Annotated in this window: 40 protein-coding genes; 21 read left to right on the plus strand and 19 right to left on the minus strand. The window is 33.5% G+C overall.

All coding sequences use genetic code 11. The features are described 5' to 3' along the window. Positions 1–77: 77 nt before the first annotated feature. The 3 genes from ACVCXO_RS06180 (at position 78) to yaaA (ending at position 3,105) form a co-directional block, all read left to right on the plus strand. On the plus strand, positions 78–632 hold the full coding sequence (locus ACVCXO_RS06180; protein WP_452228717.1) for a PASTA domain-containing protein: 555 nt from the start codon (positions 78–80) through the stop codon (positions 630–632). A gap of 74 nt (positions 633–706) precedes the next feature. Further along, complete coding sequence (locus ACVCXO_RS06185; protein ID WP_452228718.1) at positions 707–1,747, plus strand: RluA family pseudouridine synthase; 1,041 nt, start codon at positions 707–709, stop codon at positions 1,745–1,747. Positions 1,748–2,346: 599 nt separating this feature from the next. Further along, the gene (gene yaaA / locus ACVCXO_RS06190) at positions 2,347–3,105 is read left to right on the plus strand and encodes a peroxide stress protein YaaA (RefSeq protein ID WP_452228719.1); all 759 of its coding nucleotides are present in this window, start codon (positions 2,347–2,349) and stop codon (positions 3,103–3,105) included. On the opposite strand, the gene ACVCXO_RS06195 is transcribed toward yaaA, so the two are convergent. After that, on the minus strand, positions 3,106–3,237 hold the full coding sequence (locus tag ACVCXO_RS06195; RefSeq protein ID WP_452228720.1) for a 30S ribosomal protein THX: 132 nt from the start codon (positions 3,235–3,237) through the stop codon (positions 3,106–3,108). A gap of 113 nt (positions 3,238–3,350) precedes the next feature. Between ACVCXO_RS06195 and ACVCXO_RS06200 the strand changes: the two genes are divergently transcribed. From ACVCXO_RS06200 to ACVCXO_RS06210, 3 genes are all read left to right on the plus strand, one after another. Next, complete coding sequence (locus tag ACVCXO_RS06200) at positions 3,351–4,073, plus strand: hypothetical protein (protein WP_452228721.1); 723 nt, start codon at positions 3,351–3,353, stop codon at positions 4,071–4,073. A 96-nt stretch (positions 4,074–4,169) separates the two neighbouring features. Further along, positions 4,170–4,511 (plus strand): hypothetical protein, encoded by a 342-nt coding sequence (locus ACVCXO_RS06205; RefSeq protein WP_452228722.1) that lies wholly within the window; start codon positions 4,170–4,172, stop codon positions 4,509–4,511. Positions 4,512–4,513: 2 nt separating this feature from the next. Beyond that, positions 4,514–5,194, plus strand: a complete 681-nt coding sequence (locus ACVCXO_RS06210; protein WP_452228723.1) for a uracil-DNA glycosylase family protein — start codon at positions 4,514–4,516, stop codon at positions 5,192–5,194. 1 nt (position 5,195) lies between these two features. Here the strand turns inward: ACVCXO_RS06210 and ACVCXO_RS06215 are convergent, their stop codons facing one another. The 3 genes from ACVCXO_RS06215 to ACVCXO_RS06225 all read right to left on the minus strand — a co-directional run bounded on the left by ACVCXO_RS06215 (position 5,196) and on the right by ACVCXO_RS06225 (position 8,977). After that, positions 5,196–7,490: a TonB-dependent receptor plug domain-containing protein gene (locus tag ACVCXO_RS06215; RefSeq protein ID WP_452228724.1), complete on the minus strand. Its 2,295-nt coding sequence runs from the start codon at positions 7,488–7,490 to the stop codon at positions 5,196–5,198. Then, the gene (locus ACVCXO_RS06220) at positions 7,483–8,379 is read right to left on the minus strand and encodes a FecR family protein (RefSeq protein WP_452228725.1); all 897 of its coding nucleotides are present in this window, start codon (positions 8,377–8,379) and stop codon (positions 7,483–7,485) included. Before ACVCXO_RS06220 ends, ACVCXO_RS06215 begins: the two co-directional genes overlap by 8 nt. An 82-nt stretch (positions 8,380–8,461) precedes the next feature. Then, on the minus strand, positions 8,462–8,977 hold the full coding sequence (locus ACVCXO_RS06225) for an RNA polymerase sigma factor (RefSeq protein WP_452228726.1): 516 nt from the start codon (positions 8,975–8,977) through the stop codon (positions 8,462–8,464). A 143-nt stretch (positions 8,978–9,120) separates the two neighbouring features. Between ACVCXO_RS06225 and ACVCXO_RS06230 the strand changes: the two genes are divergently transcribed. The 5 genes from ACVCXO_RS06230 to ACVCXO_RS06250 all read left to right on the plus strand — a co-directional run bounded on the left by ACVCXO_RS06230 (position 9,121) and on the right by ACVCXO_RS06250 (position 15,954). Next, the gene (locus ACVCXO_RS06230) at positions 9,121–10,860 is read left to right on the plus strand and encodes a LamG domain-containing protein (RefSeq protein WP_452228727.1); all 1,740 of its coding nucleotides are present in this window, start codon (positions 9,121–9,123) and stop codon (positions 10,858–10,860) included. Between the two features lie 205 nt (positions 10,861–11,065). Beyond that, positions 11,066–12,394 (plus strand): signal recognition particle protein, encoded by a 1,329-nt coding sequence (gene ffh, locus ACVCXO_RS06235; protein WP_452228728.1) that lies wholly within the window; start codon positions 11,066–11,068, stop codon positions 12,392–12,394. A 129-nt stretch (positions 12,395–12,523) separates the two neighbouring features. Beyond that, positions 12,524–13,402, plus strand: a complete 879-nt coding sequence (locus ACVCXO_RS06240) for a bifunctional 5,10-methylenetetrahydrofolate dehydrogenase/5,10-methenyltetrahydrofolate cyclohydrolase (protein ID WP_452228729.1) — start codon at positions 12,524–12,526, stop codon at positions 13,400–13,402. Between the two features lie 17 nt (positions 13,403–13,419). Next, positions 13,420–14,142 (plus strand): YwaF family protein, encoded by a 723-nt coding sequence (locus ACVCXO_RS06245; protein WP_452228730.1) that lies wholly within the window; start codon positions 13,420–13,422, stop codon positions 14,140–14,142. Between the two features lie 72 nt (positions 14,143–14,214). After that, a complete protein-coding gene (locus ACVCXO_RS06250) occupies positions 14,215–15,954 on the plus strand; it encodes an alpha/beta hydrolase-fold protein (protein WP_452228731.1) in 1,740 nt (579 codons plus the stop codon). A gap of 3 nt (positions 15,955–15,957) precedes the next feature. On the opposite strand, the gene ACVCXO_RS06255 is transcribed toward ACVCXO_RS06250, so the two are convergent. From ACVCXO_RS06255 to ACVCXO_RS06285, 7 genes are all read right to left on the minus strand, one after another. Further along, entirely contained in the window at positions 15,958–16,380 is a 423-nt protein-coding gene (locus tag ACVCXO_RS06255; RefSeq protein ID WP_452228732.1) for a VOC family protein, read from the minus strand. Next, the gene (locus tag ACVCXO_RS06260) at positions 16,373–17,119 is read right to left on the minus strand and encodes a pseudouridine synthase (RefSeq protein ID WP_452228733.1); all 747 of its coding nucleotides are present in this window, start codon (positions 17,117–17,119) and stop codon (positions 16,373–16,375) included. Before ACVCXO_RS06260 ends, ACVCXO_RS06255 begins: the two co-directional genes overlap by 8 nt. 58 nt (positions 17,120–17,177) lie before the next feature. After that, positions 17,178–18,002: an alpha/beta hydrolase gene (locus ACVCXO_RS06265; protein ID WP_452228734.1), complete on the minus strand. Its 825-nt coding sequence runs from the start codon at positions 18,000–18,002 to the stop codon at positions 17,178–17,180. A 1-nt stretch (position 18,003) separates the two neighbouring features. Beyond that, positions 18,004–18,369 carry a cupin domain-containing protein gene (locus ACVCXO_RS06270; RefSeq protein WP_452228735.1) on the minus strand — a complete coding sequence of 122 codons (366 nt, stop codon included), beginning with the start codon at positions 18,367–18,369 and terminating at the stop codon, positions 18,004–18,006. Between the two features lie 51 nt (positions 18,370–18,420). After that, on the minus strand, positions 18,421–19,392 hold the full coding sequence (locus tag ACVCXO_RS06275; RefSeq protein ID WP_452228736.1) for a YitT family protein: 972 nt from the start codon (positions 19,390–19,392) through the stop codon (positions 18,421–18,423). A 12-nt stretch (positions 19,393–19,404) separates the two neighbouring features. Then, complete coding sequence (locus tag ACVCXO_RS06280) at positions 19,405–19,959, minus strand: hypothetical protein (RefSeq protein WP_452228737.1); 555 nt, start codon at positions 19,957–19,959, stop codon at positions 19,405–19,407. A gap of 111 nt (positions 19,960–20,070) precedes the next feature. Next, positions 20,071–21,597 (minus strand): helicase HerA-like domain-containing protein, encoded by a 1,527-nt coding sequence (locus ACVCXO_RS06285; protein WP_452228738.1) that lies wholly within the window; start codon positions 21,595–21,597, stop codon positions 20,071–20,073. Positions 21,598–21,804: 207 nt separating this feature from the next. On the opposite strand from ACVCXO_RS06285, the gene ACVCXO_RS06290 reads away from it, so the two are divergent. Continuing rightward, complete coding sequence (locus ACVCXO_RS06290; protein ID WP_452228739.1) at positions 21,805–22,437, plus strand: 7-carboxy-7-deazaguanine synthase QueE; 633 nt, start codon at positions 21,805–21,807, stop codon at positions 22,435–22,437. Positions 22,438–22,493: 56 nt separating this feature from the next. Here ACVCXO_RS06290 and ACVCXO_RS06295 read toward each other — a convergent pair whose 3' ends face one another. Then, complete coding sequence (locus ACVCXO_RS06295) at positions 22,494–23,039, minus strand: DUF2911 domain-containing protein (protein WP_452228740.1); 546 nt, start codon at positions 23,037–23,039, stop codon at positions 22,494–22,496. Positions 23,040–23,307: 268 nt separating this feature from the next. Here ACVCXO_RS06295 and asnB point away from each other — a divergent pair, with 268 nt between their 5' ends. Then, entirely contained in the window at positions 23,308–24,981 is a 1,674-nt protein-coding gene (asnB, locus tag ACVCXO_RS06300; RefSeq protein WP_452228741.1) for an asparagine synthase B, read from the plus strand. Positions 24,982–25,184: 203 nt separating this feature from the next. On the opposite strand, the gene ACVCXO_RS06305 is transcribed toward asnB, so the two are convergent. Then, complete coding sequence (locus ACVCXO_RS06305; RefSeq protein ID WP_452228742.1) at positions 25,185–26,681, minus strand: ATP-binding protein; 1,497 nt, start codon at positions 26,679–26,681, stop codon at positions 25,185–25,187. Between the two features lie 387 nt (positions 26,682–27,068). On the opposite strand from ACVCXO_RS06305, the gene gyrB reads away from it, so the two are divergent. The 7 genes from gyrB (at position 27,069) to secDF (ending at position 37,160) form a co-directional block, all read left to right on the plus strand. Next, the gene (gene gyrB / locus ACVCXO_RS06310) at positions 27,069–29,018 is read left to right on the plus strand and encodes a DNA topoisomerase (ATP-hydrolyzing) subunit B (protein ID WP_452228743.1); all 1,950 of its coding nucleotides are present in this window, start codon (positions 27,069–27,071) and stop codon (positions 29,016–29,018) included. 334 nt (positions 29,019–29,352) lie between these two features. After that, complete coding sequence (locus tag ACVCXO_RS06315; RefSeq protein WP_452228744.1) at positions 29,353–31,065, plus strand: M43 family zinc metalloprotease; 1,713 nt, start codon at positions 29,353–29,355, stop codon at positions 31,063–31,065. After that, a complete protein-coding gene (locus tag ACVCXO_RS06320) occupies positions 31,022–31,357 on the plus strand; it encodes a T9SS type A sorting domain-containing protein (RefSeq protein WP_452228745.1) in 336 nt (111 codons plus the stop codon). The genes ACVCXO_RS06315 and ACVCXO_RS06320 overlap by 44 nt, the downstream gene beginning before the upstream one ends. A gap of 28 nt (positions 31,358–31,385) precedes the next feature. Beyond that, positions 31,386–32,222, plus strand: coding sequence for a tetratricopeptide repeat protein (locus ACVCXO_RS06325; protein ID WP_452228746.1), 837 nt, complete (start codon positions 31,386–31,388; stop codon positions 32,220–32,222). Between the two features lie 66 nt (positions 32,223–32,288). Beyond that, on the plus strand, positions 32,289–33,215 hold the full coding sequence (locus ACVCXO_RS06330; protein ID WP_452228747.1) for a malate dehydrogenase: 927 nt from the start codon (positions 32,289–32,291) through the stop codon (positions 33,213–33,215). Between the two features lie 105 nt (positions 33,216–33,320). After that, positions 33,321–33,941 carry a hypothetical protein gene (locus tag ACVCXO_RS06335; protein WP_452228748.1) on the plus strand — a complete coding sequence of 207 codons (621 nt, stop codon included), beginning with the start codon at positions 33,321–33,323 and terminating at the stop codon, positions 33,939–33,941. Between the two features lie 246 nt (positions 33,942–34,187). Then, positions 34,188–37,160 carry a protein translocase subunit SecDF gene (gene secDF / locus ACVCXO_RS06340; protein WP_452228749.1) on the plus strand — a complete coding sequence of 991 codons (2,973 nt, stop codon included), beginning with the start codon at positions 34,188–34,190 and terminating at the stop codon, positions 37,158–37,160. Between the two features lie 306 nt (positions 37,161–37,466). Here the strand turns inward: secDF and ACVCXO_RS06345 are convergent, their stop codons facing one another. From ACVCXO_RS06345 to folE, 6 genes are all read right to left on the minus strand, one after another. After that, the gene (locus ACVCXO_RS06345) at positions 37,467–38,315 is read right to left on the minus strand and encodes an alpha/beta hydrolase family protein (RefSeq protein ID WP_452228750.1); all 849 of its coding nucleotides are present in this window, start codon (positions 38,313–38,315) and stop codon (positions 37,467–37,469) included. Further along, the gene (locus tag ACVCXO_RS06350) at positions 38,305–38,793 is read right to left on the minus strand and encodes a DUF192 domain-containing protein (protein WP_452228751.1); all 489 of its coding nucleotides are present in this window, start codon (positions 38,791–38,793) and stop codon (positions 38,305–38,307) included. Before ACVCXO_RS06350 ends, ACVCXO_RS06345 begins: the two co-directional genes overlap by 11 nt. 98 nt (positions 38,794–38,891) lie before the next feature. Continuing rightward, entirely contained in the window at positions 38,892–39,818 is a 927-nt protein-coding gene (gene lgt, locus ACVCXO_RS06355; protein ID WP_452228752.1) for a prolipoprotein diacylglyceryl transferase, read from the minus strand. A 215-nt stretch (positions 39,819–40,033) separates the two neighbouring features. Then, on the minus strand, positions 40,034–40,267 hold the full coding sequence (yidD, locus tag ACVCXO_RS06360) for a membrane protein insertion efficiency factor YidD (RefSeq protein WP_452228753.1): 234 nt from the start codon (positions 40,265–40,267) through the stop codon (positions 40,034–40,036). A 248-nt stretch (positions 40,268–40,515) separates the two neighbouring features. Continuing rightward, positions 40,516–41,997: a cysteine--tRNA ligase gene (gene cysS / locus ACVCXO_RS06365; RefSeq protein ID WP_452228754.1), complete on the minus strand. Its 1,482-nt coding sequence runs from the start codon at positions 41,995–41,997 to the stop codon at positions 40,516–40,518. A 69-nt stretch (positions 41,998–42,066) separates the two neighbouring features. Next, positions 42,067–42,744: a GTP cyclohydrolase I FolE gene (gene folE, locus ACVCXO_RS06370; protein ID WP_452228755.1), complete on the minus strand. Its 678-nt coding sequence runs from the start codon at positions 42,742–42,744 to the stop codon at positions 42,067–42,069. A gap of 202 nt (positions 42,745–42,946) precedes the next feature. Between folE and ACVCXO_RS06375 the strand changes: the two genes are divergently transcribed. Beyond that, positions 42,947–45,594: beta strand repeat-containing protein (locus tag ACVCXO_RS06375; protein ID WP_452228756.1), on the plus strand; the 2,648-nt coding region annotated here is incomplete at its 3' end.

Below are 45,594 nucleotides of genomic sequence, written 5' to 3' on the forward strand. Positions count from 1 at the left end.
TTAAGCTAAAATATCATTAATTAATCAAAAGTAAAAACAGTTCTGTTTTTATATATTTGCCTATCTAAAATAAGATCATGAGCATTGTTAAATTTATTACCAGTAAAACGTTTTTAAAACAACTAGTGTTAGCATTTATAGCTATAGCAGTACTGACTTTTCTTATGTTAAGATGGTTGAGCTATACTACTAATCATGGCAATTTTGAAACCGTTCCAGAATTAAAAGGAAAATCTATTGCAGTAGCAGAAATAGAGCTAAAAGAGAATAATTTGGTAATGCAAATTCAAGATTCGGCAAATTACAATCCGAAATATCCTAAATTTTCGGTAATAGATCAAGACCCGCCATCTGGTGAAAAAGTAAAAGAAGACCGAAAGATTTACTTAACATTAAACCCTTCTGGTTATAGAAAAATACAAGTTCCAGATTTAAGAGAACGTACTTTCCGACAAGCAAAACCAATGTTAGAAGCCTTAGGTTTTACTATCGGAAAAATAACGTATATTGATTATTTAGGTACAGACGAAGTGGTACGACTAAGTTTTGAAGGAAAAAAAATAAATGCAGGAGACTTACTGCCAAAAACTTCTAAAATAGATGTCGTTTTAGGAAACGGAAAACGACCATAGTCTAAAATAAATCCAATGATTACAAGATAATCGATTACGTTTATCTTAAGAACCGTCGAAAGACAAAACGAATAATGATAGAAGATTACACACCAGAAAGCCAAAACGAAAAAGATTCTCTTTATGAGCATCATGCATTTACTGTAGATAAAGGACAAGCGCCTTTACGAATCGATAAATATTTAATGAATCGCATAGAAAATGCCATTCGTAACAAAATTCAAACAGCAGCCAAAAACGGAAACATTTTTGTGAATGACGAAGCTGTAAAATCCAGCTATAAAGTAAAACCTTCCGATGAAATTCGTGTCATGTTCGAGCATCCACCTTTTGAAAACTTATTGGTTGGTGAAGATATTCCATTAGATGTAGTTTATGAAGATGATGAACTGCTTGTAGTAAACAAACCAGCTGGAATGGTGGTACATCCCGGTCATGGTAATTATTCTGGAACACTTATAAATGCACTTATTTACAGATTTGACAATCTGCCAAATAACTCTAGTGAACGTCCAGGATTAGTACATCGAATTGATAAAGATACTAGCGGACTTCTAGTAGTTGCCAAAACCGAAGAAGCCATGGCGCACCTTTCTAGCCAATTTGCCAAAAAAACGAGCGAACGCGAATACGTAGCATTAGTTTGGGGAAATATGGATGAAGACGAAGGAACCATCGAAGGTAATATTGGTAGACATCAAAAAAATAGATTACAAAATACGGTCTATCTGGATGATGAAGAAGGAAACGGAAAACCAGCCGTAACACATTACAAAGTCATCGAGCGTTTAGGCTATATTACTATGGTTGCTTGTAAATTAGAAACCGGTAGAACGCACCAAATTCGTGTGCACATGAAACATATTGGTCACACGCTTTTTAACGATGAGCGTTATGGTGGAAACCTGATTTTAAAAGGAACCACATTTACCAAATACAAACAATTTGTAGATAACTGTTTTAAAATTTTACCAAGACAAGCACTGCACGCAAAGACACTTGGTTTTATACACCCAAAAACGGAAGAGTTCATGCGTTTTGAGTCTGAAATCCCAGAAGACATTCAACTATGTATCGAAAAGTGGAGACATTATTCGAAGCATGTAGATCATTAATGAAATGTAGGATTGCCCAACGGAACTTAGGTGAAGTTGGGCGTTCCATTTTTTATACCTACAAGGTTTTTAAAACCTCGCAGGAAAAAAATGTCAGGCTTTCCGTTATATCTTTTTTTTCGTGTTCTCGATACAATGCTCCTATGGTCGCATCACTCGAACGGACACAAAAAAGGATGCCACTGCAATCCTTAACGCAGATTTGTTTTCATAGTAAACATTTATACACGCATAGAATATTTCAGTTTGCATATTTAAAAAGGAAAGAAGTAAGTTGTAAATTTGTAATTGAGTTATTAGATAATTAATTGTATTATTAGCGTACTTGAAATTCCGACATAGTCGGAAAACATCAAAATTCAGAAATAATGAGCGAAGAGATGTAGATGCGAAGCGCAGCTTCAAGCACGAAATCTCGAAAGAGAATGATGCTTTAGCAATTCCCTGATTTTGATTGTGATCTTTTGGCTTGGTTTATCCTGAGCGTAGACGAAGGGTTTTCATCAAGGCAAAATGAACATAAAGAAGAAGAAATTATTAACCTTAAATGAGATTCCTGCTGAAGTTTATCTTGAGCGCAGTCGAAAGACAGAAATGTTATGAAACTAGTACTATCTCCAGCAAAGTCCTTAGATTTTGAAACCCAATTGCCAACAACAAAAAGCACGGAAGCGCACTTCTTAACCGAAGCAGATCGCTTAAATAAACTATTGAAAAAGAAATCTGCAAAAAGCTTATCAACGTTAATGCATATTTCCGATAATTTAGGACAACTAAATTATGAGCGTAATCAAGAATGGAACTTGCCATTTACAAAAGAAAATGCAAGACCAGCAGTATATACTTTTTCAGGCGATGTATATAAAGGTTTAAATGCAAATACAATTCCGACAGAAAAATTAGATACTTTACAAGATACCGTTCGTATTCTTTCTGGATTATATGGTGTTTTAAAACCATTAGATTTAATGCAGGCCTACCGACTAGAAATGGGCACAAAAATGCCTATTGGTAAAAACAAAAATCTATACGAATTCTGGAAAAAGAAAGTAACACAAGCTTTAAACGAAGAACTAGAAGCAGACGAACTATTCTTAAACCTGGCTAGTAACGAGTATTTTAAAGCGGTAGATGTAAAAGCTTTAAAAGTACCTGTTATAACTGCAAATTTTAAAGATTTAAAAAATGGCGAATATAAAGTGATTTCCTTTTATGCAAAGCAAGCTAGAGGTTCTATGGCTAGATATATTGTAGATACAAATGCCAAAACTATAGCCGATTTAAAAGGTTTTAACTATGAAGGTTATGGTTTTAGCGAAGCGATGTCTACAGAAAAAGACTTACTATTTATTCGATAATTAAGCCTTTGCTTTTTTAGTAATATCTATTTTAGCTTCCGGTTTTATGCGTTTTTTTATTCGTGGTCTTCTGGCTCCAAAAGTACCTCTGTTTATTTTTCCGCGTTTTGTTTTTTTATCTCCTTTTCCCATAAATAGTATTTTTATTTCTCTTAAATAAGAGGGTTTCTAATTTCAAATAAAATACAAAACATTTAGGTTTTACTTTACTATTTTAACACTTTATAATAAACAGTTATTAATCCATGTACTATTACGTAATAATCGCTTTGCAAGCCTATTGTATTTATCACCTTATTAAAAACAGGAATCCATACTACTGGATATTCTTAATTATATTTTTGCCATTTATTGGATGTCTTATCTATTTAATAACGCAAGTGTATAATAAACGGGATGCAGAAAAAGTGACCAATGAAATTGTAACACTTATCAATCCTACCAAAAAAATAAAAGATTTAGAAAAGAAACTGGAGTTTTCAGAAACATATCAAAATAGAATAAATCTTGCAGATGCGTATTTGGCAAATAAAGAGTATCAAAATGCTATTAGCTATTATGAAAAAGCATTAGACAGCGATTATCAAAATGATTTTTATGTGATTAAGAGTTTGATTACTTGCTACTACAATACAGAATCTTATGACGAAGTAGTTCGTTATTCAGAAAAGATTATAGAACATCCCGAATTTAAAAAATCTAAAACACAGTTTTTTTACGGATTGGCTTTAGAGAAATTAGAAAGAATAGCCGAAGCAGAAACACAATTACGAGCTATCGATGTTCGTTATTCTAACTACGATGAGCGTTTAGTTTTGGCAAAATTTTTAATGGCTAAAAACAAAACAGAAGATGCTAAAGAGATATTAAATGAAATAAGTATCGAATCGGAACACATGACGAAAATGAATAAAAAAATCTATAAAGCAACAATTAGTGAAGTGGCTAAATTATTAAAAACTTTATAAGTTTTTGTTTGAAATTAATTGCTGGTTCCTTATTTCTTTTCTCGTGTAGCGAATTAAGATGTATAGAAAATAGTTAGTATTTATAAGATAAATAAAATGAGTACGGAAGAAAAAAAAGTAGTTTGGTCCTTGCAAAATAACAAACGTACCGAAGCAGAACGCAATGTTTTTAAACCAACTGGTATTAAGAAAAAACAAGTTTCAACATCGCAATACATTGTTATTAGCTTACTGGTTGTTTTAATTTCTAGTTTTTCTCTAACATTTATGGTAGAGGAGTCTTCAGAGATTTGTTTTATGTCTAGTTTTTGTTTTCAGTCTAAAGAAAATATTTTTCTATATACACTTTATGTTTTTTTTAATATTATAATCATTTTACTAGCTATTATTGTGGCGTATATTATTGGTAAGAAAATTGGGAATAAAATAAAAAGATAAACGTGTTTCTTCATAAACATCCATATAAACCATTTATACAAAAAGACACTAAGAAATTAATTGTTGGTACACTTCCTCCGCCAAGGTTTAGTGTTGGAGAACTTTTAGAAAAAGATGTTAATTTCTGCTATGGCAGTTATTACAATTCCTTGTGGTTATATATCGATAAAATCCATAATTTGAATTTACGTTATGATAATTCACAAGAAGCAATAGACGAACGCAAAGCATTTCTTATAAAACATCAAATTGGCGTTTGCGATATTGTAGCTAGTGCAGAACGGGAGAAAATAGATGCTTCCGATTTAGGAATGCAAAATATAAAACTTCGGAATGTAATCGATTATATAAAAAAGCATCCAAACATTGAAACGCTATTATTTATTGGCGGAAATAGTAAAAATGGCCCAGAGTATTTCTTCCGAAAACACATAAAAGAACAGCATATAAAATTAGAATTGGTTTCTAATGAAGTACCAAGAGTGCATCAATTTGTCATTCCTAGTATAGCTAAGGAATCTGGAAAAAAGGAGCGAGTAATAAAAACCGTTTCGCTTACTTCTTCTTCGGGATCTGCTAATAGAGCTATTGGGAGTATGCCTTTGTATAAGCACCTTAAAGCTAGTGATTCTACATTTAACACGTTTGATTTTAGAGTGATGCAATACCAAGAATATTTATAGTCTAAAAATATACACGAAAACTTACGTTTGGCGTTATGCCTAACGATTGGTTTTCTACTTTCGAAATGTTATCCTCAGCATCCAAAACATAGTATCTGTTAATCGTGTTTTTGGTGTTTAAAAGATTCCAAACAGAAGCCCCAATTTTAGCCTGAATTCCTTCCGAAATTTTTAAATCTTTTGTTGCCGAAAAATCAACACGTAAATAATCTTTTAAAGGATTACTGTTTGGTGCGTTGTAGTTTATATTGCCTGATGAAATGGTGTTGTCGTGAGTTGTATAAGGCTTCCCAGAATGCCAGTTTACACCTAAGGCAAACTTGTATTTGTTTATCGTGTAGGTATTAGAAAAATTAACCGCATGCGTAATGTCTGCGTTATTAGGAAAAGGGTTTCCGTTATTTAAGTTCTTAAAAGTGTAATCGTTTTTACTATACGAATAACTTAACCAGGTATTAAAATGAATAAACTGTTTATGGATTAAAAAATCCACTCCTTTTACTTGATAGCTTCCTATAGCTTTTATATACTGAAACTGGTTTTGAAAACCCTGGCTTCTGGTGGTGATTCCGTCTACTTCTTTATAAAAAGCTTCTGCACTAATTAGTAAGTTATTTTTGTTATAGTGTGTTCCTAAAGAGGCTTGTTTGCTTTTTATAATTGGAATATCGCTGTTGTTTGCTAAAATCCAACGACGCTTTTCAATGCCTAGAAAATCATTTTGTAAATCTATGATTTGTGACGTGGTTTGACTCTTGTATTCTCCAAGAAATTCCAATCTAAAATGATTCGCAAACCGTTGGCTAAAACCTATTCTTGGTTCTGCTAAAAAAGCGTCTAATTTTGGAATGTAATTAAATCGTATTCCAACTTTTGCATTGGTGTTTTTGTTGTTAGCTATTAGTTGGCCTTCCGTGAAAACGGAATGACTTCTAATAACCTCCTTAATATAACTTCTAAATACAGGGTTATTAACGTTTTCTAAATTGCTAATACCGACTTCAGAAAACTGATAGCCAATTTGAAGATTGGTGTTTTTATTAATGTCCCATTTGGTATCTGCTTTTAGAGCGTTATCAAAAACTTTGTTTTCTTGAATTAAACGTTGGTCATTCAAAATGTCAAAATTCTTGGCGTCTAATTCATAGTTAGAAAGCGATACTTGTAGGTTAGAACTTAATTTAGAATGCCATTTTCTAGTGTAGTTAATGCCACTTGCTAAATTACGCTGAATAAGTTTACTGTTAAAAGACTCGTTAATATTGTTTATGGTGGACTGTTCTTCGTAATCTAAATTATTATGAATGGTTAAAAAACTAATTTGAAGTTTGTCTTTTTTGGAAAGGTTTAATAGCAATTTTCCCGAGAAATCATAAAAGTAAAAATTTTCGTTTTTAGAGATGGTATTATTTTGCGCTTCCTGATTACTTTCAAAATCCGAATCTTGAAAAATACGTTTAAAATACTGCTTGTAGGTTGGCGCAGTTACTAAATCGGTAAACGAGCGTCTTACCGAAAGCTGTAACTCTGCATGTTTACCAAGTGGTGCTTTAGCATAGCCATCTGCATGTACGAAGTTAAAACCGGCTCCAGCTTTAAACTCATTTTGAAGCGTGTTTGATAATTGCATATCTATAACGCTAGAAACACCATCGCCATATTGTGCTGAGGTGCCGTTTTTAGATACATTTACTTGCTTGGTTAAATATGGATTGAATGCTGAGATAAGTCCGAAAAAGTGACCAGATTGATACATTTTTATACCATCCCAAAGTAGGAGATTTTGATCGTGTGTTCCACCTCTAATATTAATATTCGATACCGTTTCATCCGTACTTAAAACTCCGGGAAGTGCTTGTATGGTTTGTAGCACATCTGGTTCTATTAAACCAGGTAAAATACCAAACTGTTCTGGTTTTATGGTAATGCTTCCTGTGGTATTTTTGTTTAATCCTGTGGTTAAATAGTTAGTAATTACTACTTCCTCTAGTTTTTGAATGGTAAAAGGAGGAGTTACTTGCCTTACAATAGTAATAAACTGGTTGTTTAATTTGTTAAACTTTAAGTGCGTTTGTGTTTCTAAAGAAGTTAGAATTACCTCTAAGTTTTCATTACTATCCAAAAACACATTTACATCTTTAATCGTGTTATCGGCATAAGAAAAGCTAACTTTAAATTGTTGCTCTATTATAGTCAATACTTGCGCTAGAGGTTGCTTTTTGTTTTGCGATAAAACAGTCGAGTAACCGGAGAAAAATAAAATTAATACTAGCGCAATTTTTAGCGATTTATTCACGCGATAAAATAATGGTTTTGTTTGTTTTTGTATAGCTTAATTGTAAAGGTTCTGTTATCGATTTTAGTGCAATATCTATGTTTTTATGTGTGAATTTTCCAGTAAATAACGTACTTGTCTCTATATTGGAAGTTTCAAATTTAACGTTGTATAGTCTTTCAAACTCTGCTAAAACCTTGCTTAATGGTACACTTGTAAAAGCACTAACATGATTTATCCATTCTGGTTGTTTGACATTTGTAGTTATGGCTGTAGTCACATTTCCATTTAAAATTAAAAAAGAATCTCCAGCTTTTAAACGAGCCTTTCCTGTATTGTAGTTTATTTGCACGCTGCCTTCATAACAAACTACTTCAAAATAATCCTTTCGTTGTTTTACATTAAATTGTGTACCTAAAACGGTTACTGTTCCTGCATCTGTTTTTACGTTAAATGTGCTGCCTTTTTCTACTTTAAAAAAAGCTTCACCATCTAATGTAATGGTTCTGTTTGTATTCCAACTCTTTTTATTAAAGGTGATTTTAGAAATCGCATTTAAATGTACATAGGAATGATCAGGAAGCTCTATTCTTGATTTTTCAGTGAAATCTGTGGTAAAAGAACTATCTAAAGTTGTGGTGTAATAGTAACTACCTAAACAAATAGCTAGAATAGCGGCTACTTTGAGAATGGGTGATAGCCATTTCTTTGGAGTAGTTTTTTTTGCATTTATACCGCGTAAGGTGCTTTCTAAAGCAGCTTCGGTATTAAACTCTGGTGCTTTAAAATCTTTGCTGTACTTGGCTAGTTTAATTAACGACTCATAATCTTCGAGCGCTTCAAATGCTTCAAGTTCTTGAGGACTTAAGTCGTTATCTAACCATTTTAATACTAATTCTTCTTTATTCATTGTATGCTATTCAATTATATAACAAGTAAGGTTTAGAAACTCCTACCTCGAAATTAAAATTATTATTCCTGTAAAACAGAAATCATAATTCATCAATTTCTTCTCTTAATTTTTTTAATGCGCCGTAAATTCGTTTTTCAACTGCTTTGGTGCTAATATCTAAAAGCGATGCAATTTCTTTAAACCGTTTTCCTTCCACACGATTCATTAAAAAGGCAACGCGTTGTGCTTCTGTTAAATTTGCAATGGCATTTTCTAGCTTTTTGCGGTATTCCTTTTCTTCCATTAAAAACTCTGGCGACTCGTTAGAATGTTCTGTTGGTTTTATTTTCTGATGTTTTAAAACTACTTTTTGATGTGCAACGGCATTCAGCATTAAATTATTCGCTACCGTATATAAATAGCTTTTCGCTTTTTCAGGAGAAACGGTACTGCAATTCTGCCAAAGTTTTATAAAAGCATCTTGCACTTTGTCTTTAGGATTTAAATGATCCCCAAATTTATAATACAAAAAGTGATGCAAGTCTTTAGCATGTTTGTTAAATAGGCTATTGAAACGGTTTTCATTACAGACATTATTGTTTAAAGACTTTTGCATGTATAGTTAAAAAGGTTTCTGCAAAGTAGGAACATTTTTTTTAAAAAGTCAAGGTAGGAGTTTTTTAAACGAAGATGTTATAGTAGTATACAGCAATTAAAAGTTGCTATGAAAAGAAATAATTATTAATAAAAAACGAAACAATGAAAACCATCCATTTTAAATCCTACCTTTTTTTATGCTTACTTTTTTTGATGTTATTTTCAGCATGTCAAGAAGAAGTTGTAGAAGTTACAGAGCCAGATAATGAAGAAACGATTGCGCCAAATTCTAATTTAGCTAATTTAATGCGCAATGTAGCTTCCAATGATGGTTCCTTTGATAATATTATCGATTATGCGAATTGCCTAGAGGTTGTCTTGCCAGTAACCGTTACCGCAAATGGTGTAACAATAACCATAGAAAGTATTACCGATTATGATGCGTTAGAAATTATTTTAGACGCTTTTTCCAGTGATGGTGACGAAATAGAAATAACGTTTCCAATAACAGTTATTTTTAACGATTATTCCGAGTTGGTTATTAATAGCCAAAACGAATTAGAAGCACAAATAGAAAATTGTAATGAGGAAGATGAAGAAGATGATGATATTGAATGTGTTGATTTTCAATTTCCTATTACTATTTCCTTGTATAATACAGATTTTCAAGTTGTAGATACCGTTACCATAACTGATGATGAAGCTTTATATTCTTTTATTGAAAATTTAGAAGGAGGAGTTTTAGCTAGTATAAACTTCCCTGTTACTATGGTATTAGCAAATGGGGATACCGTTGTTGTAGAAAATAATACAGAAATGGAAGCAGCTATTGAAGCAGCAGAAGATACTTGTGATGAAGATGATGACTACGATTGGAATGACGATGATATAGAAGATTGTGATGTTAATTTATCCGAAATAGAAGCTTACTTATTAGCATGTAATATTACAGCGCCAACCTATGATGCGTCTGGTAATATTTTAGATGAAAATTATTTAATGTTTGATACGAATGGCGAAGTAATTGTTAATGGAGAACCAACGGTTACAGAATTTGGTTCTTGGTCTCTTTTAGAATCGGGTTCTGGTTATACCTTAACCATTGAAGGATTGACTGTTTTTGATTTGTTAAATGGGGAATGGTTGCTTTTAGGTTGTGATGAAGATACATTTGTCTTTAGTCAGGTAACAAATTCTGGTGATGTAATTAATATGGAACTGGAGCAAGATTGTGAAGATTGCAATACCCCAGAAGTTTTAATAAACGATTTGGTGATATACATGCCTTTTGCCGAGGAAGTTCACGATTTAATAAGTGGTTTTAATACAGAAAACATTACCAACACATTTGTAGAAGATAGAGCAGGAAACTCTGCTTGTGCTATATCTTTTACCGGAAATGATACCTTTGAGATTCCTGTAAATACAGACAGTGCACTGGTACAAGGCGATAGTTTTTCTATAAGTTTATGGTTTAAAATGCAAAATACAGCAGTAGGGGATTTAGAACTATTTTTTAGATCACCAGGAAATGCAACAGAAGGGTTTCAATTAGGAGTTTATGATTTAAATACACCATTGTTTACAGATAATACAAGCTTTTATCTTTGGGATAATGACTGGAATGGTGAAGTAGATGTAGTGTGGGAAAACACAGATTGGCATCATCTAGTAGTAACAGTATCTGCAGACAATACCGTTACATTATACAGAGATGGTGTACAAAGAAATATCGATGAGAATTCGAGCCTGAATATTGGTTCTCAAGCTTCCGATAGATACATTATTGGAGAAGGTTTTGTTGGTCATTTGGATGATTTAAGAGTTTATAAAAGAACTTTAAGTCCAAGCGAAGTAGGAGAATTATTTAATTTAGATGGTGAATGTTATACTTGTTTGTAAGTCAAGTTTAACGAGTGCATTATTAATAAAAAAGAGGCTTCTTAAAAGAAGCCTCTTTTTTTTATTTTTAATTGTGAAAACTAAAATAGAGACAGCTGTTTTTTAAGGATGTGGTAAATATGCTTTAATTCCAATTAAACAAGCTTTTCCAGTAAAGAAAAACAAAATATTTCTTTACTTTTGCAACTATTGAAATAAAAAAAATATGTTTAATAATTTAAGTGAAAAGTTAGATAAAGCGTTACATGTACTAAAAGGTCATGGAAGCATTACAGAAGTTAATGTTGCCGAAACCCTAAAAGAAGTACGTAGAGCGTTACTAGATGCCGATGTTAACTTTAAAATTGCTAAAGATTTTACTAATAAAGTAAAAGAAAAAGCACTTGGACAAAACGTTTTAACAAGCTTACAGCCAGGACAATTAATGGTGAAGATTGTTAAGGATGAACTTACCCAATTAATGGGTGGAGATGTAGAAGGTCTTAACTTAACAGGAACGCCAAGTATTATTTTAATGTCTGGTTTACAAGGTTCCGGAAAAACAACCTTTTCTGGTAAACTTGCCAACTATCTTAAAAATAAAAAAACAAAGAAACCTTTATTGGTAGCTTGTGATGTATATCGTCCGGCGGCCGTAGATCAATTACATGTTGTAGGAGATCAAATTAAAGTGGAGGTTTATAGCGATAGAGGAAATACAGATCCTGTAGCTATTGCACAAGCTGGTATTGCACATGCAAAGGCAAACGGACATAATGTGGTTATTATAGATACTGCTGGTCGTTTGGCTGTAGATGAAGCCATGATGGCCGAAATATCTAACATCCATAAAGCAATACAGCCACAAGAAACCTTGTTTGTTGTAGATTCTATGACAGGTCAAGATGCTGTAAATACAGCAAAAGCCTTCAATGATATTTTAAATTTTGATGGTGTTATTCTTACCAAATTAGATGGGGATACACGTGGTGGAGCAGCAATTTCTATTAAGTCTGTTGTAAATAAACCAATAAAGTTTATTGGTACTGGTGAAAAAATGGAAGCAATTGATGTTTTCTATCCTTCACGTATGGCAGATCGTATTCTTGGAATGGGAGATGTTGTGTCTCTTGTGGAAAGAGCACAAGAGCAGTTTGATGAAGATGAAGCTAGAAAATTGCAAAAGAAAATTGCCAAAAATCAATTTGGTTTTGATGATTTCTTAAAGCAAATTCAGCAAATCAAGAAAATGGGTAATATGAAAGACCTTATTGGAATGATTCCTGGAGCTGGAAAAATGATGAAAGATGTAGATATAGATGATGATGCTTTTAAAGGTATTGAAGCTATAATTCATTCTATGACCGTAAAAGAACGTACAAATCCATCGATTATAGATGCAAGCCGTAAAAAGCGAATTGGAAAAGGATCTGGTACTTCGGTGCAAGAAGTAAATCAGTTACTAAAACAATTCAACCAAATGTCGAAAATGATGAAGATGATGCAAGGTGGTGGCGGAAAACGTATGATGCAAGCAATGAAAAACATGAAGTAGTTCCTGTTTTTTATAGAATAAACAATGAAAAGAATGTGTCACCTCGAGCGCAGTCGAGAGGTCTCATTTGTAAATAGGTATAAAATTAGGTCTCGACTGCGCTCGACCTGACAGATTTAAAACTTCAACATGACTATTCTAGACGGGAAAAAAGTAAGTAACGACATTAAAGACGAAATTACAGAACAAGTAAAAAAAATGGTTGCTAAAGGCGAAAAAGTGCCACATTTAGCTGCTATTATTGTTGGTAATGATGGTGCTAGTTTAACGTATGTTGCTAGTAAAGTTCGCGCTTGTGAGCGTGTTGGTTTTGAGTCTACAATGGTAAGAATGTCTAATACTACTAGTGAAGTAGAATTATTAGATAAAATTGAAGAATTAAATACCAATAGTGATGTAGATGGTTTTATTATCCAATTACCACTACCTCCACAAATTAATACACAAAAAGTATTAATGGCTGTAAATCCAGATAAAGATGTGGATGGATTTCACCCAATGAATTTTGGTAAAATGGCATTAGATATGTCTACTTTCATTCCTGCAACACCATTTGGTATTCTAGAACTTATGGATCGTTACGGCGTAGAAACCAAAGGAAAGCACACTGTTGTAATTGGTAGATCACATATTGTGGGAAGACCAATGAGTATTTTAATGGGAAGAAAAGGGTTTCCAGGGAACTCTACAGTAACACTTACACATAGTCACACTAAAAATATTACTCAAATTACAAGTCAAGCAGATATTATTATTTCGGCTTTAGGAGTACCAAACTTCTTAAAAGCAGAAATGGTAAAAGACGATGTGGTAATTATTGATGTTGGTATTACTCGTGTTGCAGATGAAACAGCTCCCAAGGGTTATGTGATTACTGGGGATGTTGATTTTGAAAATGTAAGTAAAAAAGCGAGTTATATAACGCCAGTTCCTGGAGGAGTAGGACCAATGACGATTGCTATGTTACTTAAAAATACGCTTTTAGCTAGAGAAAGACATATGCAATAAACTACTTATATTGCAGTATGAATTTTTTGCTAATTTTATTAATAAACATACAGCGAGTAACTATTGGTAGTATACAACATGTACTACCAATAGTACTCGCTGTTTTGTTTTGTCTGGTTTTATTTCGTTTTGCTAAAAGACGACCTCAAAAACAAAAAGAAATCCTATTTCAAGCTTTAGGTGTCTTCGTTTCTCTAACCATTATTATTTTTCATAGTTATAAAATTAGCCAAGGTAATTATGCTGTTTCGGTAGATTTGCCTTTGTATTTATGTAGTTTTTTAGCTTTGATTATTCCTGTTTTTACATACTATAGGAAATATTGGATGTATGAAATTCTATTGTTTTGGATTATTGCAGGAACCTCGCAAGGTGTGATTACTCCAGATATTGCGGAAGGTTATCCTAGTTTTGACTTTTTTAGATATTGGATTGCGCACTTGGGCCTATTAACCATTATTTTTTACGCAACTTTTGTTTTAAGAATGCGGCCAAAACTAAAAAGTGTTTTTAAATCGCTTGTCGCAATACAAGGCTATTTAATCGCTTCGTTTGGTATAAATGCGCTTTTAGGTGCTAACTATTCGTATTTAAATAGAAAGCCAGATTCGGCTTCGGTTTTAGATTATTTACCAGAATGGCCTTATTATATAATAGTCGTTGAAGTATTTTTGATTCCGCTGTTTCTTCTTGTTTACTTGCCTTTTTATTTTGGGAATATAAAGCGTAAAAAGGAATAAAAAGGATAGTTTGATATATAACGATTGTATTTTCGTGAAATAATGAGTATCTTTTTTTTAAATTTATTCCTCATGAAATCATTAAAAGTAGTTTCCTTTTTTTTGCTTGTTTTTCTGTTTAATTGCGATGCAACCTCCGAAAAAAAAACATCTAATAATTTAGTAAACGTGTCCTTTTCAGATGCCACAAATTCGCGAAATTTAGACGGAAGGTTATTGCTTATTTTTGCAGATAGTAATGAAAAAGAACCTCGTTTTCTAGTGTCTGAAGGATTAGATGCGCAACCCATATTTGGAAAGAATGTAGAGAACTTAAAGCCAAATGAAAAAGTGTCTTTTGATGATACTGTTTTTGGATTTCCATACGAAAGTTTATCGCAATTAAAACAAGGAGATTATTATGTTCAAGCTGTTTTACATGTATATGAAACCTTTAATTTATCTACAGGACATACTGTGAAATTACCGATGGATAATGGAGAAGGACAACAATGGAAAACGTCTCCCGGAAATTTGTATAGCACACCAATAAAAGTTACAGTGACAGAAAGTGGCATAAAAGATTTAGACATTGTTTTAGATCAAGTTATTCCGGAAATGGAAGTTGCTGCGGATACCGAATGGATAAAACACATCCAAATAAAATCAGATTTGCTCTCTAAGTTCTGGGGAAAAGATATGTATCTAGGAGCACATGTTCTTTTGCCTAAAGGCTTTGAAGAGCATCCAGAAGCTAAGTATCCTTTAATGGTTTTTCACGGACACTTTCCTTCCGATTTTGGCGGATTTAGAACCACGCCACCAGATAAAAATTTAAAACCAGAATATTCCGATAGATTTCATGTAAATGGATATAATATTACGCAGCAACAAGAAGCTTATGATTTTTATACGCGTTGGAATGCACCGGATTTTCCTCGTTTTTTAATTATTGAAATTCAACATCCTACACCATATTATGATGATTCCTATGCCGTAAATTCTGCGAGTCAAGGACCTTATGGAGATGCTATAACCTACGAGCTGATTCCGTATATCGAAAAATTATTTCGCGGACAAGGAGAAGGTTGGTCTCGTTTTTTATATGGAGGATCCACTGGTGGTTGGGAAGCTTTAGCGGTGCAAGTAAAATATCCTGACGAATACAATGGTTGTTTTGCCGCTTGTCCAGATCCAATAGATTTTAGATCCTATTGTTTAAATAATATTTACGAAGATGAAAATGCATATTATGCGAAGAGTAATCATAAAAAGATAGAGATTCCTTCACATCGAGATTATTTGGGTAATGTGAGTGTTACTGTAAAAGAATCCAATCATTTAGAATTGGTTTTGGGTGATAAGTCAAGATCGGGTGGTCAGTTTGATATTTGGGAAGCAACCTATTCTCCGCAAGGAAAAGATGGTTATCCAGAACGATTGTGGGATAAATATTCTGGGGATATAAATAGTAATGTTGCCGAATTTTGGAAAGAGAATTACGATTTACGACATATTTTAGAGCGCGATTGGGATGCGCTAGGTGAAAAATTAAAAGGTAAAATTCATATTTATTGTGGAGATATGGATAATTATTATTTAAATAATGCGGTGTACTTAATGGAAGATTTTTTAGAAAGCACTACAGATCCTTATTATGAAGGGGAAGTAGATTATGGAGATCGCGCAGAACATTGCTGGAATGGAGATCAAGAAAATCCAAATCATATTTCTAGGTTGCGCTATAATAGTTTGTATGTGCCAAAAATAATGAAACGGATTTTAGAAAGCGCACCAAAAGGAGCGGACTTAACAAGTTGGCGTTACCAATAGTGCTTATTTCGCAAATAACTGATTTATATCTTTAAAAGCTTTAAACTCTAAAGCGTTGCCAGAAGGATCATTAAAAAACATCGTTGCTTGTTCACCTACTAAACCTTCAAAACGAATATATGGTTCAATAATGAAAGATATGTTTTTTAGTTTTAAGTCTTCCGCGAAAGCGTGAAAATCTTCCCAATCTAGAACGACACCATAATGCGGTATAGGAACTGCTTTTCCGTCGACAGGATTGGTTGGGGTTTCTCCGTTAGATTGTGCCTTGTAATGAATAACTAATTGATGACCAAAGAAATTGAAATCTACCCAGTGATCGCTACTTCTACCTTCTTCACAGTTTAAAATATCTCTATAAAATGTTCTGCACACTTCTAAATTATGCACTGGAATTGCAATGTGAAAAGGAGAAAGTTTAGCCATTGTTTTCTAAATAGGTTTTTGTAGAAGCTTCTAAAAGGGAGTTTAAATCTTCTAATTCTTCACTTGTGAATTCTCTATATTCACCAACAGGAACATCTAGTTTTATGTTCATAATACGAACACGCTTTAAGCTGTTTACTTCGTAATTTAAATATTCGCACATTCTACGAATTTGTCTGTTTAAACCTTGCGTTAAAATAATTTTAAACTTGTACGTACCTAGTTTTTCAACAATACAAGATTTAGTAGTTCGGTCTAATTCCTCTAAATAAATGCCGCCAGACATTCTTTCTAAAAAGGTTTGCGAAATTGCTTTATCTACCGTTACAATGTATTCTTTATCGTGATTATTACTAGCACGAAGTATTTTGTTTACAATATCACCATCGTCTGTAAGAAAAATTAAACCTTCACTTGGTTTATCTAATCTCCCAATAGGGAATATACGTTTTGGATATTTTATAAAATCGATAATATTGTCTTTTTCTACTCTAGTATCGGTAGTACAAACAATGCCAACAGGTTTGTTAAAGGCTAAATAAGTGAAAGCTTTTTTGGTGTTTATAACCGGTTTTCCATCTACATGAACCTCATCTGTTGGAGTTAATTTGGTGCCCATTTCTGGAACAACGCCGTTTATAGTTACTCTTCCAGCTTCAATAAGTCTGTCTGCTTCTCTACGTGAGCAGTAACCAACTTCGCTTAAATATTTATTTATACGTTTAAGATTCTCTTCCATCTGGCAAAGATACTATAAGTTTAATCACTATATGAAATTTAAAATGCGAGACTCTAGCTTAATTAGTGATGTAATTATTAATATATTCGGTTATGGTTTCATTGTTTAAGGAATGACCAAAACCTTGTGTGGTTATTAATTTAGCATTCGCATAGTTTTGCACAAAATGTTCGGCATCTTGATACGGGATAATTCTATCGCGTTCATCATGTATTAAGAGAGCTGAGGTAGTAATCTCTTTGGTGAAGTCTGCAGCAGAAAAATATTCTGGTACGTGACCATAAGTTTCTAATACAATTTCTCCTATTTTTTTATGAACTCTTTTGTTGTATCCCATCATTTTTACATAGCGATTAAAAACACCTGTAAAGTTGGAAGGAGCTCCTAATAAAACTAGTTTTTCTAATTCTGCATTCTGATATTTATGTTGGTAAAAAACAGTAGCCATACCACCAACAGAGTGTCCAATAATAATATCTGGATTGAATTTTTTAGAAACTATATTTATGAATTCGGAATAGAGAATGGCATTAAAGCGTTTACTTCCCGAGCGTCCATGTGCCGGAGCGTCTAAAGCAATTACGTTATAGTTTAGCTTTTTTAAGCTTTCTATTAAAGGTTTCCATCTTGCGGCATTACTTTCCCAACCATGAACCAATAGTATGGTTTTGTTTTTACCAAGCCATCTATAGGTCATGATATTAAAACCTTCATATTGCAATTCTTCTTTGAAAGCAGTATCTAAAAAATCAAAATCTTTTTCTTGAATTTTTCCTTTTAAAGGTTTAGAAAATAAGGATAGTGCTAGGTTTCCAGCTAATTTTGGTGAAATAAAGCTTATTAAGTTAATAATGAAGCCAATAGTTTTGGATATAAAATTCATTTTAATCTTCTCTGTTTACTAAATCCATGGAAAATGCGGGAAGGCAAATAGCTATATATTCGCAAGCAATGGTAAATGGATTGGAATACTGAACACGAGTATTCTTACTGATTTTTATGGATTGTCCGGCTTCCAAAATTACAACTTCATCTTCAATTATAAATTGTTTTTTGCCTTTAATTATGTAGGTGTATTCATCAAACCCAGGAGTTTGAAAAGGTTCACTCCAGCCAGCAGGAGCGATCATGCGTGCTATGCTTATTTGTGGGTTGTTGTCGGTGGCCAAACCAAAATGCTCTTCTATAACTTTTCCGTCTGTTGTAGGAACAACAAATGGTGAATTCTGTACGGTATATTTCTTTTTCATAATTAAAAATAGTATTGTATTGTTCTATACGTAATCTTTCTAGTAATGGTTTTATTTTAAAGGTTTACGTTTAATCATTCCTCCTTTTAAATCTTTTACTATACCAATGGTTAGAAAGGCGTTTTTATCTATTTTATCTATTTCTGTATATAGTTTAGATAATTCTAACCTGGTCATTACTGTGTAAATAATGTCTTTGTCGTAACTTTTTCCATTAACACCAAAACCACCTTTTCCTGCATATATTGTGCAGGCTCTACGTAGTTTTTCTGTAACCATGATTCTTATTTCTTCATGTTTTTGGGAAATAATAGTAATACCAACATATTCTTCTACACCATCTACCACAAAATCTACTGTTTTGGCTGCAGATAAATAGGTTAATATAGCATAAAGTGCCGTTTCAATAGATAAAACATAAGCGCCAAAAGAAAAAATAACAATATTTATAAGTAATAAGACATCACCAACGGTGATCGCCATTTTTCTGCTTAAGTATATGGCTAAAACTTCTGTTCCATCTATAACGCTTCCACCACGCATGGCTAAACCAATTCCTAAGCCGAGAAAGAAACCACCAAATACAGCGATTAATAACTTATCTTCTGTAATTGTTGGGTAATTTACAAAGTGAACGACTAGTGCTAAAAAAGCAATGGCAACGACGCTTTTAATGGCAAATTTCTTGCCGATAGTTTGTGTAGCAAGAATAAGGAATGGGATATTTACTATAAGTAGTAAAACACCAAGTGGTAAAGAGGTTATGTTTTTAAGAAGTAAAGAAATACCTGTTGCGCCACCATCTATAAAGTGATTTGGTAATAGAAAACCTTTTAAACCAAATCCAGCAGAAAAAACACCAATAATTATAAAAATAGATTCTTTAAAGGCATGCGAAATCTCTACTTTTATGTTATCAATAACAGGAGTTATTTGCGATTGGGTATATGGAATAGGAGTGTGTTTAGCTTTAAGTCTTTGCTTAGCTATATCTACTAATAGTTTACCAAATAATGGATTCATAACGATTAAGTATTAATTCCAACCTATCATGAAATGTTTTATTTTTGCTGTGTCAGGAATCTGTACTGCTTCAATTTTCTTGTTTACATCCATGCGTAATTCTGCAGGCAGTTCCATTTTGTCAATGGTGAAAAATCCATTTATATCATTTACAAAAACTACAACGTTTCGTAATGTATTTTGAATACTAGAAATGGTATAGTGGTTCTTAATATCTCCAAATGTGCTAGCGGTATTTAAGCCTTTGGCTGTTTTGTACCTTGGGTCTACGACTTTAATAGTCGTGATAGTAGCCGTAGAATCTAACGCTTGGTTAGGGGAAAGTATCAATAATTGCTTTCCTGTTTTGTCATAAATTTTTATGTCATTGACGCTTCCTGTAAATTCATCTCCATTAATTCGTTTTACAACAGAGTCATTAGCGTAAATGGCTTCTATATCTTTTACTTGAGTAGAGTCTGTTAAAAGTCCAATATTATTTTTAGATATTAAAAATGGGTTAACTTCTTTTTTGCATGAAGTAAAAACGATGCTTAATAAACAAAGTGTAAAAATTATGTTTTTCATATTTATTTTCCGAGAAAGCGGGAATCTTATTTGATTTTTATTTCCGTGAAAACGGAAAATATATGGTTTGTTATTGTGTGTTTATTTGTAGTTCCAAGCTTAAGCCAAGAACTACATTACTTTCTTTAAAATACCAAAAACAGAACGGATGAACGTTGCGCTTGTAAGTACTTTGATAATGGGATTCATTCTAGTACTACTTCTACTAGAGCTAGATCGAGTAGCTTTTTTTTGTTCTTTTTCTTTAGCTTCTCTAGCATCTTCTTTAATTTGAAATGCTTCTGCTTTTTCAATCTTTTTATTCAGCATTTCATAAGCCGATTCTCTGTCTATGGTTTCGTTGTATTTCATGACTAGTTTAGAATCGTCTAAAAGATTGTTTAATTCCGTTTCTGTAAGTACATCCATTCTACTCATTGGCGCTCGCATCATTGTTGCCGCAAGCGGAGTTGGCCTTCCTTTTTCATCTAAAGCAGAAACTAGAGCTTCACCAATTCCTAAGGAAGTTAAAATTTCAGCAGTATCATAATAATCGGTGTCTGGATAGTTTTGAGCTGCAAGCTTTATAGCTTTTCTATCTTTAGCTGTAAAGGCACGTAAAGCATGTTGTATTTTTAAACCTAACTGACTTAATACTCCTTCTGGAACATCGGTTGGATTTTGTGTTACAAAGTATAAACCAATTCCTTTACTACGTATTAGTTTTACAATGCTTTCAATTTGATTCAATAATGCTTTAGAAGCTTCATTAAAGATAAGATGCGCTTCGTCTATAAACATAATTAATTCTGGCTTGTCTGCATCTCCTTGTTCTGGAAAAGTTTCGTAAATCTCCGCCAATAAGCTTAACATGAATGTAGAAAATAATTTAGGCTTATCTTGAATATCTGTTAATCTAATAATATTAATATAGCCTTTACCATCTCTTGTGGTGCGAACTAAATCTTCCACATCAAAACTTTTTTCACCAAAGAAAAGTTCTCCTCCTTGTTGTTCTATTTCTACCACTTTACGTAAAATAGCACCTGTAGATGCCGAAGAAATTCTGCCATAAGCATCCGAGAATTCTTCTTTTCCTTCTTTGGTAGCGTATTGTAATATTTTTTTAAAATCTTTTAAGTCTAATAAAGGCAGTTTGTTGTCGTCACAATATTTAAAAATAACAGCAACAACACCAGATTGCGTATCCGATAAATCTAAAATTCTAGATAATAAAACTGGTCCGAACTCACTAACGGTAGCGCGTAAGCGAACACCTTCTTGTTCCGATAACGACATGATTTCTACAGGAAATCCTTTTGCTTCAAAAGGTAATCCTATTTTTGCGTGACGCTCATCTATTTTAGCATGTCCGGGACTTGGTTGTGCTAAACCACTTAAATCCCCTTTAATATCCATAAGTAAAACAGGAATTCCTTTTTCGCTTAAGTTTTCAGCCAAAACTTGTAATGTTTTTGTTTTACCTGTACCTGTTGCACCGGCAATTAAACCATGTCTATTCATGGTTTTTAAAGGTATTTTTACAAAAGCATCTTTAATGGTTTCTCCATCTAACATTGCAGAACCTAAGGTGATAAAATCGCCTTTGGTTGTGTTTCCTTCTTCTATATGTTTAAAAAAATCGTCCTGTCTGCTCATAGTATTCTTCAAAATTTGCATAAAAATAGTAATCTTTAATGTAAAACCTTTTAAAAAAGTAATCAACTTTTCAACTTAAAGGTACAAATATCTTAAGTCATTAATGTCTTGTCTTGTTATTATGAAAATGAAACACTAAGCTTTTTAACTTTAAATATTTTGGGCTCTATTAAACTTTAAATACTTAAATAACTATCTTTGCAAGCTATGACAAGAAGTGAAAGACAAGAGTTGCTAGATAAAGGGTTGTTATTACCTTTGATGGAAGAGTTTTATACGATTCAAGGAGAGGGTTTTCATAAAGGAACAGCTGCGTATTTTGTAAGAATTGGTGGTTGTGATGTTGGTTGCCATTGGTGTGACGTTAAAGAAAGTTGGTTGCCAGAATTGCATCCTGCGACAGAAACAATTAAAATTGCCGAAAACGCTGCGAAGTACAGTAAGACCATTGTAGTTACAGGTGGAGAGCCTTTAATGTGGAATATGAATCCGTTAACCAACGCGCTAAAAGAAAGAGGATTGCAAGTGCATATTGAAACTTCTGGAGCGTATAAGTTAACTGGAATTTGGGATTGGATTTGCCTTTCACCAAAAAAGAATAAACTTCCAACCGAAGAAGTATATGCGCAAGCACACGAGTTGAAATGTATTATCTATAATAAGGATGATTTTAAGTTTGCCGAAGAACAAGCAGCAAAAGTGAATAAAGATTGTATTTTATATTTACAACCAGAATGGAGTAAACGGGATAAGATGGTTCCTGAAATTGTAGATTATGTAATGGCTAATCCGCAATGGAAAGTTTCTTTACAAACACATAAATATTTAAATATACCGTAATAAAAAAGCCTTAGAATTATTCTAAGGCTTTTTTGTATACTTTTATTGTGTGTTTCTTATTTAGTAAATGGCACAGCTACTACTGTGGTGTCCCAACCTAAAAACATATCTACTCCTTTATCACTTTCTTTAAAAGCTATAGAAAAAGCTTCAATAGATTTTTTGCTAGATGTAACAGGAACTGTGATTCTTGCTACGTCGTTAGCTTCTTTGTAAAAATAACTTCCCCAAGCATTTAAATCCGAGTTGATAATGATAGTCCACTCTTTTTCTCCTGGAATAGTTGCTAAAGAGTAGGTTCCCGCTTTTACTAAAGTACTTCCTAATTTCATGTCTGTATATAACGTGATTTCAGCAGCTTCATTAGCTCCAGTACGCCAAACTTTACCATTTGGAGCAAGTTTGTCTAAGCTTCTTTCTTTTAATTGTGGTCTACTATAAACTACTTTTATTAATTTGTCTGGGTTTTTATAATCTGTAGGGAATGCTGCAGCATCCATTGGGCTTTTATCTAAGCCAGCAAAATCCTGAGCGTTAGTGTTTAAAGAGAAAAGCATTAAAAATGCCATTGCAGTAGTCGTAAGTAATGTTGGTGTTTTCATAATTTGTTTTATATATTATTGAATGATTAAGTTATACTATCTACGTAGTAAACCATGCTTAAAGTCGTAATTGAAAGTTAAAGTTTACAATTTTATAAGAAATAATAGTAAATATATTTTAAGGACTTTCATTTTGTTTAATAAAGCGTAAATTATGTTATATATTGTAAGTAATTAGTTGTTTTGTGTTTTAAATATGAAACATCATTCGCATATTTGCCTCAGTAATTATAACAACAAAGAATAAAAAATTAAAAAGATATAAGTTATGTGTGGAATTGTATGTGCTTTCGACCTTAAACAAAAAAGTGAAGATTTAAGACCTCAGGTTTTAGAAATGTCTAAAACTATTCGTCATCGTGGACCAGATTGGTCAGGAATTTATAGTAATGATAAGGCGATTTTAGCACATGAGCGTTTAGCTATTGTGGATCCAACTTCCGGAAAACAACCATTGTTTAGTCCAGATAATAAACTGGTTTTAGCAGCAAATGGCGAAATATATAACCATAGAGAATTACGTAAACAATTTGAAGGTAAATACGATTTTCAAACACAAAGTGACTGCGAAGTTATTTTAGCATTATACCAAGAAAAAGGAGTGGATTTTGTAGATGAAATGAATGGAATCTTCGGATTTGCAATCTATGATGTAGAAAAAGATGAATACTTTATTGCTCGTGATCACATGGGAATTATTCCTTTATATATAGGATGGGATCAAAACGGAACATTTTATGTGGCTTCCGAATTAAAAGCATTAGAAGGAATTTGTACTAAAATTGAATTATTTCCTCCTGGACATTATATGTCTAGTAAAGATGGCGAATATGTAAAATGGTATAATAGAGATTGGAGTGAGTACGATGCAGTAAAAGATAACGAAACAAGTATTGCTGAAGTTAAAGAAGCATTGGAAGCAGCAGTGCATAGACAATTAATGAGTGATGTGCCTTATGGTGTATTACTTTCAGGAGGTTTAGATTCTTCCGTAGTATCTGCAATCGCAAAAAAATATGCGCAAAAACGTATAGAAAGTGATGACACTTCAGATGCTTGGTATCCGCAATTGCATTCCTTCGCTGTAGGATTAGAAGGTTCTCCAGATTTAGCTGCAGCGCAAAAAGTAGCAGATTTTATAGGAACGATTCATCACGAAATTAAATTCACCATCCAAGAAGGTTTAGACGCTATTAAAGATGTTATTTATAATATTGAAACGTATGATATTACTACGATTCGCTCTTCTACACCAATGTATTTAATGGCAAGAGTTATTAAATCTATGGGAATTAAAATGGTACTATCTGGTGAAGGAGCAGATGAAATTTTTGGAGGCTATTTATACTTTCATAAAGCGCCAAATGCACAAGAATTTCATGAAGAAACCGTTAGGAAATTAAATAAATTACACATGTACGATTGCTTAAGAGCAAACAAAAGTTTAGCTGCTTGGGGAATTGAAGGTCGTGTCCCATTTTTAGATAAAGAGTTTATCGATGTTGCTATGCGCATCAATCCACAAGATAAAATGATTAATGGAGAACGCATGGAAAAATGGGTGGTACGTAAAGCATTTGAAGATATGTTGCCAGAAAGCGTAGCTTGGAGACAAAAAGAACAATTTAGTGATGGCGTTGGTTATAGCTGGATTGATACACTTAAAGAAGTGGTTGGTGAAGCAGTAACCGATGAGCAAATGGCAAATGCTAAATTTAGGTTCCCTATTCAAACACCAAATAACAAAGAAGAGTTTTATTACCGTTCTATTTTTGAAGAACATTTTCCAAGTGATGCAGCGGCTTTAAGTGTGCCGCAAGAAGCAAGTGTAGCTTGTAGTACTGCAATTGCTTTAGAATGGGATGAAGCGTTTAAGAATATGAATGAACCATCTGGTCGTGCAATATCTAATGTGCATGATAAAGCATATGCAAAATCGTAGTTTCATGAATTTGTGAATATTTAATATAGATTAATAGCTTTAAAACCTCGCTTCGGCGAGGTTTTGTGTTTTTCATAATAACGAATTATAAAATAGCTTGAGAATGCAATGAAGCATTTAGAAATAGTGATAGGTGTCTAGAAGCGTGCAGGATAAAGCATGTTGCATTGATGTATAGCTACCTGTTTAAGCTTTTTAGTTTGCTAAAGTAAAGTCGTGTCTATATCTGGAGTTAGATGCTCAATCCTATCAATAACTCTAAACAGTTTTGTTTTGTCTAATGGTTTTGTAATGCAGTCAATAAAACCAGCATTAAAAACCTTGCTGTTTGTTTCTGTAGAGGAGTATGCTGTATGCGCAATTACAGGTAAATAGGGCTTGAATAGTTTTATTATTTTTCTTGCTTCAAAGCCTCCCATTATTGGCATTTTTATATCCATGATTACTAATTGAATCGAATCATTTTCTTTACATATTTCTACTGCTTCTTTTCCGTTTTTAGCGCGTATAACATGGTAGTTTCTAATTTTCATTACTTTTTTTATGAGCATGAAATTAATCTCATCGTCTTCGGCAATAAGAATATTTAAAGGTTTTATTTTGTCTTCTGTTTTAAGAGCAACTTCCGTTATAGGCAGTGTGGCTAGCCTATTTAATTTTAATGGTACGGTGAATGAAAAAGTAGAACCGAAATTCTCTGTAGATTCTAACCAGATTTCACCACCTAACATTTCAATGTACGCTTTAGAAATAGCGAGACCTAAACCTAAACCGCTTAAATTAATTGTTTTGTCATTTTGTATTCTGTTAAATCGAATAAAAATATTTTTGGTGTCTTCTTTCGACATGCCGATGCCGGTATCTGTAATGTGAAATTCTAAGGCGTTTTTTTGAGTACTTATTTTGTAGCTAAAATTAACGCTTCCTTTTTCACTGTATTTAATAGCATTGTTTAAAAGGTTAACTATTATTTGTCGTAATTTGGTTTCATCACTTATTAATTGATATACAACAGCATGTTTTGGCTTATCAAAAAACAATCGCAAAGGTTTATTTTTAGGGATTGTAATTTCGACTGCCTGTTTTATTTCCAATAACGTTTCGTCTAAATTAAAAGCTTTTAAATTGGGGGTTACTTGGTTGGTGTCAATTTTAGACATTTCAATTAAATCATCTATAATAGATACCAGATTTTTTCCACTTCTCTTAATGACATTAATATAATCTAATCGTTCTGCCTCGGATGGGTTTTGAGTACTCAGTAAATCCGAAAACCCTAGAATAGCATTCATTGGCGTTCTTATTTCATGCGATAGATTGGTTAAAAAAGAAGCTTTTAATAAGTCACTTTCTTCTGCTTTTTCTTTCGCTTTTTGAAGTTCTTCTTTTTGCAAATAACTTTTAAATATAAAATGACCTATTTTATTGAAATTACCATCGGTATTAAAATGAGATAATAAATTAAAGTCATTAGAATTTATAGCGTGAATAATTAAGTCAAAAGGCTGTTTTACTACTTTTACGAAGCGAAAAGTGATAAATGAAATAATAGCTATGGCGCTAAATATGAAAGAGCTAATAAATAAAGCACTATTATCTTTATGAAAAGAAAAAAAGATAACATTGTAAATTATAAATAAAAGTACTGAGCTAGCTATAGGTATTAAAAACCTGATTAGGGCAGGATTGAAAAATTTCATTTAATGTAAATTAGGGGCTCCAATATAATAAAATAAAACCGATTTGTGCTTTGTTAAGAGATAAGCGCTTAAGCGCCTATTTACTTTTGAATAAAGTGCTAAGTATTCTATGGTAACAAGTTCAAATAGGAGTTTTAACGTGTTTTTGTTATTTTATTTTTTTTAAGCGTTATTAAAAAAATGAAAATCAATTTTAAGGTTGTTTTTAGCTACTCTAAGGTCTTTCTTGCGTTTTTAACAAATGTTAATAATTATCGTGTTAAATCGATGAAAAGCTTTTAAAACGCATCAAAATTTAGTATCTTTGGTTGTATTCCAAAGGATGCTGTACAGCGTCCTTTTTTATGCCTTAAACAATAGAAAACAGATCATAAATAACATATAAGTATGAGCGAAAAAAAAGAAGAGTTTAACAAACACAATTATTCGGCCGATAGTATTCAAGCGCTAGAAGGAATGGAGCACGTGCGTATGCGTCCTTCTATGTATATTGGAGATGTTGGTACTCGTGGTTTACACCATTTGGTATATGAGGTTGTAGATAACTCGATTGATGAAGCATTAGCTGGTCATTGTGATAATATTACAGTAACGATTAATGAGGATAACTCGATTACCACAGAAGATGATGGACGTGGTATTCCTGTAGATTTACATAAAAAAGAAGGTGTTTCTGCGCTGCAGGTTGTAATGACTAAAATTGGTGCAGGTGGAAAGTTCGATAAAGATTCTTATAAAGTATCTGGTGGACTTCACGGCGTTGGTGTAAGTTGTGTAAATGCACTTTCAGAACATTTAAGAGCTACTGTTTTTAGAGACGGTAAAATTTGGGAACAAGAATATTCTAAAGGAAAAGCCCTTTATCCTGTAAAAGCAATTGGAGATACGGATAAAAGAGGAACAACAGTTACGTTTAGACCAGATCCTACAATATTTACACAAACCTTAGAGTATAACTACGATACTCTAGCAAGTAGAATGCGTGAATTAGCGTATTTAAATAAAGGAATTACCGTTCATTTAATTGATAAGAGACGTACTAAAGAAGATGGTTCTTTTGAAGGGGAAACATTCCATTCGGAAGAAGGTCTTAAAGAATTTATCAAGTTTTTAGATGCAACCAGAGAGCCTTTAATGAAAGAAGTGATTTCTTTTGAAGGGGAAAAGAATGGTGTGCCTGTTGAGGTCGCTATGATTTATAATACATCGTATGCAGAAAATTTGCACTCGTATGTAAATAATATTAATACACATGAAGGTGGAACACATCTTTCTGGTTTCCGTCGTGGTTTAACACATACGCTTAAAAAGTATGCGGATGAATCCGGAATGTTAGACAAATTAAAGTTTGATATTGCTGGAGATGATTTCCGTGAAGGACTAACAGCAATTATTTCTGTAAAAGTTCAAGAGCCTCAATTTGAAGGACAAACAAAGACAAAATTAGGTAACCGTGAAGTTTCTGCAGCTGTAAGTCAGTCTGTTTCCGAAATGCTAACAAACTACTTAGAAGAGCATCCAGACGACGCTAAAATTATTGTGCAAAAAGTAATTCTTGCCGCACAAGCACGTCACGCAGCACAAAAAGCGCGTGAAATGGTACAGCGTAAAACAGTAATGAGTATTGGTGGTTTGCCAGGAAAATTATCAGATTGTTCCGAACAAGATCCTACAAAATGTGAAGTATACTTAGTCGAGGGAGATTCGGCAGGTGGAACTGCAAAACAAGGTCGTGATAGAGCATTTCAAGCTATTTTGCCATTACGTGGTAAAATTCTAAATGTAGAAAAAGCGATGACACATAAGGTGTTTGAAAATGAAGAGATTAAAAATATCTTCACCGCTTTAGGGGTTACTATTGGAACCGAAGAAGATAGTAAAGCATTAAACCTTTCTAAATTAAGATACCATAAAATAGTAATCATGTGTGATGCCGATATTGATGGTTCGCACATCGAAACGCTAATTTTAACGTTCTTCTTTAGATACATGAAAGAGTTGATTGAAAATGGTCATATTTATATTGCAACGCCTCCTTTATATTTAGTTAAAAAAGGAGCGAAAAAACAGTATGCTTGGAGTGATGAAGAACGTATAGCGATTATGAATGATTTTGGAGAATCTTCAAAAATACAACGTTATAAAGGTCTTGGGGAAATGAATGCATCACAACTTTGGGATACAACCATGAATCCAGAATTTAGAACCTTACGTCAAATATATATCGATAATGGCGTAGAAGCAGATCGTGTATTCTCTATGTTAATGGGAGATGAAGTTCCGCCTCGTAGAGAGTTTATCGAGAAAAATGCAATCTATGCAAATATTGATGCATAATTATATCCTTGTAGGTTTTTAAAACCTGCAAGGTATTTGTATCAACAACATTTTAAAACCTGTAAAGTTTCATTGCTTTACAGGTTTTTTTTGTTTAATAATTAGGATTCTAAATATTTTAAAAAACAGCATGGCGTAAACGGGATCGAAAAGCATCGATATACTTTCCCTGTTTATTATTCCTAGCAATTACGAATTAAAAACCTTTTTATTAATTAATAAAAGTATGAGTTAAAAGTTTATATTTGAGTAGGATATATATTTAAGGTGACGTCATTTTCGATAGTTTTTATATTCAAAAAAAAAGAGTGACTAACCAATAAAACCACTATAAATGAAAAAGCTACTGCTATTAAGCTTTCTTTTATTGACGTCTTATTTTACAAAAGCACAAGAACATTGTGCACAAGACATTTACCAACAAAAAAATTATGAAGAAAACCCTTCTTTAAGGCCAGAGAATAATTTGGCACACCAAGAGTTAGAAGAATTTACTAGAACATTTCAGTCTAGTTCTAATAATCAAAGAGATTGGAATATTGCAGATCTTGTTATTGGAACAGATTACATTATTCCTGTTGTGGTTCATGTTATACACAACAACGGGCCAGAAAATATTTCAGATGCTGCAGTAAAACGTTCCATAGAGATGTTAAATATATTTTATGCAGGAGAATCTGCTTTCGATAAAAATATCGATCCAGAATTTGTTGCGGTTAGAGGTGCTTTTACAGAAAAAAAATTAAAATTTGTTTTGGCTAATTTTGATCCAAACGGAAATGCTACTAACGGTGTCGATAGACATGTCGATGCAATGTATACCTACGCAGGTAACGATCCAAATATGAGACTTACATACCATTGGCCAAGAGATCAATATTTCAATATCTATGTCGTTGCTCAATCTTTGAGTTCCAGTTCTAGTTCTGGTTTTGCTACTTTTCCGCCGGATGTGGATGCTGCAGCAGATGCCCATTTAGACGGGCATGTAATGTCTGCATGGGCCTATGGAGAACATGGAGAAATGTGGCAAACTTGGTATCATAATTTAGCACATGAAGTAGGACATTGGTTAAATGTCTATCATATTTGGGCGAATGCTGGAGGAAATGGAAATACATATTATTGTAATGAAGATGATTCGGTTTTAGATACACCAAATACGTACGGAAATAGCTTGTCCGATTTGGATGGTTTTCCAGGTGTAGGGACTGTTGTTAAGTGTTCTACAAAAGATAATTATACCAATATGATGGATTATACTGCCGCAACCTATGCGATGTTTACTAATGGTCAAAAAGCACGTATGGAAGCTGCATTAAATTCTACTGTTGCACAAAAAAGTAGTTTATGGCAAACGGCAAATGTTTTAGCAAGAATCTATGGCTGTACAACTGGTGTAGACTCTGATGGAGATAGTATTCCGGATGCCTGTGATGTCTGTCCGAATGATATTAATAATGATAGTGATGGTGATGGTGTTTGTGATGAATATGATCAATGTATGGGATATCCGGATATTAATTTAGACGGGAATCCAGCAGCTATGGATGCGTGTGATCCATTAACGCCAATAATTAATTTTAATTCTGAAACGGTATTGTCTTATGATGCTACAAAAGATAAAGGTGTCTCTATTAATTATGATAATGGAGCTACGCTGCATGTTTCGATAAACGGATGGAAAGCCATTGCGATAAATTATAATATTACGCCTTCAACAATGTTAGAATTTGATTTTAAAAGTACCATTGATGGTGAATCTCATTTTATTGGTGTGGATGATGATTTGAGTTTAGATCCGCTTATGGCATTTAAATTATATGGTACGGAAAGTGTTCCGGAAACATCGGTTTACAACATGGATTATGATACTTATGAAGATGCCGATTTGTATACTTACAAGCATTATTCTATTCCAATAGGGACATTAATTACCGGTGCAGCACCATATTTATTCTTTTCGGCAGGAAATGACGAATATACCGAAGTTTGGAATACTGGTGGTTTATATTATCCTGGAGCAGGACGCTACTTCGTTCTTTAGAAATGTAAAGCTTTATCAAACGGAAACTTTATCTTTAGCAAATCAAGATCTTACACCATATATCTCCGTGTATCCTAATCCTGCACAAAATGAGATTACCGTTACTTTAAATAATGGCATCACTTTAGAAACTGCAACCATATTAGATGTAAATGGACGCATCGTACAATCTCATAAATTTAATAATCTAACACAAGAAAATATCGATATAAGTAATCTCTCGGCTGGTGTATATTTCATAAAAATACAATCTAACAGCGGGATAGGTGTGAAAAGAATAGTGAAAAACTAAAAGTCATTTATTTTAATATCCAATAACGATGATATATTCTTATAAAACATGTGCCCTTTTAGCCTTTTGTAGTCTCCTTTTATTTGCTTGTAACAGTAAAGAAGAGTCGAAAAATAGCTGGAAACATTTAGGTAATTCTGAAATAGAAAAAGCACCTATAATAGAAACGGAAGCTTTAAAAGCATATAGCGTTAAAAACGACTATTATCAAAGAAAATTAGATTCTTTAATTTTCGAAACCCCAAGTGAAGCGCATAATTATCAGCAAAAGGCAATGCTTTTATATAAGCAAGATAAAGATGAACTTGGTTTGCCTTTTCTCGAAAAAGCAGCAGCGCTCGAGCCTGAAAAATGGCTAGATTATATGGCTTTTATGAAATGCATTTTTTCTAAAAACTACAAAGATGCCATTGTAGATTTTAATAAAGCTTTAGCGTTAAATGGCGAATCTTATGTGATGGATCATTCCTATTATTTTTATTTAGGTTTATGTTATTTGCAGTTAAACGAATTTGAAATAGCCAAAGGTTTTTTTGAAAAAAGCATCGCGCAATCTGTAAAAGAAGATGGCGAAGAATGGATTCATTTTACCGATTTAATGTACTTAGGAATTGCAAATTACGAATTAAATAATTTTGAAGAAGCCATTAAAATGTTTGATGAAGCTTTACTTCTTCAGCCAAAATTTAGCGATGTGAAATATTATAAAGCAAACTGCTTAGGAAGATTAGGAGAAATAGAAAAAGCAGAAATTATGTTTGCAGAAGCCAAAGAAGATTTTATAAACGATGACATTATGTATGAAGATAATACCATATATGAACGTTATCCATATCAAGTGCGTAAAAGCTGGTTTGGATTATAGTAAAAGTCATTAGAAATCGTTAATTTTACACCTATAATAACTCAACACAAATTAAAAACATAAAAAATGAAAGTAACAGTAGTAGGAGCAGGAGCAGTAGGAGCAAGTTGTGCAGAATATATTGCTATTAAAAACTTTGCTTCAGAAGTAGTTTTATTAGACATTAAAGAAGGTTTTGCCGAAGGTAAAGCAATGGATTTAATGCAAACTGCATCTTTAAATGGATTCGATACAAAAATAACAGGAATTACGAATGATTATTCGAAAACAGCAGGTTCTGATGTTTGTGTAATTACGTCTGGTATTCCTAGAAAACCAGGTATGACTCGTGAAGAGTTAATTGGTATCAACGCAGGAATTGTAAAAATGGTGTCTTCTAGCTTAATAGAACATTCTCCAAATACAATTATAATTGTGGTATCTAATCCAATGGATACGATGACTTATTTAGTACATAAAACTACTGGTTTACCAAAAAGTAAAATTATAGGAATGGGAGGCGCTTTAGATTCTGCTCGTTTTAAATACAGATTAGCAGAAGCTTTAGGTGCACCTATTAGTGATGTTGACGGAATGGTAATTGGTGGACATAGCGACAAAGGTATGGTGCCATTAATAGGTAAAGCTGCTAGAAATAGTGTAAAAGTTTCTGAGTTTTTATCTGAAGAACGTATGGATCAAGTAGTACAAGATACTAAAGTTGGTGGTGCAACACTTACCGGTTTATTAGGTACTTCTGCATGGTATGCTCCAGGAGCAGCTGTATCTGGAATGGTGCAAGCAATTGCTTGTGATACTAAAAAGATATTCCCTTGTTCTGCTTTATTAGAAGGCGAATTTGGATTAAGCGATTTAGCGATTGGTGTTCCTTGTGTTTTAGGAGCTAACGGAATTGAAAAAATTGTTGAAATTAGTTTAACAGATGCGGAAAAAGCAAAATTAGCAGAATCTGCTGAAGGTGTGAAAGCAACTAATGGTTTATTAGAATTGTAATCTATCTAGTTCTCAATCTGTAAGGTTTTCTTTAACCTAATAGGTTTTATTTAATATTTATGTAAAGACTGTAGAAATACAGTCTTTATTTTTTATATTTGGCGCATGAAAAAGTGGTACATCTGTACTTTAGTTATTGCTTTTACCTTACTAGGTTATATTAGTAAGGAGCAATCTGCTTTGCCAAATCAGAAAATTGTATTACAGTTTTCAGACACTTCGATTACTTCTACCGAAATTGAAAACACCGTTGCCATTGTCAAAAAGCAATTGTTCGACTTAGGTGTAGCCAATATTCAAATTCATGAAATAGACAATAAGCAATTCAAAATCACGTATTATAGTGATGCCGATGTTGTTAGTGTAAAAAATAAACTTTCCAAAGAAGAGCATCTCGCAATAGATTATGCTTCTAATGGTAAAGAGGGATTTCCTAAAAAACCTGCATCTAACGAAAATTATAATCTGGATGTTTTTAAAATCCAAGAGGCAAGTGATGCTAATTCCGGATTTGATGGTAAAGTAGCTATAGAACCTAAATTAGAAAGCGATCGTTATTCTAATCCTAATGTATATAGTTTTGCAACTTCTATAGAAGTAAGTGAAATATGTGCGTATACACAAGTTGCCTATAAAGTAAATACAAATGTTGCAATAGCAATAGATAATACTTCGTATAAAATACCTGAAGTTAGAGCAGGACCAAATACAAATACTACTTCATAAATCAAGCAGCGTTTTTCATATTGCCTACTAAAAGTATAAATGAGAGCCAGCGAACACCAATAACTTTTAAAGTTTCATAGGTGTAACATTACATTTAAACATAAAAAAGAGTCAATAAACAACGCGTAAATTATATATTTGCACGTTTTAAAAATAAAACAAGCTTAGAGCAAGGCGTAACCTTGTGAAACAAAATAAACTTGTCATTCTCACGAAAGTGAGAATCTAACACAAAAAAATATACAAATGCAAAACAAAGGATTAGTAAAATTATTTGCACTATTGTTTGGTTTGGTAAGTATTTACCAATTATCATTCACGCTTAAAAACAGTAGTATAGAAAGCAATGCAGCAGCTTATGCAAATGGAGATTCTGTAAAAGAAACTAGGTATTTAGATTCACTTTCTAATAAAGAAGTGTATAACATCGGAATAGCAAAATACACCTATGATGAGGTAAAAGAAAATGCTATGAATTTAGGACTTGACCTTAAAGGTGGAGTTAACGTTATATTACAAGTTTCTGTAAAAGACATATTAAAAGGATTAGCTAATAATACAACAGATCCTATTTTTAATAAAGCATTAGACGATGCTTCAGAACTTCAAAAAAATAGTCAGAATACCTATTTAGAAGATTTTTATACTTCGTTTGAAGCTATAAAAGGAGATACTAAATTAGCTTCACCAGACATATTCTATACTAGAGCTTTAGATGGTGAGATTGACGGAAATATGACCGATTCTGAGGTGAAACCAGTAATCTCAAGAAAAATTGATGAGTCTATTGTTTCGGCTTTCGAAGTATTACGTAAGCGTATTGATGAGTTTGGTGTAACATCTCCAAATATTCAACGTATGGGGAATTCAGGACGTATTCTAGTAGAATTACCTGGAGTTAAAGATGTAGACCGTGCTACTGCATTATTACAAAGTACCGCACAATTAGAGTTTTGGGATGTGTACAACAAAACGATCTTTAATAGCTTTTTAGTAGAAGCTAATGAAACGATTAAAAGCATTCAAAAATCAAATGAAGTAAATACGGAAGAGGTTAAAGAAACTACAGCAGAAGAAGATAAGATTGCAGACCTTTTAGGGGATGATCCAGATTCTACAGCTGTTGTTGTAAATCCGCTTTTAGACAAATTAATAGGTTCTCAAGACCCAGCAGCAATTGCTTTAGTTAATATTAATGACAGAGAAATTATTAGTGAGTATTTAAATATGCCACAAGTAAGAAACTTGCTTCCTGCAGAACAACGTTATGTAAAATTTGCATTCGGGAAACAAAAAGGAGATAGTGAATTAGTAGACTTATATGCATTAATTGCAAATAGAGAAAATGTGCCAGAATTAGGTGGTGGCGTTGTTGTAGATGCAAGACAAGATTATGATCCTTTAGGAAAACCTCTTGTAAGCATGCAAATGAATGGTAAAGGAGCTAAAATCTGGGAAGAAATGACTGGAAGAGCTTTTACACAAAGAAGTCAAATCGCTATTGTTTTAGATGACGTAGTATATTCTGCACCTGGAGTAACAACAGGAGCAATTGCAGGTGGTAATTCACAAATTTCTGGAAACTTTACACTAAATGAAGCAACCGATTTAGCAAACGTTTTAAGAGCAGGTAAATTACCAGCTAGAGCAGATATTATTCAAAGTGATGTAGTTGGTCCTTCTTTAGGACAAGAAGCTATTGATAGTGGTAAAATGTCTTTCGCAATTGCATTAGCATTAGTATTACTATGGATGATTCTTTACTACGGTAAAGCTGGTTTATTTGCAGATGTTGCAATGGCATTAAATATTTTATTAATATTTGGTATCCTTTCTGGTTTAGGTGCTGTATTAACACTTCCTGGAATTGCAGGTATTGTATTAACAATTGGTATGTCTGTAGATGCAAACGTACTTATTTTTGAGCGTATTCGAGAAGAGCTCGCTAAAGGTAAAGATCAAGCAACCTCTATAAAAGATGGTTTTTCAAATGCATTATCTTCTATTTTAGATGCCAATGTTACTACTGGTTTAACCGCGTTAATTTTATTCGTATTTGGTACAGGACCAATTAAAGGTTTTGCAACTACTTTAATTATTGGTATTGCAACTTCATTATTTACTGCCATCTTTATTACTAGATTATTAGTAGATTGGTATTCTAATAAAGGAGGGAAGTTAGATTTCTCAACAAGCTTAACTAAAAACTTATTTAGAAATATAAATATCGATTTCTTAAAGAAACGTAAGATCGCTTATATTGCTTCTGGAGCTTTTATTCTTTTAAGTTTAGGTTCTTTATTTACAAATAAATTAGATCAAGGTGTAGATTTTGTTGGAGGAAGAACGTACCAAGTGCGTTTTGAACAACCAGTAAGCGCTTCAGAAATTGCAGGAGTACTTTCTGCTGAAGATGTTTTTGGAAGTGCAGATGCTAAATTAATTGGTACTAGTAATGATGTGAAAATCACTACTAAATATAAAGTTAATGAAGCTTCTTCTGAAGCAGATGAAGAAATCAGACATAAATTATTTAACGCATTACAACCTCATTTATCTAACATTAGTTATGATGAATTTATTAATCTTAACGATGACGATAAACAAATTGGTGTCATGGAATCTTACAAAGTAAGTCCTTCTATTGCAGATGATATTAAAAGAGCTTCATTCTGGGCTATTTTAGGATCTCTAATCGTAGTATTCTTATATATCTTATTCCGTTTTAAAAGATGGCAATTCTCACTTGGTGCAGTAGCAGCAGTATTTCATGATGTACTAATTGTATTAGGTGTATTCTCTCTTACATACAAATTCATGCCATTTACAATGGAAATTGACCAAGCATTTATTGCAGCAATCTTAACGGTTATTGGTTACTCATTAAATGATACGGTAGTTGTATTTGATAGAATTAGAGAATTCTTCAACGAGCATACCGCTTGGGATTTTGATAAAGTAATTAACGCATCTTTAAGCAGTACATTAAGTAGAACTTTAAATACTTCTTTAACTACTTTAGTAGTATTATTAGCAATCTTTATCTTTGGTGGAGATTCTATTAGAGGATTTATGTTTGCATTAATAGTAGGTGTCGTTGTAGGTACATACTCTTCATTATTTATTGCAACGCCAATCATGTACGATTCTGTAAAAAGAGGTGGTGCAACAGATGCATTAAAAATTAAAGAAAAAGACGAAGAAACGTTAGAAGCATAAGTAACTAGCAATTCTCTTTATATTAAAAAACCTTTCCGTGTTAAGCGGAAAGGTTTTTTTTTTGCCTTTTTAGTACTGATATATTCTGAACAGTGAAATAAAGTTATACAGAAAAGCTTCTATTTGTTTCTTCTTCCAGCCGAAGAAAGGAGGATTTTGATTTCGTAAAAGTCGGAAGGATGGAAAAAAAAATGAAGCTCCTTATTATTTAGCAAGCGTCAATTAAGAATTTAGTTTTATGTAATTATGCTAAGAATAGGAAGCCACAATTCACTGCGAAAGATCCCTTATTTAGGTATTACGGATTTAATTTTTAGATAGCCAATCCTCCGTAAGTTTCCAAAGTGAATTTTTAAATTGTTCTCTAAAAAAACCAAAATGTTGTACATCATCTATTTGTAGATCTTTAGGAATAAGATGTCTTCGATCTACTTTGGTATTTGTAAATTTTGAAGCTAGCCAGTCTACAGCTTCTTTTGGAGCGAAGGTATCTCTAGGGAAGCTAAGCGATAAAACGGGGCATTGTATATTGCAAAATTGTAAATCGGTATATGCACTAAACATATATTCCGGATGAATTCCCCATTTTCGCCATTGATATACTACGCGTTTTGGTAAGTTTTCAAATAAGCCTAATTTTTTTGCCGGGAAATAACCAAATAAAGGTGTGGTTATAGGGATTAATGCATACCAAAAAACGAACATTCTAATCTTAGAAAAACCTTTGAAATATTTCCAGTAACCGGTTTGAGAGGCAATAGTGATTATGGAATCTACGAGATGTATTTCTGGGTTTAATCCAAGGAGTTGCCCGCCAATACTATGTGTTATTAGCGTTAATTGGTGCTGCGCTTGTTCTTGCTTTGCTAATTTTAAAACCGCGGCTTGATCTAAAGCCCAAGTCTGTAAATCGGCAGTATTTTGTTTTAAATTTAGAGATCTTGATTTCCCGATTCCATAATAGTCAAAAGTGTAAACCGTAAATCCTAAAGCGCTAAAATGAAGTGCGAATTTAGCGTAGAATTTTTGTAAAACTCCTGTAGCAGAAGAGATAACGATGCTTTTGTGGTTTGTTTTTTCAGGTAGAAATATGGACACATGAATAATGTGTCCTGAAGCAGTTTTTAAAGATAAGCTGCTCGCATTATTTTTCATTTATTTCGGTGTATTCTATGCGGTCACCAACTTCTAAAAGCCATTTTTGGGCTAGTCCCGCATGGATCTCTAAAACGTATTGTGCAGGTACTTTAGATGGAAGGGAAGTTTCATCAAAAGGCTGTGCATTCTCTTGAAAACTAACAATGTGTTTATTATTGTCTAGGTAAAGTAAATCTAATGGAATTCTAGTGTTCTTCATATAGAAAAAACGTTCGCGCATCGTTGGAAAAACAAATAACATTGCTTGATTCTCTTGCATAGAATTTCTGTACATCAAGCCGGTTTGTACATCATAATCGGTATCTGCAATTTCTATATTTAAGGTCGTAACAATAGAATCTGTTGCCGCTTTATAAAGGGTGAGAGTCCCTTCTTTTTTAAAGGAAACCTCAATTGGCTTTATATCTTTTTTTTGTTCTTTACAGGCGCTTAAAAATAAAACAGCACATAAAAGAGTAAGTATTTTTAATTTCATAATTTTAATGTCTGGTCCAGCGCAGTCCAGACCTATTCAAAAAATAGTAGCATAGTAAAGACCTCTCGACTGCGCTCGAGGTGATACTTCCTGGTGTTTTATACAACAGGAGTTTTTGGTTTGTAAACAAACATAAAGTATAAACCAATTAAAATAAATGGGATACTTAACCATTGTCCTGTATTTAAGGCCCATGTTGCACGATCATCTACTTGTGCTTCTTTAACAAATTCTACAAAGAATCTAACGGTCCAAAGCAGGACTAAAAATAGTCCGAATAAGAAACCTGTTTGGTTTCCCTTATTGGTTTTTGTATAGAAGAACCATAGTATTAAAAATACGAATATGTAACTAAATGATTCGTATAGCTGTGCAGGATGTCTAAAAGGAACAGCGTCTAATAAGCTTTGAAATTGTGGATTATTAGCAATGGCATTATATGCGTCTTTTGGTGTTTTCATTCCGGTAAGTTGCATCGCTTCGTACTTGTTGTATTCTTCTTGAATAAAACGAACACCAAAAGGAGAATCTGTAACTTTTCCTATAATCTCCGAATTGATAAAGTTTCCTAAACGAATAAAAATCGCACCACTTGCAACAGGAATTACCACTCTGTCTAAAATCCACATTAAAGATTTGTAGTTGTACTTTCTTCGGTATAAATACATACCAATAATAATTCCAATAGCAGCACCATGACTTGCTAGTCCTTGAAAACCTGTGAATTCAAATTTTGGAACAAAGCGAAATGGTAAAAAGATGCTGAAAAAATCTTGCGATATTAATTCCGATTGGTAAAAAATAACATGCCCCAAACGTGCGCCAAGCATGGTTGCGATAATGGTATATAAAAAAAGAGGATCTAAATATTCTTCCTTTATGTGATCTCTTTTAAAGATACGTTTCATGATTTGTAATCCCAGTAGGAATGCTATAATCCACATAACACTATAAAAATGTAATGTGAAAACGCCAAAAATATCAAGTCCGCTTAAAGGATTCCAATCGAATGTTAAAAGATGCATAGATTTTATTTTGAGATGGTAAATATAGACAATTGCCAATGGATTAAAAAGAAAGGATACTTAATGAAATGTTATTTTATGGTTTACTGCGTTAAGGATGGAAGCGACATCCTTTTTTGTTAGGTGAAGCGCAGCGAATCCTATAAACAAAAAAGATACAGCGTACAGCCTGACACCACGAAGCCTAAAAGCGAAGTGGTGAAACGCCCAAAAAGTTAATCTTCCTTTTCAGGAACAGGATCATAACCAGAACCACCGAATGGGTGACAACTAAAAATCCTTTTTAATGCGAGTTTGCCACCTTTAAAAAAGCCGTGTTTTTCTAAAGCTTCTTTAGTGTAATGGGAGCAGGTTGGTTGAAATCTGCAAGTAGAAGGCGTTAAAGGTGAAATTAAAGTTTGATACACTTTAATTAAGAACAGGAAAGGAGCTAGTAGTATTTTTTTCATATTCATTTTCCTCGAAAGTGGAAATCTTATTAATGGCAGGTGAATTTTAAAAACAACTTCGCATTTACGTCCAATTTCCTAGATTTTATTTTCAGAAAACGCACCTCTTTTTTTAGTTAAGAAGGACGCAATTGTTGCTGTGATTTTAAATCAAAAAGTGGTATTCAAAAATCAGGAATCGTTAATCCGATGGAATATTAAATGAACAAAAATCAAACCACTTTACAACGCCACAACAAAAAACGGAACTAATTTACAGAAAAACTGGTGCCTTCTTTACCGTCTTTGAGTTGTATACCAACAGCAGCTAATTCATCTCTAATTTTGTCAGACATGGCAAAATCTTTATTTGCTCTAGCTTCTTGACGCAACTGGATTAAAAGGTCTACAGCTCCAGAAAGTTTATCGGTGCCTTTTTCCTCTTTACTAACATTTTCAAGACCAAGAATATCAAAAACAAAACTGTTTATAGTAGTTTTTAATACTTCTAAATCTGCAGCAGTGATACTTGCACTTTCGTCTTTAATCTGATTGATATATTTAACAGCTTCAAATAAAGTAGCAATTAAAATAGGGGTGTTAAAGTCGTCATTCATGGCATCATAACATTTCTGTTTCCAAGCGGATACATTAAATGTCGATGTGGTAGATGTAGGTAAAGTGTCTAAAGCGTTAACCGCATCTAAAAGTTTGTGAAATCCTTTTTCACTTGCTAATAAACCATTATCGGTAAGATCTAAAACACTTCTATACGAAGCTTGCATCATGAAAAAACGAACTACACTCGGACTGTATGCCTTAGACATAATGTCGTTTTTACCAGAAAGTAATTCGGCAGGGTTGATATAATTCCCAGTAGATTTACTCATTCTAGCACCGTTAAGTTCTAGCATGTTGGCATGCATCCAATACTTTACAGGATCTTTTCCTTTTGCTGCTTTATTTTGAGCAATTTCACATTCGTGATGTGGGAATTTTAAATCCATTCCACCACCGTGAATATCAAAATATTCACCAAGATATTTGGTGCTCATTGCTGTACATTCTAAATGCCAACCAGGAAAACCATCGCTCCAAGGAGAAGGCCAACGCATGATATGTGTTGGTTCTGCTTTTTTCCATAGTGCAAAATCTTGCGGATTTTTCTTATCGCTTTGTCCGTCTAATTCACGTGTATTATGAATTAAATCTTCCAGTTTGCGTTTGCTTAAAATGCCATAATCATTCGTTTGATTATACTTATGTACATCAAAATAAACAGAGCCATTTACTTCATATCCAAAACCGTTGTCAATAATGGTTTGAATTAGATCAATTTGCTCTATAATATGGCCTGTTGCAGTAGGTTCTATACTTGGAGGAAGAAAATTAAACGTGTTTAACACATTATGAAAATCGACAGTATAACGCTGTACAATTTCCATAGGTTCTATAGCTTCTAGTCTTGCCTTTTTAGTGATTTTGTCTTCACCAACATCGGCGTCATTTTCTAAATGGCCAGCATCTGTAATGTTTCTTACGTAACGTACTTTATAACCTAAATGTAATAGGTAGCGAAAAATCATATCAAAAGACATAAACGTTCTTACATTTCCTAAATGCACATTGCTGTAAACCGTAGGTCCACAAACGTACATTCCAACATAACCATCTGTGATAGGTTTAAATTGTTCTTTTTTACCAGAAAGGGAATTGTATATTTCTATGTTTTGCTTTTGTGAAATTTGCATTGTTGTTTCGTTTTTATGCGTTGGCTTTGTAGTGGAATAGTTGTTTTTAAAATCAACCTCCATTGCAACTTAAAAAGTAGTATCTAATTTAATGTAATCTAAAAATTCTCTACGCGTTTCTGTTTCTTTGAATTTACCTCCAAATTCACTAGTTACGGTACTAGAATCTACGTCTCTAATTCCTCTAGAATTCACGCATAAATGTTTCGCGTCAATAACACAAGCAACATCTTGCGTATTTAAAACTTCTTGTAATTCTTTTACAATTTGAATCGTTAAACGCTCTTGTACTTGTGGTCTATTTGAAAAATAATCTACAATACGATTCATCTTCGATAAGCCAACAACAGTTCCGTTAGAAATGTATGCAACATGTGCTCTACCAACAATAGGAAGTAAATGGTGTTCGCAAGTAGAATACACCGTAATGTTTTTTTCTACAAGCATTTCTCCATATTTGTATTTGTTATCAAATGTAGAAGCACTAGGTTTATTTTTAGGGTCTAAGCCACTAAATATCTCCTTAACAAACATTTTTGCAACTCTATTTGGTGTTCCTTTTAAGCTGTCATCTGTTAAGTCAAGACCTAATGTTTCCATGATATGTCTAACATCGTCTTTAATACTATCTATTTTTTCCTCATTCGTAAGTGCAAAAGCATCTTTACGCATTGGTGTGTTTGTAGAGGTACCAATATGGTTATCTCCTAAGGAGTTAAATTCGTCTAATTTACTGTCTAATTTCATCAAAAATAATAATAATTATAATTTACAAAGATAAGTAATTCCCACTTGTTATAGTTTGAATTGAAGTAGAATTAATTTATAATCGATTTCGATTTTTTTTACTTATTTTTTAATAACTTTTAAGGCTAATTGCTTTAAGTTAAGTATTTTGCGTTGTTAATGTGGTTTTTTTTATTACTTAAAAAATGTTAGGTCTTTTTTTATGAAGGGAATTTTAGTGGTTATTTGTTTATTTCTTGCTCAGCTTGCAATTGCCCAAGGACCGGGTTGTTCCAATGTGGATGCTGGACCTGCGCAAATAAATTTAGACTGCACGACAACTTGTACAGACTTGACCGCCACTTTTCTTGAAACAGGGGAAACTACATTTTATACTATTTCAACCATACCTTATGCGCCGCCATCTTCTTTTTCCGGATTAACTAATCCATTATTTTTAACAGATGATTATTGGTCAGATGTAATAGCATTGCCTTTTGAATTTTGTTTTTTCGGTAATCAATATAATGAATTGTTGGTTGGAGCCAATGGCGTATTAAGCTTTCAATTAGCATATGCAAATATGAATAGTGGTTTCCTTTTTACCGATATATTACCAGATAATTCAAATACAGCACTTGCTGAAGCTAATATTTTTGGTGCAGGTCATGATATGGGGCCAGGATTAAATTTCACGAATGAAATTGGATGGGAAATACAAGGCGCTTATCCTTGTAGAAGATTTGTTGTAGCTTATTATAATGTACCTCACGTTTTATGTTCTGCCATTGTAACTACGCAAATGATGGTACTTTATGAAGGCACAAATACTATTGAGGTATATATAGAAGAGAAACCAACTTGTGATTCTTGGGTTTTAGGTAATGGAGTTGTTGGTATACAAAATGATAATGGAACGCAAGCATTTCCAGCACCTGGAAGAAATGCCACGAATTGGATTGCTGCAGATGAGGCATGGCGTTTTACGCCCAGTGGAACACCGAATTATAATGTTACTTGGTACGATGGCGCAAATCTACCAATTGGTAATACTTCATCCATAAATGTTTGCCCAACTGCAGATGAAACTTTTACGGTAGAAGTGGAGTATACGAACTGTGATGGTAACATGTTTACGGATAGTGACACTATTGATGTGATCGTAAATACAGGAGGCGATGCTTCTTTTAATACGACAGCAACTTGTGATGGCGGAACATCAAATATAACCGGAGATCTTGGCGGAAGCTTTACTTTTAATCCCGTTCCAACCGATGGTGCAACCATAAACGCAACTAACGGAACGATTACTAATGGTATTTCGGGAACGACCTATACTATAGAATATGCAACAACCGGAACGTGTGCAGCCAATAGTACAGAAACGGTAACCGTTTTAACCTCCGGAAATGCTGCTTTTAACATGACAGCTACTTGTGATGGAGGAACTGCAAATATTACAGGGGATCTTGGCGGAAGTTTTGCTTTTAATCCGATGCCATCCGATGGTGCAACAATAAATGTAACTAACGGAACGGTAACTAGCGGAATTTCAGGAACTACTTATACTATAGAATATACAAGTCCGGGAACCTGCGGAGTAAGTAACACGGAATCCGTAACGGTTTTAAACTCCGGAAACGCTGCTTTTAACATGGCAGCAACTTGTGATGGCGGAACCGCAAATGTTACAGGAGATCTTGGCGGAAGCTTTACGTTTAATCCAATACCAACCGATGGTGCAACAATAAACGCAACTAGCGGAACAGTAACTAATGGAATTTCTGGAACAACCTATACTATAGAATACACGAGTCCAGGAACCTGCGGAACAAGTAGCACACAAACGGTAACTGTTTTAACTTTAGGAGACGCTTCTTTTACTACGACAGCAACTTGTGATGGCGGAACCGCAAATATAACCGGAGATCTTGGCGGAAGCTTTACTTTTAATCCGATCCCGACGGATGGCGCAACAATAAGCGCAACTAGCGGAACGGTAACTAATGGAATTTCAGGAGCGACCTATGCTATTGAATACACAAGTCCGGGGATTTGTGGAATAAGTAGCACACAAACGGTAACTGTTTTAACTTTAGGAAACGCTTCTTTTACCATGACAGCAACTTGTGATGGCGGAACATCAAATATTACCGGAGATCTTGGCGGAACCTTTACGTTTAATCCAATACCAACTGACGGAGCCACAATAGATACAACTAATGGAACGGTAACTAATGGAATTTCTGGAGCGACCTATACTATAGAATACGCAAGTCCAGGAACCTGCGGAACAAGTAGCACACAAACGGTAACCGTTTTAACCTCCGGAAACGCTTCTTTTAATATGACATCTACTTGTGATGGCGGCACCGCAAATATTACCGGAGATCTTGGTGGGAGCTTTACGTTTAATCCGATGCCAACGGATGGAGCAACAATAAACGCAACTAGCGGAACGGTAACTAATGGAATTTCAGGAGCGACCTATACTATTGAATACACGAGTCCAGGAACCTGCGGAACAAGTAGCACACAACCGGTAACTGTTTTAACTTTAGGAAACGCTTCTTTTAATACGACAGCAACTTGTGATGGCGGAACATCAAATATCACAGGAGATCTTGGTGGAAGCTTTACTTTTAATCCGATCCCAACCGATGGAGCCACGATAGATGCAACTAGCGGAGCGGTAACTAATGGAATTTCCGGGACGACCTATACGATAGAATACGCAAGTCCAGGAACCTGCGGAACAACTAGCACCGAAACAGTAACTGTTTTAACCTCCGGAAACGCAGCTTTTACTATGACAGCAACTTGTGATGGCGGAACCGCAAATATAACCGGAGATCTTGGCGGAAGCTTTAC

The sequence above is a fragment of the Lacinutrix sp. MEBiC02404 genome (genome assembly GCF_053601575.1).

Coding starts and splice junctions, on each gene's coding strand:
- ffh (WP_452228728.1), top strand. CDS start 11,066: ATGTTTAATAATTTAAGTGAAAAGTTAGATAAAGCGTTACATGTACTA.
- ACVCXO_RS06185 (WP_452228718.1), top strand. CDS start 707: ATGATAGAAGATTACACACCAGAAAGCCAAAACGAAAAAGATTCTCTT.
- ACVCXO_RS06220 (WP_452228725.1), bottom strand. CDS start 8,379: ATGAATAAAGAAGAATTAGTATTAAAATGGTTAGATAACGACTTAAGT.
- ACVCXO_RS06255 (WP_452228732.1), bottom strand. CDS start 16,380: ATGGCTAAACTTTCTCCTTTTCACATTGCAATTCCAGTGCATAATTTA.
- ACVCXO_RS06275 (WP_452228736.1), bottom strand. CDS start 19,392: ATGAATCCATTATTTGGTAAACTATTAGTAGATATAGCTAAGCAAAGA.
- ACVCXO_RS06205 (WP_452228722.1), top strand. CDS start 4,170: ATGAGTACGGAAGAAAAAAAAGTAGTTTGGTCCTTGCAAAATAACAAA.
- ACVCXO_RS06245 (WP_452228730.1), top strand. CDS start 13,420: ATGAATTTTTTGCTAATTTTATTAATAAACATACAGCGAGTAACTATT.
- ACVCXO_RS06325 (WP_452228746.1), top strand. CDS start 31,386: ATGATATATTCTTATAAAACATGTGCCCTTTTAGCCTTTTGTAGTCTC.
- yaaA (WP_452228719.1), top strand. CDS start 2,347: ATGAAACTAGTACTATCTCCAGCAAAGTCCTTAGATTTTGAAACCCAA.
- ACVCXO_RS06225 (WP_452228726.1), bottom strand. CDS start 8,977: ATGCAAAAGTCTTTAAACAATAATGTCTGTAATGAAAACCGTTTCAAT.
- ACVCXO_RS06305 (WP_452228742.1), bottom strand. CDS start 26,681: ATGAAATTTTTCAATCCTGCCCTAATCAGGTTTTTAATACCTATAGCT.
- gyrB (WP_452228743.1), top strand. CDS start 27,069: ATGAGCGAAAAAAAAGAAGAGTTTAACAAACACAATTATTCGGCCGAT.
- ACVCXO_RS06330 (WP_452228747.1), top strand. CDS start 32,289: ATGAAAGTAACAGTAGTAGGAGCAGGAGCAGTAGGAGCAAGTTGTGCA.
- ACVCXO_RS06285 (WP_452228738.1), bottom strand. CDS start 21,597: ATGAGCAGACAGGACGATTTTTTTAAACATATAGAAGAAGGAAACACA.
- asnB (WP_452228741.1), top strand. CDS start 23,308: ATGTGTGGAATTGTATGTGCTTTCGACCTTAAACAAAAAAGTGAAGAT.
- ACVCXO_RS06265 (WP_452228734.1), bottom strand. CDS start 18,002: ATGAATTTTATATCCAAAACTATTGGCTTCATTATTAACTTAATAAGC.
- ACVCXO_RS06345 (WP_452228750.1), bottom strand. CDS start 38,315: ATGAAAAATAATGCGAGCAGCTTATCTTTAAAAACTGCTTCAGGACAC.
- cysS (WP_452228754.1), bottom strand. CDS start 41,997: ATGCAAATTTCACAAAAGCAAAACATAGAAATATACAATTCCCTTTCT.
- ACVCXO_RS06250 (WP_452228731.1), top strand. CDS start 14,215: ATGAAATCATTAAAAGTAGTTTCCTTTTTTTTGCTTGTTTTTCTGTTT.
- ACVCXO_RS06260 (WP_452228733.1), bottom strand. CDS start 17,119: ATGGAAGAGAATCTTAAACGTATAAATAAATATTTAAGCGAAGTTGGT.
- ACVCXO_RS06240 (WP_452228729.1), top strand. CDS start 12,524: ATGACTATTCTAGACGGGAAAAAAGTAAGTAACGACATTAAAGACGAA.
- ACVCXO_RS06230 (WP_452228727.1), top strand. CDS start 9,121: ATGAAAACCATCCATTTTAAATCCTACCTTTTTTTATGCTTACTTTTT.
- ACVCXO_RS06180 (WP_452228717.1), top strand. CDS start 78: ATGAGCATTGTTAAATTTATTACCAGTAAAACGTTTTTAAAACAACTA.
- ACVCXO_RS06200 (WP_452228721.1), top strand. CDS start 3,351: ATGTACTATTACGTAATAATCGCTTTGCAAGCCTATTGTATTTATCAC.
- secDF (WP_452228749.1), top strand. CDS start 34,188: ATGCAAAACAAAGGATTAGTAAAATTATTTGCACTATTGTTTGGTTTG.
- ACVCXO_RS06315 (WP_452228744.1), top strand. CDS start 29,353: ATGAAAAAGCTACTGCTATTAAGCTTTCTTTTATTGACGTCTTATTTT.
- ACVCXO_RS06295 (WP_452228740.1), bottom strand. CDS start 23,039: ATGAAAACACCAACATTACTTACGACTACTGCAATGGCATTTTTAATG.
- ACVCXO_RS06290 (WP_452228739.1), top strand. CDS start 21,805: ATGACAAGAAGTGAAAGACAAGAGTTGCTAGATAAAGGGTTGTTATTA.
- ACVCXO_RS06280 (WP_452228737.1), bottom strand. CDS start 19,959: ATGAAAAACATAATTTTTACACTTTGTTTATTAAGCATCGTTTTTACT.
- folE (WP_452228755.1), bottom strand. CDS start 42,744: ATGAAATTAGACAGTAAATTAGACGAATTTAACTCCTTAGGAGATAAC.
- ACVCXO_RS06335 (WP_452228748.1), top strand. CDS start 33,321: ATGAAAAAGTGGTACATCTGTACTTTAGTTATTGCTTTTACCTTACTA.
- ACVCXO_RS06195 (WP_452228720.1), bottom strand. CDS start 3,237: ATGGGAAAAGGAGATAAAAAAACAAAACGCGGAAAAATAAACAGAGGT.
- ACVCXO_RS06350 (WP_452228751.1), bottom strand. CDS start 38,793: ATGAAATTAAAAATACTTACTCTTTTATGTGCTGTTTTATTTTTAAGC.
- lgt (WP_452228752.1), bottom strand. CDS start 39,818: ATGCATCTTTTAACATTCGATTGGAATCCTTTAAGCGGACTTGATATT.
- yidD (WP_452228753.1), bottom strand. CDS start 40,267: ATGAAAAAAATACTACTAGCTCCTTTCCTGTTCTTAATTAAAGTGTAT.
- ACVCXO_RS06270 (WP_452228735.1), bottom strand. CDS start 18,369: ATGAAAAAGAAATATACCGTACAGAATTCACCATTTGTTGTTCCTACA.